At 65.3% G+C, this 56168-nt stretch carries 53 protein-coding genes, 4 tRNA genes and 1 riboswitch (1 of these 58 running past the window's edge); of the genes, 29 read left to right on the top strand and 28 right to left on the bottom strand.

Annotated elements, in window-relative coordinates:
* The 5 genes in view from ACFC25_RS07030 to ACFC25_RS07010 are tightly spaced (at most 43 nt apart) and all read left to right on the top strand, a layout consistent with a single transcriptional unit that may run on beyond the window.
* Window positions 1–403: the final stretch of a DUF222 domain-containing protein gene (locus ACFC25_RS07030; RefSeq protein WP_376044590.1), read on the top strand. It extends 1553 nt beyond the left edge of the window; the window shows 403 of its 1956 coding nt (coding positions 1554–1956); its start codon lies off the left edge, out of view; it ends in the stop codon at window positions 401–403.
* Window positions 404–416: 13 nt separating this feature from the next.
* Window positions 417–1508, top strand: a complete 1092-nt coding sequence (locus ACFC25_RS07025) for a zinc-binding alcohol dehydrogenase (protein ID WP_376044589.1) — start codon at window positions 417–419, stop codon at window positions 1506–1508.
* A 9-nt stretch (window positions 1509–1517) separates the two neighbouring features.
* The gene (locus ACFC25_RS07020) at window positions 1518–1913 is read left to right on the top strand and encodes a 6-pyruvoyl tetrahydropterin synthase family protein (RefSeq protein ID WP_376044588.1); all 396 of its coding nucleotides are present in this window, start codon (window positions 1518–1520) and stop codon (window positions 1911–1913) included.
* Between the two features lie 5 nt (window positions 1914–1918).
* A complete protein-coding gene (locus tag ACFC25_RS07015) occupies window positions 1919–2998 on the top strand; it encodes a glycosyltransferase family 4 protein (RefSeq protein ID WP_376044587.1) in 1080 nt (359 codons plus the stop codon).
* A 43-nt stretch (window positions 2999–3041) separates the two neighbouring features.
* A complete protein-coding gene (locus ACFC25_RS07010) occupies window positions 3042–4301 on the top strand; it encodes a DNA glycosylase AlkZ-like family protein (protein ID WP_376044586.1) in 1260 nt (419 codons plus the stop codon).
* Here the strand turns inward: ACFC25_RS07010 and ACFC25_RS07005 are convergent.
* Complete coding sequence (locus tag ACFC25_RS07005) at window positions 4298–4804, bottom strand: nucleoside deaminase (protein WP_337348050.1); 507 nt, start codon at window positions 4802–4804, stop codon at window positions 4298–4300. The two genes, ACFC25_RS07010 and ACFC25_RS07005, sit on opposite strands and share 4 nt — an antisense overlap.
* A gap of 67 nt (window positions 4805–4871) precedes the next feature.
* On the opposite strand from ACFC25_RS07005, the gene ACFC25_RS07000 reads away from it, so the two are divergent.
* The 4 genes from ACFC25_RS07000 to ACFC25_RS06985 all read left to right on the top strand — a co-directional run bounded on the left by ACFC25_RS07000 (window position 4872) and on the right by ACFC25_RS06985 (window position 7483).
* The gene (locus tag ACFC25_RS07000) at window positions 4872–5627 is read left to right on the top strand and encodes a phosphatase PAP2 family protein (protein WP_337348051.1); all 756 of its coding nucleotides are present in this window, start codon (window positions 4872–4874) and stop codon (window positions 5625–5627) included.
* A 43-nt stretch (window positions 5628–5670) separates the two neighbouring features.
* Window positions 5671–6306 carry a uracil phosphoribosyltransferase gene (gene upp, locus ACFC25_RS06995; RefSeq protein ID WP_078029912.1) on the top strand — a complete coding sequence of 212 codons (636 nt, stop codon included), beginning with the start codon at window positions 5671–5673 and terminating at the stop codon, window positions 6304–6306.
* 94 nt (window positions 6307–6400) lie between these two features.
* On the top strand, window positions 6401–6787 hold the full coding sequence (locus ACFC25_RS06990) for a glyoxalase superfamily protein (RefSeq protein WP_376044585.1): 387 nt from the start codon (window positions 6401–6403) through the stop codon (window positions 6785–6787).
* Between the two features lie 6 nt (window positions 6788–6793).
* Window positions 6794–7483, top strand: coding sequence for an HAD-IA family hydrolase (locus tag ACFC25_RS06985; protein WP_376044584.1), 690 nt, complete (start codon window positions 6794–6796; stop codon window positions 7481–7483).
* Here the strand turns inward: ACFC25_RS06985 and ACFC25_RS06980 are convergent.
* The 4 genes from ACFC25_RS06980 to ACFC25_RS06965 all read right to left on the bottom strand — a co-directional run bounded on the left by ACFC25_RS06980 (window position 7464) and on the right by ACFC25_RS06965 (window position 11295).
* Window positions 7464–7907, bottom strand: coding sequence for a YdeI/OmpD-associated family protein (locus tag ACFC25_RS06980; protein ID WP_376044583.1), 444 nt, complete (start codon window positions 7905–7907; stop codon window positions 7464–7466). The two genes, ACFC25_RS06985 and ACFC25_RS06980, sit on opposite strands and share 20 nt — an antisense overlap.
* A 134-nt stretch (window positions 7908–8041) precedes the next feature.
* Complete coding sequence (locus ACFC25_RS06975; protein WP_376044582.1) at window positions 8042–8758, bottom strand: hypothetical protein; 717 nt, start codon at window positions 8756–8758, stop codon at window positions 8042–8044.
* A 5-nt stretch (window positions 8759–8763) separates the two neighbouring features.
* A riboswitch (cyclic di-AMP (ydaO/yuaA leader) is annotated at window positions 8764–8923 on the bottom strand.
* A gap of 116 nt (window positions 8924–9039) precedes the next feature.
* A complete protein-coding gene (locus ACFC25_RS06970; protein ID WP_376044581.1) occupies window positions 9040–10551 on the bottom strand; it encodes a sensor histidine kinase in 1512 nt (503 codons plus the stop codon).
* A gap of 3 nt (window positions 10552–10554) precedes the next feature.
* Window positions 10555–11295 (bottom strand): response regulator transcription factor, encoded by a 741-nt coding sequence (locus ACFC25_RS06965; protein ID WP_376044580.1) that lies wholly within the window; start codon window positions 11293–11295, stop codon window positions 10555–10557.
* A 703-nt stretch (window positions 11296–11998) separates the two neighbouring features.
* Here ACFC25_RS06965 and ACFC25_RS06960 point away from each other — a divergent pair.
* Together ACFC25_RS06960 and ACFC25_RS06955 are read left to right on the top strand one after the other, a co-directional pair.
* Window positions 11999–12865, top strand: a complete 867-nt coding sequence (locus tag ACFC25_RS06960) for a winged helix-turn-helix domain-containing protein (protein WP_337348058.1) — start codon at window positions 11999–12001, stop codon at window positions 12863–12865.
* A 181-nt stretch (window positions 12866–13046) separates the two neighbouring features.
* Complete coding sequence (locus tag ACFC25_RS06955) at window positions 13047–13574, top strand: histidine phosphatase family protein (RefSeq protein ID WP_337348059.1); 528 nt, start codon at window positions 13047–13049, stop codon at window positions 13572–13574.
* Here ACFC25_RS06955 and ACFC25_RS06950 read toward each other — a convergent pair.
* Window positions 13552–14460, bottom strand: a complete 909-nt coding sequence (locus ACFC25_RS06950; RefSeq protein ID WP_376044579.1) for a LysR family transcriptional regulator — start codon at window positions 14458–14460, stop codon at window positions 13552–13554. The genes ACFC25_RS06955 and ACFC25_RS06950 overlap by 23 nt on opposite strands.
* A 72-nt stretch (window positions 14461–14532) precedes the next feature.
* Between ACFC25_RS06950 and ACFC25_RS06945 the strand changes: the two genes are divergently transcribed.
* Window positions 14533–15549 (top strand): EamA family transporter, encoded by a 1017-nt coding sequence (locus ACFC25_RS06945; RefSeq protein ID WP_376044578.1) that lies wholly within the window; start codon window positions 14533–14535, stop codon window positions 15547–15549.
* Window positions 15550–16138: 589 nt separating this feature from the next.
* Here ACFC25_RS06945 and ACFC25_RS06940 read toward each other — a convergent pair.
* The 5 genes from ACFC25_RS06940 to ACFC25_RS06920 all read right to left on the bottom strand — a co-directional run bounded on the left by ACFC25_RS06940 (window position 16139) and on the right by ACFC25_RS06920 (window position 21383).
* Window positions 16139–16870, bottom strand: a complete 732-nt coding sequence (locus ACFC25_RS06940) for a TetR/AcrR family transcriptional regulator (protein WP_376044577.1) — start codon at window positions 16868–16870, stop codon at window positions 16139–16141.
* Window positions 16867–18903, bottom strand: coding sequence for a YhgE/Pip domain-containing protein (locus ACFC25_RS06935; RefSeq protein ID WP_337348063.1), 2037 nt, complete (start codon window positions 18901–18903; stop codon window positions 16867–16869). The genes ACFC25_RS06940 and ACFC25_RS06935 overlap by 4 nt, the downstream gene beginning before the upstream one ends.
* Window positions 18900–19607, bottom strand: coding sequence for an ABC transporter ATP-binding protein (locus tag ACFC25_RS06930; protein WP_376044576.1), 708 nt, complete (start codon window positions 19605–19607; stop codon window positions 18900–18902). The genes ACFC25_RS06935 and ACFC25_RS06930 overlap by 4 nt, the downstream gene beginning before the upstream one ends.
* Window positions 19608–19710: 103 nt before the next feature.
* Window positions 19711–21165: a dihydrolipoyl dehydrogenase family protein gene (locus ACFC25_RS06925; RefSeq protein ID WP_376044575.1), complete on the bottom strand. Its 1455-nt coding sequence runs from the start codon at window positions 21163–21165 to the stop codon at window positions 19711–19713.
* Between the two features lie 144 nt (window positions 21166–21309).
* Window positions 21310–21383, bottom strand: a tRNA-Arg gene (locus ACFC25_RS06920).
* 278 nt (window positions 21384–21661) lie between these two features.
* Between ACFC25_RS06920 and ACFC25_RS06915 the strand changes: the two genes are divergently transcribed.
* Window positions 21662–23488 (top strand): phosphoenolpyruvate carboxykinase (GTP), encoded by a 1827-nt coding sequence (locus ACFC25_RS06915; RefSeq protein WP_376044574.1) that lies wholly within the window; start codon window positions 21662–21664, stop codon window positions 23486–23488.
* A 135-nt stretch (window positions 23489–23623) separates the two neighbouring features.
* Here ACFC25_RS06915 and ACFC25_RS06910 read toward each other — a convergent pair whose 3' ends face one another.
* The 4 genes from ACFC25_RS06910 to ACFC25_RS06895 form a co-directional block, all read right to left on the bottom strand.
* Entirely contained in the window at window positions 23624–24784 is a 1161-nt protein-coding gene (locus tag ACFC25_RS06910; RefSeq protein WP_376044573.1) for a globin domain-containing protein, read from the bottom strand.
* 124 nt (window positions 24785–24908) lie between these two features.
* Entirely contained in the window at window positions 24909–25358 is a 450-nt protein-coding gene (locus ACFC25_RS06905) for an RrF2 family transcriptional regulator (protein ID WP_376044572.1), read from the bottom strand.
* A gap of 15 nt (window positions 25359–25373) precedes the next feature.
* The gene (locus ACFC25_RS06900; protein ID WP_376044571.1) at window positions 25374–25865 is read right to left on the bottom strand and encodes a hypothetical protein; all 492 of its coding nucleotides are present in this window, start codon (window positions 25863–25865) and stop codon (window positions 25374–25376) included.
* A 7-nt stretch (window positions 25866–25872) separates the two neighbouring features.
* Entirely contained in the window at window positions 25873–27291 is a 1419-nt protein-coding gene (locus ACFC25_RS06895; RefSeq protein ID WP_337348070.1) for a phosphomannomutase/phosphoglucomutase, read from the bottom strand.
* Between the two features lie 165 nt (window positions 27292–27456).
* On the opposite strand from ACFC25_RS06895, the gene ACFC25_RS06890 reads away from it, so the two are divergent.
* Window positions 27457–29667 carry a RecQ family ATP-dependent DNA helicase gene (locus ACFC25_RS06890; RefSeq protein WP_376044570.1) on the top strand — a complete coding sequence of 737 codons (2211 nt, stop codon included), beginning with the start codon at window positions 27457–27459 and terminating at the stop codon, window positions 29665–29667.
* Here ACFC25_RS06890 and ACFC25_RS06885 read toward each other — a convergent pair.
* The 3 genes from ACFC25_RS06885 to ACFC25_RS06875 all read right to left on the bottom strand — a co-directional run bounded on the left by ACFC25_RS06885 (window position 29591) and on the right by ACFC25_RS06875 (window position 33673).
* A complete protein-coding gene (locus ACFC25_RS06885) occupies window positions 29591–31072 on the bottom strand; it encodes an MFS transporter (RefSeq protein ID WP_376044569.1) in 1482 nt (493 codons plus the stop codon). The two genes, ACFC25_RS06890 and ACFC25_RS06885, sit on opposite strands and share 77 nt — an antisense overlap.
* Before the next feature lie 176 nt (window positions 31073–31248).
* Window positions 31249–31336: transfer RNA gene (locus ACFC25_RS06880), tRNA-Ser, on the bottom strand.
* A gap of 93 nt (window positions 31337–31429) precedes the next feature.
* A complete protein-coding gene (locus ACFC25_RS06875) occupies window positions 31430–33673 on the bottom strand; it encodes a prolyl oligopeptidase family protein (RefSeq protein ID WP_376044568.1) in 2244 nt (747 codons plus the stop codon).
* A gap of 75 nt (window positions 33674–33748) precedes the next feature.
* On the opposite strand from ACFC25_RS06875, the gene ACFC25_RS06870 reads away from it, so the two are divergent.
* Window positions 33749–35677, top strand: coding sequence for an FAD/NAD(P)-binding protein (locus ACFC25_RS06870; protein ID WP_376044567.1), 1929 nt, complete (start codon window positions 33749–33751; stop codon window positions 35675–35677).
* A gap of 84 nt (window positions 35678–35761) precedes the next feature.
* Here the strand turns inward: ACFC25_RS06870 and ACFC25_RS06865 are convergent, their stop codons facing one another.
* Together ACFC25_RS06865 and ACFC25_RS06860 are read right to left on the bottom strand one after the other, a co-directional pair.
* Window positions 35762–36103 (bottom strand): VOC family protein, encoded by a 342-nt coding sequence (locus ACFC25_RS06865; protein WP_376044566.1) that lies wholly within the window; start codon window positions 36101–36103, stop codon window positions 35762–35764.
* 3 nt (window positions 36104–36106) lie between these two features.
* A tRNA-Ser gene (locus tag ACFC25_RS06860) sits at window positions 36107–36194 on the bottom strand.
* A gap of 108 nt (window positions 36195–36302) precedes the next feature.
* Here ACFC25_RS06860 and ACFC25_RS06855 point away from each other — a divergent pair.
* The 11 genes from ACFC25_RS06855 to ACFC25_RS06805 all read left to right on the top strand — a co-directional run bounded on the left by ACFC25_RS06855 (window position 36303) and on the right by ACFC25_RS06805 (window position 47364).
* A complete protein-coding gene (locus ACFC25_RS06855) occupies window positions 36303–37286 on the top strand; it encodes an NAD(P)H-quinone oxidoreductase (protein ID WP_376044565.1) in 984 nt (327 codons plus the stop codon).
* Window positions 37287–37437: 151 nt separating this feature from the next.
* Window positions 37438–38049 (top strand): PadR family transcriptional regulator, encoded by a 612-nt coding sequence (locus ACFC25_RS06850; RefSeq protein WP_337348077.1) that lies wholly within the window; start codon window positions 37438–37440, stop codon window positions 38047–38049.
* Entirely contained in the window at window positions 38046–38783 is a 738-nt protein-coding gene (locus ACFC25_RS06845) for an ABC transporter ATP-binding protein (RefSeq protein ID WP_376044564.1), read from the top strand. The genes ACFC25_RS06850 and ACFC25_RS06845 overlap by 4 nt, the downstream gene beginning before the upstream one ends.
* A gap of 1 nt (window position 38784) precedes the next feature.
* The gene (locus tag ACFC25_RS06840; protein WP_376044563.1) at window positions 38785–41670 is read left to right on the top strand and encodes an FtsX-like permease family protein; all 2886 of its coding nucleotides are present in this window, start codon (window positions 38785–38787) and stop codon (window positions 41668–41670) included.
* Window positions 41671–41807: 137 nt separating this feature from the next.
* On the top strand, window positions 41808–42092 hold the full coding sequence (locus ACFC25_RS06835; protein WP_337348080.1) for a DUF1540 domain-containing protein: 285 nt from the start codon (window positions 41808–41810) through the stop codon (window positions 42090–42092).
* A 229-nt stretch (window positions 42093–42321) separates the two neighbouring features.
* The gene (locus ACFC25_RS06830; RefSeq protein WP_376044562.1) at window positions 42322–44622 is read left to right on the top strand and encodes a carbon starvation CstA family protein; all 2301 of its coding nucleotides are present in this window, start codon (window positions 42322–42324) and stop codon (window positions 44620–44622) included.
* Window positions 44622–44825, top strand: a complete 204-nt coding sequence (locus tag ACFC25_RS06825) for a YbdD/YjiX family protein (protein ID WP_337348082.1) — start codon at window positions 44622–44624, stop codon at window positions 44823–44825. Before ACFC25_RS06830 ends, ACFC25_RS06825 begins: the two co-directional genes overlap by 1 nt.
* A 1-nt stretch (window position 44826) precedes the next feature.
* Window positions 44827–45291: a GNAT family N-acetyltransferase gene (locus ACFC25_RS06820; RefSeq protein ID WP_376044561.1), complete on the top strand. Its 465-nt coding sequence runs from the start codon at window positions 44827–44829 to the stop codon at window positions 45289–45291.
* Between the two features lie 38 nt (window positions 45292–45329).
* A complete protein-coding gene (locus ACFC25_RS06815) occupies window positions 45330–45968 on the top strand; it encodes a bacterial proteasome activator family protein (RefSeq protein ID WP_337348084.1) in 639 nt (212 codons plus the stop codon).
* Window positions 45969–45975: 7 nt separating this feature from the next.
* Window positions 45976–46431: a hypothetical protein gene (locus ACFC25_RS06810; protein WP_337348085.1), complete on the top strand. Its 456-nt coding sequence runs from the start codon at window positions 45976–45978 to the stop codon at window positions 46429–46431.
* Between the two features lie 84 nt (window positions 46432–46515).
* The gene (locus tag ACFC25_RS06805) at window positions 46516–47364 is read left to right on the top strand and encodes an aldo/keto reductase (RefSeq protein WP_376044560.1); all 849 of its coding nucleotides are present in this window, start codon (window positions 46516–46518) and stop codon (window positions 47362–47364) included.
* A gap of 86 nt (window positions 47365–47450) precedes the next feature.
* Here the strand turns inward: ACFC25_RS06805 and ACFC25_RS06800 are convergent, their stop codons facing one another.
* The 7 genes from ACFC25_RS06800 to tmk form a co-directional block, all read right to left on the bottom strand.
* Window positions 47451–47636: a hypothetical protein gene (locus ACFC25_RS06800; RefSeq protein ID WP_337348087.1), complete on the bottom strand. Its 186-nt coding sequence runs from the start codon at window positions 47634–47636 to the stop codon at window positions 47451–47453.
* Between the two features lie 39 nt (window positions 47637–47675).
* Window positions 47676–48635: a hypothetical protein gene (locus ACFC25_RS06795; RefSeq protein WP_376044559.1), complete on the bottom strand. Its 960-nt coding sequence runs from the start codon at window positions 48633–48635 to the stop codon at window positions 47676–47678.
* Window positions 48636–48701: 66 nt separating this feature from the next.
* On the bottom strand, window positions 48702–49106 hold the full coding sequence (locus tag ACFC25_RS06790; protein ID WP_337351945.1) for a nuclear transport factor 2 family protein: 405 nt from the start codon (window positions 49104–49106) through the stop codon (window positions 48702–48704).
* A 117-nt stretch (window positions 49107–49223) separates the two neighbouring features.
* Window positions 49224–49296 (bottom strand) — tRNA-Thr (locus ACFC25_RS06785).
* 96 nt (window positions 49297–49392) lie between these two features.
* Window positions 49393–50958 carry an alpha/beta hydrolase gene (locus tag ACFC25_RS06780; protein ID WP_376044558.1) on the bottom strand — a complete coding sequence of 522 codons (1566 nt, stop codon included), beginning with the start codon at window positions 50956–50958 and terminating at the stop codon, window positions 49393–49395.
* Between the two features lie 24 nt (window positions 50959–50982).
* Window positions 50983–52125 carry a DNA polymerase III subunit delta' gene (locus tag ACFC25_RS06775; RefSeq protein ID WP_337351947.1) on the bottom strand — a complete coding sequence of 381 codons (1143 nt, stop codon included), beginning with the start codon at window positions 52123–52125 and terminating at the stop codon, window positions 50983–50985.
* Window positions 52122–52778, bottom strand: a complete 657-nt coding sequence (tmk, locus tag ACFC25_RS06770) for a dTMP kinase (RefSeq protein WP_337351948.1) — start codon at window positions 52776–52778, stop codon at window positions 52122–52124. The genes ACFC25_RS06775 and tmk overlap by 4 nt, the downstream gene beginning before the upstream one ends.
* Before the next feature lie 116 nt (window positions 52779–52894).
* On the opposite strand from tmk, the gene ACFC25_RS06765 reads away from it, so the two are divergent.
* Together ACFC25_RS06765 and ACFC25_RS06760 are read left to right on the top strand one after the other, a co-directional pair.
* Window positions 52895–54085, top strand: a complete 1191-nt coding sequence (locus tag ACFC25_RS06765) for an aminotransferase class I/II-fold pyridoxal phosphate-dependent enzyme (RefSeq protein WP_337351949.1) — start codon at window positions 52895–52897, stop codon at window positions 54083–54085.
* 6 nt (window positions 54086–54091) lie between these two features.
* Window positions 54092–54448: a DUF2516 family protein gene (locus ACFC25_RS06760; protein WP_376044557.1), complete on the top strand. Its 357-nt coding sequence runs from the start codon at window positions 54092–54094 to the stop codon at window positions 54446–54448.
* A gap of 1 nt (window position 54449) precedes the next feature.
* Here ACFC25_RS06760 and ACFC25_RS06755 read toward each other — a convergent pair whose 3' ends face one another.
* Window positions 54450–55286 (bottom strand): class I SAM-dependent methyltransferase, encoded by an 837-nt coding sequence (locus ACFC25_RS06755; RefSeq protein WP_337351950.1) that lies wholly within the window; start codon window positions 55284–55286, stop codon window positions 54450–54452.
* Between the two features lie 89 nt (window positions 55287–55375).
* Here ACFC25_RS06755 and ACFC25_RS06750 point away from each other — a divergent pair, with 89 nt between their 5' ends.
* Window positions 55376–56122, top strand: a complete 747-nt coding sequence (locus ACFC25_RS06750) for a phosphoglyceromutase (protein WP_337348095.1) — start codon at window positions 55376–55378, stop codon at window positions 56120–56122.
* Window positions 56123–56168 lie beyond the last annotated feature (46 nt).

Raw genomic sequence — 56168 nt, 5'->3', positions numbered from 1 at the left:
CCTGGCCTGGGCAGACGGCGGCACCACCGGCATCAGCAACCTCGGACAGCCCTGCCCCAAACATCACCGGCTGAAACACACCACCGCCTGGACACCCACCGAAGCGAGCATCGACAAACCACCCGGCTGGACCTCACCCACCGGCCGCCACTACCAAAGCGAACACCAAGACTGGGAACCACCCCACTGGCCACCCCAAATCCTCGGCCCGGTACTGGACCAAGAACACAGCCCCACCGTGCCCAATTACGAGCCCGACGATCAGAAACGGGCGTCAACTGCCCCCGAAGGTATCCTGCCTGATGATTTTCCTGAAGATCCGCTGCCGGAGTGGGCCCTGTTTCAGGAGCCCAAGGGCCCCTTGGCGGCGGGTGGCTTTCGCCGCGCGCGTCCCGGGGACTAGATTCATAAGCAAGATGACTAATTCAGACAAAGCAGCGCAGGCAACCGCCTATTGGACCACGGGACCGCAGCACGGCGAGCTCCGGTGCGAGGACTTGCCCGCGCCGCGGCCAGGCGAAGCCCTGGTCCGCACCCTTTACTCCGGCATCAGCAAGGGCACCGAAATTGTCGTGCATAAAGGTTCGGTTCCACCGCGCGTGGCCCAGGAGATGCGCGCCCCGCATCAAGAGGGCTCCTTTCCTTCTCCCGTGAAGTTCGGCTACCTCTCCGTCGGCATTGTTGAACAGGGGCCCGAAGACTGGCTGGGCCAGATGGTCTTCTGCCTCAACCCCCACCAGGACCGCTACGTGAGTGCCATTGCCGATCTCACAAGAATCCCCGACGGCGTACCCGCCCGCCGTGCGGTGCTCACCGGAACCGTGGAAACCGCCCTTAATGCCCTCTGGGAGGCCGGCCCACGAATGGGGGACCGGATCGCCGTGGTGGGGTCCGGCCTGGTGGGCGGCATGGTGGCCACGTTGTTGCGAAGCTTCCCGCTTTCCCGCCTTCAGTTGGTGGACCTCGATCCGGAGCGCCGGAAACTTGCAGACTGGCTCGGAGTGGATTTCGCCCACCCCGACGATGCGAAGCCGGACTGCGACATCGTGTTCCACTGCTCCGCCTCCCAGGAGGGCCTGGAGCGCAGCCTGCAGCTGACGGGCGACGAGGGCGACGTCATCGAAATGTCCTGGTACGCCAACCGCGAGGTCACCTTGCCACTCGGCGAGGACTTCCACGCCCGTCGGCTCTCCATCCGTGCCAGCCAAGTGGGCGTTGTGGCTAGGGCCCGCAGGCACCGGCGCACCAACGCAGACCGGCTGAACCTCGCCGTATCTCTCCTCAAGGATCCGGTCTTTGACGTGTTCCTCACCGGCGCCTCTCCGTTCACGGACCTTCCGGCGGTGGTCCAAGACCTGGCCGACGGGACCCTCGAAGCCCTCTGCCACGTGATCGAATACCCCAACGCCGCCAGCCCTGACCCCGCAGCAACCAGCCCCGCAGCAACCAGCCCCGCAGTAACCAGCCCTGCAGCAACCAGCCCTGCCAAAACCAGCCCCAAAGACTAGAGGTAACCAGTGTTCAGCCTGACCGTCCGCCGCCATTTTATGATCGCCCACAGCCTTCCCCGTGAGGCCTTCGGGCCTGCTCAGGCACTTCACGGCGCAACCTTCGTGGCCGAGGTGGCGTTCCGCCGTCGTGCACTGAACCAGGACGCAATTGTCCTGGACATCGGGGCTGCCGGCGGCATGATCGAGGACGTGCTGGCCGGCCTCAACTATCGCAACCTGGACGAGCACCCGGACTTCGAGGGCAAGCTCACCACCACCGAAGCACTCGCCGAATACATTGCCCAGGCCGCCGCCAGGAAGCTTAAGGACAGCGACGACGGCCGTGAACTCACGGGAATCGACGTCACCTTGCGTGAAAACCCGGATGCCTGGGCCACGTACTCGCTGGACCTGACCGACTGACTTCCGTGGACGTCCGGTTCCTTGTCCCCGCCAATATCCACCACAATTCGGGCGGCAATGTCTACAACGCGAAGCTCGCCGATGCCATGAGGGCCCAAGGCGTCGACGTCGAAATCCTGGCCGTGGACGGTTCCTGGCCGGACTCCAGCGCCAAGGAACGGCGCCGGATGGGCAGCCTTGTGGGCGCTTGGGAGCCAAAAACGGAAATCGAGGCGGCCACGATCAGCATTGTGGACGGCCTCGTCGCCTGCGGCGTTCCCGATGAAATCGAATACGCCGCCGCGGCCGGCCAGCGCGTTTTCGTCCTGCTGCATATGCCCTCGATCAGCCATGCGGACGGCGAACAGCGGGCTCTGCGCGCGGCTTCCGGCGTCATCTGCACCAGTTCGTGGGCTGCGGACGCCATCAAAGACAGATACGGGATCGCCTCCAGCCGGGTGGCCCTCCCGGGGACCGACGCCGCCCCAGTAGCAGCTGGTTCCGACCCGCCCCACATCGTTGCGGTGGCGGCGCTTCTCCCCAATAAGGACCAGTTGTTGACCGTGGCCGCACTCGCCGGGCTCCAAGACCTTGCCTGGACGGCCTCCCTGGTGGGAGCGGACGACGCCGACCCCGGCTATGCAGCGCTGGTCAAGACCGCCATTGCCTCCCAAGGAATGGAAGAGCGGGTGCGGGTCACCGGCCAGCTCGCCGGACAGACGCTGGAAAACGAATGGAATCGGGCAGACCTCAGCCTGCTGGTGTCGCGGGCTGAAACGTTCGGGCTCGTGGTCACTGAATCACTGGCGCATGGGATTCCGGTTATCGTGCGGGAGGGGACCGGCGCTGTCGAGGCGCTGGGCCTGGCCTCCAAACGGAACGGGAAACCCGGAAATGAAGCTCGCGCCCTGCCCGGGACGGCCGTCGAACTTCCTGGTCCAGACACCAGCCATCCGGCCATGCTCTCGGCCGTGATCCGGCGTTGGCTGGCGGAACCTGGGCTCCGCAGCAGGTGGCGCGCCGAGGCCCTGGCCGCCCGGGACAGGTTGCCCCAATGGGACGCCACCGGCCGCATCGTGATTGAGTACCTCGAGCGGATTCGCTGACAAAACGCCTATCGCAGCAGGTACCAGCGGTGCACAATGAGGCATGACCACGCACGTGTCCTCCGCCAGCCTCAGCCCGCAAGCCCCGCCAGCGGAACGGCTCACTCCTGAATTGTTGCGCGCCTGGGCCTGGCACAAACAAGGCCTCGATGGCACACTCCTGGGCGCGGAAGCCGCCGACGTGTTAGCCACGGCAGGCTGGGCGCGCTCCGTGGGCGGTGCCAACCCCTACCTCACTCTCTTTGCCCGCGCCGGAACCAGCCGCGAACAGGCTGACGCCGACGTCCTGTCCCTGAAGATCCACGAGCTGCCCGCCGCCCGCGGCTGCACTTATGTCCTGGGCCACGAGGACTTCGCCTGGGGTCTCCAAATCGGCAGGGACGCCGCCGTTGCACCCTTTCGCGTCCTCGCCAGGATGGGCGTTGAGCGCGGCGAAATCACACTCCTGGAGGAGCAGATCCTTCACGCGCTGGCCGAGGCAGGAGGCCCTTTGGATCCCAAACAGCTCAAGGATCTGCTGGGCGATTCGGTCAGGAACCTCGGTGAAGAAGGCAAAAAGAAGGGCGCCGCAACCACCCTGCCCACGGCCCTGGGCCTCCTGCAGGCGGACGGCCGGATCCGGCGCGTGCCGGTCAACGGACGCCTCGATCAGCAACGGTACGCCTACACGCTGTGGGGCTTACCGCCCACCTCCATGAACGACGACGAAGCCCGCGCCCTCCTCCTGGAGCGCTATCTCGGATGGACCGGCGGCGCCACCTTCAAACAGTCGCAATGGTTCACGGGGTTCACGATGGCGCACACGAAGGCAGGGCTCGCAGCCGTCGGAGCTGTGGAGGTTCCTGCGGCGGACGGCGAGGTGCTGTGGATGCTGCCCGACGACGTCGAACGCCTCGCTGCTTTCGACGCACCGGCGGAGGAACAGATCCAATTGCTCGCAGGCACAGACTCCCTCGTGCTGCTCCGGCGGAACTCCGCGGACATGATTGCCGAACAGGATAAGGACAAGCAACTACTCGGCTCCACCCTGGCGCTTCAGGCGGACCTCCCCGACCACCCCATCCTTGACCGCGGCCGGATCATCGGATTGTGGCAATACGATCCCGGAAAGGCGCGGATCGCGTACTGGCTCTTTGACGGCCCCACACCGGCGGCAACCCAGCGCATTGCCGAAGTTGAGGCCTGGATCCGGGATGAACTGGGCGATTTCCGCTCCTTCAGCCTCGACTCGCCTGCCTCCCGCCAGGACCGGATCGACGCCCTGGACGCCGCAGGCCGGGACGCCTCAGGCCTGGACGCCTAGGCGCGGCTCCGGTGCGCGGCGAAGAAATCCCGGAGAAGTACGCCGCATTCCTCTTCCCTGACACCGCCGTACACCTCCACCCAATGGTTGAGGCGGCGCTCGCGGAGAACGTCAAAGACTGAGCCTGCCGCGCCGGCCTTCTCATCCCAAGCGCCAAATACCACCCGCGGAATCCTTGCCAGCACCACGGCGCCGGCGCACATGGCGCACGGCTCCAGCGTGACCACAAGCGTGCAGTCCTCCAGCCGCCAGCCGTCCCCAGTGCCCCCGCCCAGCTTCGAGCGCGCACGCAACCGTTCGGCAGCTTCCCGGATGGCCACCACCTCCGCGTGGGCAGTGGGGTCTCCCAGTTCCTCCCGCTGGTTCCGGCCGGCCCCGAGCACCGCGCCGTCGGGCCCTATCACCACGGCACCGATGGGCACATCCTCAGTAGCAAGCGCGCGCCGGGCTTCGTCCAAGGCAAGACCCATCCACTCGTGGTGGGTTTTTTCTGCGGCGACCATGGCTCAATGATAGTTTCGAGGGATATCCAGCCTTGCAAAGCATCGACGCCGGGGAGGCACCGTGGACATGGACACCCTGAGGGAACGCCTGGGCCAATGGTTCAAGCCGTATGCCGCGCTGTGGATCACGTTGCTGGTGGGCGGCGCGTTGGTCGTCATCATGGCACTGCTGGGAGCCGAGGTGTACGACGACGTCGTGGACGACCAAGGCCTGGCATCCCTGGACCTGCCCGCGCTGGAACTGGCACAGAACCTGCGTAGCCCGGAACTCGACGCAGGGGTAACGGCCTTTACCAACATCGGCGGCGGAATCGGCATGCCCATCCTGGCCAGCATCCTCACAGCCTGGCTTACCTTCCTGAGCAGGACCTGGCGGCCCATTATCCTGGTGGGCGGAGCCGCGGCCGTTTCCACGTTCGCAACCACTATCGGCAAACGGCTGGTGGGACGCACCCGCCCGGACCACGCCGAAGCCGTCCCGCCGTATGAGACCTCGCCGTCATTCCCCAGCGGCCATACCCTCAACACCACCGTGGTGATCGGCGTCCTGGTGTACATCATGTGCCTGCAATTCGAGATCCTTTGGGCACGGATCACAGCCATCACTGCCGGGGCGGTTTTTATCATCGCGATGGGCCTGAGCCGGGTGTTCCTGGGCCATCACTGGCTGACGGACGTGATGGCCGGGTGGTTCCTGGGCCTGGCCTGGGTGGGCATGGTGATCCTGGCCCACCGGCTGTTCCATCTGACCCGCAAACACGAGCACGTGGGCCCGGCGCCAACGTTCGAGCACCCCGTCCTCCGGGACGATCATACGAGCTGATTCCCGGCCCGGGGGCGCCATGCCCGGATGGTAGTTTTGACGCATGCGCACTCTCGTTGTGGACCACCCGCTGGTCGCCCATAAGCTCACTGTCCTGAGGGACAAAAACACCCCGTCCCCCGTCTTTCGGCAGTTGACGGAAGAGCTGGTGACGCTCCTGGCTTACGAGGCCACCCGCGATGTCCGCACCCAGCCGGTGACCATCGAGACACCCGTGAGCACCACGGTGGGCACAGCCTTCACCAAGCCCACGCCCTTGGTGGTTCCCATCCTCCGCGCCGGCCTGGGGATGCTTGAAGGCATGACCAAGCTGGTCCCCACCGCTGAGGTGGGTTTCCTCGGCATGGCACGGGACGAGGAAACCCTGGACATCATCACGTACGCCGAGCGCCTCCCCGAGAACCTCACCGACCGGCAGATCTTCGTCCTGGACCCCATGCTTGCCACCGGCGGCACCCTCCGCGAAGCCATTAAGTTCCTGTTCAAGCGCGGCGCCTCCGACGTCACCTGCATCTGCCTGCTGGCCGCTCCTGAAGGGCTGGCCAAGCTGGAGGAGGAACTGTCCGACGCCAACGTGACCATCGTCCTGGCGTCCATCGACGAAAAGCTCAACGAGAAGTCCTACATCGTCCCCGGACTGGGCGACGCCGGCGACCGCCTTTACGGGATCGCGGGATAGCCAGGGCGGGGCGAGGGGACCCCGCAGCGGCCGGACGGCTCTGGCCAGGGGTTACGGGGTTCCGGATTCAGCATCGGCCCGTTAGCCTGTGCGGATGGACTGGAAACTTGAACTCGTTTTTGTACCCGTCTCCGACGTCGACCGCGCCAAGGACTTCTATGTCAACAAGGTGGGGTTCAACGCGGATTTCGACGAGCGGCCCAGCGATTCCATCCGCTTCGTCCAGCTGACGCCGCCCGGCTCGGCCTGCTCGATCAGCATCGGCGAAGGGCTCACCGATGCCCCTCCGGGCAGCGCACCAAACCTGCAGATCGTCGTCGATGACATCCAAGCCGCCCATGACCACCTCAAGGGCAACGGCGTGGACGTGAGTGATATCGACATCCAGGACTGGGGACATTTCGTGTACTTTGCGGACCCGGACGGGAACAAGTGGGCCGTGCAGTACATACCGGGGCGCGGCGCCTCAGGCAATACGTAGGGCAAAATGGGGTTCATGACCCTGCCCATTCCTGCTGCCACACGAACATTGACCTGCCGCGCCGTCCTCTTTGACATGGACGGCACGCTGGTGGACTCCACAGCGGTCGTGGAGCAGGTGTGGGGCGAGTTCGCCGCCCGCTACGGCCTGGACATCGCCGAGATCCTGCGCACCTCCCACGGCGTCCAGGCAGGCGATACCGTGCGCCGGTTCGCGCCTGCCGGTGCCGACATCGTTGCGCTCACTGCAGAACTTGGTGCCATGGAACGGGTGCGGACTTCCGGCATCGTTGCGCTGCCCGGTGCCTCCGAACTGCTCCGGAGCCTGCCCGCGGATGCCGTGGCCCTGGTGACGTCGGCGGACCGGATCCTGGCTGACATCCGCATGGATGCCGCTGGACTGGCCATGCCTGCCGCTGCCGTGACGGCTGACCTCGTGACGCGCGGCAAGCCGCATCCGGAAGGCTACCTGACCGCTGCCGGTTTGCTGGGCGTGGCGCCGGAGGATGCCGTGGTCTTTGAGGATGCCCCGGCTGGAATCGCGGCCGGAGTGGCTGCGGGCATCCGGACCGTGGCGGTGGGCCCAAACACGGGCGAATTACCGGCGGGAGTGCTCCATATCCCGGATTACACCGCGGTCACGGCCTCGGTGGAAACGGACGCCGCAGGACGGCGGATTATTTCTTTCCGGCTTTGAGGTCGGCTACGACCTTCGCGATCCGCCTCGCCCTGGTTTCCTCCGTTTTGGCATCCCCGAGCGGCTCCACATAACGGCGCTGCGCGCTGTAGTTCAGGGTGGCATAGAACGCCTGGGCATCCGGTTCGGCGGCCATGGCTGCGGCCAGGTCATCCGGGACTTCAATGATCCGGGGCTGCGTGTCGAGTTCCAGATCCACTTCAACAGTGTCGCCAGCCTCTACGCCGGTGAATTCCCGGTTGGCGGTGCTCACCCCAACCAGGCTATGACCGCCCATCACCGCGATGCTGCTCCGGTAGCTCTTGCCGTTGATGGTTACCACTACCGGCGGGCGCTTGCCTGCGCCCAGGGCAGTCACAACCTCCTCCGGAACCTCAATACCAGCCTTGTTGCCGCTGCCCAGGATAGTCGTGGTGAATTTCATGGCCCCAGTATGGCCCGGAGCCGCAGGTCAGGGAAGTCCGGCCCCCGCGAACATACAACGCCAAAAAGCAGCAGGCCCTGAACCGGGGGATTCAGGGCCTGCTGCTTCGGATGGCGGAAGCCGCAATTACCGGCTTAGTACCAGTTGTTCGACAAGTGGAAATTCAGCGCGCCGCACGGCGACTGGTAGCGCTCCTGGATGTAGTTCAGGCCCCAATTGATCTGCGTGCGGTAGTTGGTGAGGTAGTCCGCCCCGGCGCTCGCCATCTTCTCGGCGGGCAGCGACTGGACAATGCCGTACGCGCCGCTGCTCGCGTTGGTGGCCGTGGTGGTCCAATCAGATTCCTTGGTCCACAACGTCTGCAGGCACTGCATCTGGTCGGCTGACCAGCCATAGCTGGCAAGCTGGCTCGCCGCATAGGCCTGGGCCCCGGCGGGATCGTTGACGGCGACGACGGGGGCCGGTGCGGGCTCAGGGGCGGGGGCCGGTGCGGGTGCCGGTGCTGGTGCGGGTGCCGGTGCTGGTGCCGCTTCGGCGGCCTGCGGGGCAACGCTGATCTCGGCCGGAGCTGGTTCAGGGGCCGGGTTGGCCCGCATCTCGGCCTTTTCCAGCCTCAAGTTGGATTCAAGCTCTGCCGCCGAGGACTGGGTCCCGCTGACCGCCACCGGAGTCATGGATTCGGAAGCCTGGCCTGCTGCGCCGACCCCGATGAGGAGGGCGCAGGCCGCACCGAAAACGGCTGCACGCTTGCCCAGGGACGAAGCTTTTGTGTGTTGCGCCGCGGTCTTGCCACGGCCGTTGTCTTTATGTGCACCGCGCTCTGGGCGCGCTTGTACCTTGAATTCAGACATGATGGATCGCCTCTCACACCTGCGGAGTTAGCTGTCGGGTTCGGATGAGGGCATCCGGCCACACGGAAAGATCACGTGCTGGCTTCACCCCAAGGGCAGTTAAGTGCCCGGGACTCTGGGTCCCCCGCCTCTGCCTGGTCAAGCGGAATCCGGGAAGCGGCAGAGCTTGGCGTCATCCGGATATGCGGCTCAAAGGGAACCGCACCCCATCGACGCTACAGGAGCGCGACGCTTAAGTCACATTTTGGTAACAGAGATCACGACGCCGGTGCGTTGCCTTGCTATGAGCCGTTGATCGCCGGCAGGCGCAACGTGAACTGGGTCCGACCCGGCCGGGAGTTCACTTCCACGTTGCCGCCGTGGGCCTCCACAATGGACTGCACAATGGACAGCCCAAGCCCGCTGGACCCTTCCGAGGCCGCCGCGCCGGAGGACCGTGAAGATCCAGTCCGTGCCGCGTCTGCGCGGGCAAACCGGGCAAAAACGTGGTCCACGAATTCCGGCGGGATGCCAGCGCCGTCGTCCGTTACTGTCACCACGGCACTGCCGTCGGCGGACCTCATCACGGCCGTGGTGACCGTTGTGCCCGGAGCGGTGTGTTTGCGTGCGTTGGACAGTAGGTTTACCAACACCTGGCGCAGCTGCGACGCATCGGCATTGACCGCAAGCGGCTCGTCCGGAAGCTCAAGATGCCAGTTGTGGCCGGGTGCGATGATTTTTTCGTCGCTGACGGTTTCGATCACCAGCTGCGTCAGATCCACCTCGCTGAGTTTCAACGGCTGGCCCTCGTCCAGCCTGGCGAGCAGGAGCAGGTCTTCCACCAGCGTGGTCATGCGCTCGGACTGGTTCTGAACCCGGGCCAGCGATTTCCGGCCATCCGGAGTGAAGTTCTCGGTCATCCGCATTAGCTCCGTGTAACCGCGGATGGCGGTGAGCGGAGTGCGCAGTTCGTGGGACGCGTCGGCAACGAATTGCCGTACCTTGGTCTCGCTTTGCTGCCGGGCCTGCAGCGCGTTGGCCACGTTGTCGAGCATGAGGTTCAGCGCATGCCCCACGCTGCCCACCTCGGTTCCGGGGTTGGAGTTCGACGGCGGGACGCGCACCGCAAGTGCCACCTCGCCAGCGTCTAGCGGGAGCCGCGAAACGCGTGTGGCCACCTCGGAAAGCTGCTCCAGCGGCTGCATGGTGCGCCGGATGAGGATAGTCCCGGCCAGGCCAATCAAGACCAGCCCTCCGAGGGAAACAAAAACGAAGGTCCACACCAGGGAGGTGAGGGTGCTTTCCTTGCCGGCGAGCGGGAGCCCGGTCACCAGGACATCACCGTAGTTCGTTGCCACTGCAATCAGCCGGTACTCGCCATTGGAGAGCGTCCGGTCCACAGGGCGGGAATCCTTCTGGAGGGCCAGCAGGATCTCCTTGTCCTCAGCGGACAGGGGAGAACGCGTGGTATCGGAGGCCAGGAATCCGGCGCTGTTGACCTGCCCATTCAGGATCCGGGCGTTGAGCGTACCCACGCTTTGCCCACGGGAATCCAGCGGGTCCGGCCTGCCGTTGAAGCCGCCCAGCGGCGGCCGGCCGGGGTCGTTGGACCGGGAGGCCGCCTGGCTGAGCTGTTCGTCGAGCTGGCGGGTAAGGAACGAGTCCATGGAAGCGTAGCTGAAGAGGCCAACTGCGCCGCAGATGGCCACCAGCAGGGCCATGGCAACCAGTACAAGGCGTGTACGCAGATGCCAGGTGGAGGGCTTCAGCCAGCTCCGGCCATGCGTGGGCGCCACTGCAGGCAGTGAGGGCACGGCCTAGTCCGCCGGTTTGATGACGTATCCGGCGCCGCGCACCGTGTGGATCATGGGCGGATGCACGGCATCGACCTTCTTGCGCAGGTACGAGATGTAGAGCTCCACAATGTTGGCCTGCCCGCCAAAGTCGTAGTTCCAAACGCGGTCCAGGATTTGCGCCTTGCTGATGACGCGCCTGGGGTTCTCCATGAGGTACCGGAGCAGCTCGAACTGCGTGGCAGTCAGCTGCAGTTCATCGCCGGCCCTGGTCACCTCGCGGGTATCGATGTTGAGGACAAGGTCACCCACTACCAGCTCAGCGGTGTCCATCGCTGCCACGCCGGAGCGCTGCACTAGCCGGTGCAGCCGGAGGAGGACCTCCTCCATGCTGAACGGCTTGGTCACGTAGTCGTCACCGCCGGCAGCCAGGCCCACAATCCGGTCCTGGACGGCATCCTTCGCAGTCAGGAAGAGCGCCGGTACTTCAGGCGCGAAGGCGCGGATCCTGGTCAGCAGCTCGACGCCGTCGAACCCGGGAAGCATCACGTCGAGAACAAGGACGTCCGGGCGGAACTCCTTGGCGAGCTTTACAGCCTCGGGACCGTCAGCGGCGACGGCCACCGACCATCCGGACATGCGCAGGCCCATGCTCATCAGTTCGGAGAGGCTGGGCTCGTCGTCGACCACCAAGGCACGGATGGGGGAGCCGTCCGGGTGGGTAAGTTGGGGAAGGTTGTTGGTCATGGAGTGCGAAGTGGCCATGGGACAACTCTCCGATGCGTCGTTGAGCCCCCGCTTTAGGCTTCCTGTGCGCTGGCTGTGAATCCCAGCCTAGCGAGCTGAAAGCTGCCCAGCGGCAGATTCCCCTGACGATCAACCGGGACTTTCCCTGGCTATGCTGGCGTCCAGCAGGCCCCCTTCGACGCTCCCAGCGGTTTCCGGGGCGGACGGGGGTGGAATTTTTTTGTCCGGATGGCGGCGGAGCTGGACACCACGGCAAATCAAGGGGTGTATTTCAGCAACTCCATCGCTGGTGAATTGTGGTGGCCCTTTTAGGGGTTCGGGCGAATAATATTCGGGAAAGATGGTTTTCCAACCAATCGTTCTGGAAAACATCTGTTATTTTATCGCTCTGTCAGAATCGTGATCTGAGCCACATTCTCTGAATTCGTCTCACTATGCGGAACGATCCGTCCATTGTTACTTGCAAGTTCGCATTGTTACGTTGCACACTTCAATTGTGAACAAGAACTCAACAGCACCTGCAGCCGCAGAATATTGGCCCAGCACACCCGCTGCTGCCGACATGCGCTGTTGTCGAATGCACGCCTGACCTTCACACCCCGCGAAGTTCCTAGGCATTCGCCCCCCAGCCCAGCGTCGGGCGCCCCTCCCCAGATCTCATTGCGGGGAAACCAAGCATTCGAGCCGCGATGACGGCCATTCACATTGAGGTAACTAATCCATGTCAGTTGCATCCGGATACGTCCACATCTCTGTCCGAAACGCCACCAAGGCAGCCCAGCCCTCTGGCCTGCGCCAGGGTTTCGGTGCCCGCCCGGCGTTCGCTCCCGCCGCGCCCGGTACCAGCTTCCCCGCTCCCGGCTACGCCCCTCAGGGCTACAACCCCAACTCTTATGGCCAACTCCGCGCCGTCCAGCCCGCCGACGCGGCCCCGGTCACCGCACCCACGCCAGTTGTGGCGGGACCCAACACTGTCCGCCCGGTAGCAAACGACAACGTTGCCCGCGGCTTCGTGCTCTACATGGGCATCGACGAGGAAACGGCAGCTGCTGCCGGAACCTCCATCGCCAAGCTTGCCCAGGAAATCCGCGCCTACGCCCAGTCGCTGGTGTCGGGGGCCGAAAGCTACGCGGCAGTGGCTGTCGCGCCGGCCAGCACGCCCGGTTCCGCGCTCGACGTCGTCCGTTCCACCTTTGGCGACCCCACGGTGAACGCTCGCCAGCGCACTGAAACCGCACGCCAGCAGCAAGCCCAGGACCCGCGTCCCTCCGGCGTGCTGATCGACCTCGCCCGCCGCGAGGTCCACCTGGACGGCGAATCCCTGAACCTCACGTTCAAGGAGTTTGAGCTCCTTAACTACCTCGTGGAGAACGGCACCCGCACCGTGGGCCGCGACGAATTGCTCGAAGGCCTGTGGCGCAACGCCGAGGAAGTCCCCAACGAGCGGACCATCGACGTCCATATCCGCCGCCTCCGCTCCAAGCTCGGACGCCTCGCCAACACCGTGCGAACCGTCCGCGGCCAGGGCTACCGCTTCTACGAGCACCCGGAAGTTGTTGTCTGGGCCGCTCCGGAATACTCGATCTAGCTAAACTTCAGCACCGCGAAAAGGCGGCACGATCCCTCTGCGCCTGCGCTCGTCCCTCGCGCAACAACGGCGCTGTCGGGATGTCCCGCCATTCCGCGTTCAGGGCTCGTGAGTATTGACCTCCGCGGCTGCTGGTTAGCGGCCGCCCCAACTGAAGTGAGCTGGCGCTAGGCTTGGGGACATGAGTGACCACCACATCAAGCGCCTCGTGATTATGCGGCATGCCAAGGCGGACTGGCCGGGTGGGGTTGCCGACCACGAACGGCCGCTGGAGGAACGCGGGCACCGCGAGGCGCCCTTGGCGGGCCGGTGGCTGCTCAAGCATGGCATTGTCCCCGACTTCATCCTCTGTTCCAGTGCGCTCAGGACGCGGCAGACCTGCACTTGGGTGTGCTCGGAACTCGGAGATAAGGCGCCGACGCCGAAGCTTGAGGACGGCCTGTACGCCGCGTCTGCGCTGCGCATGTTGACCGTGGTCAACCATGTCCCCGATACCGTCACTACGCTGATGCTCATCTCGCACATGCCCGGCGTACAGGACCTCGCCATGCACCTGGCTTCCCGCGACTCCGACCACGACGCCTACATGGACGCCGCCACCCGGTATCCCACCAGCGCGCTCACAGTCCTGGAAACCGATAAATCCTGGGCGGAACTGGATGGCCAGGACGCCCGGATCACCAAGTTCAAGGTTCCGCGCGCCCACTGATCTGACGAAGCAGTCCCGAGACGTGCTGGATGGCCGGGCTCGCCGTCATGGTCCGGCGGTAAACCATTCCCACCTGCCTGACCTGGACGGGATTGACCAATGGCACGGGCACGACGTCAGGTGGCAGTGCCGGCCTGCCGAGGCGGGGAACCAGTGCTACGACGGCTCCCTGCTCCACAAGGGAAATATGGGTTGCGAAGTCAGGATCGTAGACCTTGATGTCCGGCACCCGGCCCAGATCGGCGAAAATCCTCAGCAGGGCCTCGTTGCAGATGGCTCCGTGCGGTGTGCTGATCCACTGCTCATCAACAAGGTCGGCCGGCTCCACGTGGCCGCGTCCTGCCAGCGGATGGCTGCCGTGCACCAGCAGGTCGGCAACGTCCTCGCATAACCACTCAAGCGTCATATGCTCCGGTATCACCAGCGGTACGGAGTTCCAATTGTGCACCACACCCAGGTCGGCCTCCCCATTGGCCACCCGTGCCACGGCTTCGCGAGGGTCCTCGGCCAGCACGCTCACGTCCAAGTCCGCGCCGGAAGAGGCAAGCCTTCCCAGGAGCGGTCCGACCAAGCCGCGGCAGGCCGTGGAGAAGGCCACCACCTTCAAGTGCCCGCTGGGTCTGGCCGGGTCCGAAAGCAAGGTTGATTCCAGTTCCTCAAGCTCAGACAGGATGCGCCGGCCATAGGCTGCCAGCGTGAGCCCGCGTTCGGTGAGCAGCACCCCGCGGCCGCGGCGCTCGAGGACAGCGAAACCAGTCTGCTTTTCCAGCTTCTTGATCTGTTGGGAGACGGCGGACGGGCTGAAGCCCATAATCTCCGACGCTGCTATGACAGACCCATGCTGCTCAATCGCCGCCAGGGCACGAAGTGAGCCGATTTCAATCATGAAGCAAACGTACATGATCCCGTGTCGAATTCAATGCTGGTGCTTCATCGGGGGTTCTGTAAGAGTGGGACCGTGAACCTCCGCCACTCCCTCCTTGCCGCCCTGGTCGCCGTGCTTTGGGGCCTGAACTTCGTTGCCATCGACTTCGGCTTGCATGCCAACGGCCGTGAGGTACCCCCGCTGTTGTTCGTGGCGATGCGGTTCGTCCTGGTGGTCTTCCCCTGGATCTTCTTCATCAGGAAACCCGACGTCAGCTGGAAGGCGATCATCGGCGTCGGACTCTTTATGAGCGCAGGCCAGTTCGGCCTCCTCTACTTGGCAATGGCCCTTGGCATGCCAGCGGGTCTGGCTTCCCTGGTCCTGCAGGCGCAGGTGCTGCTGACGGTCCTCCTGGCGGCCGGTTTCCTGGGGGAGCGGCCCAGCCGCCGTCAGTTGGCCGGCGTCGTCCTTGGCGTCGCCGGCCTGGCTGTTGTGGCCGTGGGCCGCAGCGCCGTAGCACCGCTGCTGCCGCTCATCATAGTCTTGGGAGCCGCATTGTCCTGGGCCGCCGGAAACGTCGTCGCCCGCCAGGCCAAGGCGGCCTCTGGGCTGGGTCTGGTGGTCTGGTCCGGCGCTGTGGTGCCGCTGCCCCTTGCCGGGCTTTCGTTGCTGGTGGACGGTCCGGAGGCTGTGCTGGGCACCCTGGCCGACCTGCAGCCTGCCACGATCATCAGCGCACTGTATACGGCCATTTTCGCCTCGCTGGTGGGCTACGGAATCTGGAACCGGCTTCTGGCGAGCTACCCGTCGTCGGCCGTTGTTCCCTTCACCTTGCTGGTGCCAGTGGTGGGGATGAGCGCTGCGTGGCTTGCGCTGGGCGAAGTGCCCACCCCTGCCGAGCTGGCAGGCGGGCTGCTTCTGCTGGGAGGGGTGGCGACGGCGGTCCTCACTGGAGGCGCCACGATGCGTCAGCGTCGGGGAGCGCTCCTGGCCCCGCCCGGTTTGGGCGCAGGCTTGGGTGCCGGCTTGCGGGCAGCGGAGGCGGACGACGACGGCCGCTTGGCTGCCGCGGCCGGTCGGGTGGGCGTGCGGGAACCGGACGCGCCCTGAGCGGATTTGCCCTGGGCTGATTTGGTCTGGGTGGAAGTTCGTTGGACGGAAGTTCGCTGGGTGGTGGCGCGTTGCGCGGGCCTGCGTTGCGTTCCACCTTTGGCAGCTTGCCGGCGGGCAGCGGATGCGGGCCTGCGGTTCGCCGGCGAAGGTTTGCCCCGCACCCCCAACTGCCTGCCTGCAGGCCAGGCCGCTGCAAGAAACAGGACAAACAGCGTGGATACGGCGGAGGCAGCGGCCCAATAGAAGTAGTTGTCCGGATCCCCGGTGGGCAGCGGTGTCCCCAGGAACGAAGACTGGTTGGCAAACGCCAGCTCCCACGTGCTGAGGAAAGCCAAGGAGAAAGCAACCGTGAGGCTGGTTCCCGCCCCGGTGGCAATCAGGGCCAGGCGGCGTCCCCGCGCCAGGACCTCTGCGACGGCAGAAGCGTAAGCCAGGGCAACAAGCCCCAGGAACGTGACCATCACGGCCTCTTCAAGGGTGATGGCGGTCAGCACCAGCATGCCCAGAGCGGCGACGGCCGCTATCAAGGCAAACTTCCCGCTGTTACCCATGTGGCGCATGGGATCAATCATCCCCGAGGCAGCCGCTACTTCACCACGTAGCCGCGCATGATTGCCATGATTGCTGCAACACTTTGGTCACGGGTGCGTTCAGGGTTGTACGTCTGGCGGTCCAGCCCCACCACGAAGCAGGCACCAAAAATAGCGGTTTCGAGACTGCCCCGGGAGATGGACCGGTCCACCGGGTAGGCCGCCGCCACGGACTCGATGGCACCGCCGATCACGGCCAGCAACTCGGCCCTGAGGACAGCGAAGGTGTCCCGCCACTCGCTGGGCGCGCGCCAGTTTTCGCTGACCCACAGCCGGGCAAAAGAGGGGTAGTCGGCCATGAAGTCCATGGCCTGCCCGATCATTTCCTCCATCGTCAGGAGCGGATCAGCGGCCGGCAGATCTCCGGCTCCGGCATGAACGGCCCCAGCACTCCCGACGCTCATCAGGCGGGCCTTCAGGATATCGACGCCGTGGCGCAGCAGCTGCGCAATCAGGTCCGACTTGCTTCCGAAGTTGTAATACACCGTGCCCTTGGAGACACCCGCTGCCGCTGCGATCTCATCCACGGTCACCCCGGCAGCGCCGCGCTCGCCGATCAGCTCCATGGAGGCATCAAAGAGCTTCTGCCGGGTGGCGTTGGTCCGCGCCGGGCGGAGCTTCTTTTCGGCGGGACCGTCGGCACGCAGCCGCAGGACCGGACCTGGCACCGGATCCAGTGCCGGACCCTGCGCGGGATCCGGCCCAGGACCCTGCAAGGACGGGCTCATACCGCGATCTCGGGCTTGAGGGTCTTGAGCGTCCAGTACTTCCGTTTCCGGACAGCGAGCGTTGACATCGCGGCGCCCAGGATGGTGTAGCCCAGCAGGCCCAGGACGGTGGGCATGATCATGGAGAGGTCCGCGCCATAGATGAGGTGCCGCATTCCCGAAACCACATAGCCCATGGGCAGGATCTCGTGCACCACGTGGAGGGGCTGCGGAGTGGTCTGCCAGGGGAATGTGCCGCCCGAGGAGACGAGCTGCAGGACGAGCAGTATGAGCACCACGAGCTTCCCCGGTGATCCCAGCAGGGCAACTACGCCTTGGATGATGGCGCTGAAGGCCATCGCGGCAGCCAGCATAAACAGCCACATCAGAACAGGGTGCGCCGGGTTCAGCCCCAAGCCCAGGTCCACCACCAAGGTCAGCAGGGTTGCCTGCACTACCGATACTGCCAGGAAGGGCAGCCACCCTCCGATCGCGATCTTCCACGCCGGGGCGTTTGATGCCAGCGCCCGCTGGGTGATGGGGCGCATGGCCTGGATCAGCATAAAGATGCCGATCCACAGGGCCAGGGTCAGGAAGAAGGGAGCCAACCCAGCCCCGTACGAGTCAGCCTTCGCTTGGGAGACGTTGCTCACGGCCACAGGATCCGCGATGACTTCCGAAAGGCTGTTCTTTTGCTGGTCGTCGGGATTGGGCACTTGGCCTGCGCCTTTCGCGATCTCCTCCGCCAGGGTACGGGAGCCGTCCGCCGCGGTACCGGCACCTGCTTCCAGTTGGCCCGCGCCGGCGTCGAGCGTTTGCGCACCTTCGGAGAGCCTGCCGGCTCCGTCCAGGGCCGCCTGCTGGCCTGTGGCCAGCGTGGCCGCCCCGGTGTGGAGCTGGTCGGCGCCGGTGGAGGCCTGGGCCACAGCGTTCTTAAGCGCAGGGGTGCCTGCGGCCAGTTGCGCAGCGCCCACGCTGACGGCCTCGGAGCCATCTGCCAGTTGCTGGATCTGCGCGGCGTCGGTTTGGATCCTGGTCTTGGCGGTGGCCACTGGGCTGGAGGCCGCCACGGAGTCAAAATCGGCCAAAATACTGTCAGCCTGGGCCTGGGTCAACACACCCGAAGCGATCAGGCGTGTGTTGGATTCGATGACCCGAGTCCGGAGTCCCTGGTCTGCGGCGTCGAGCTGGGCAACCATGTCCTGGACCCGGGTGTTGAGCTGGGCGTTTCCGGCAGCTACTTGGGCGGCGCCGTTCGCCAGGGTCTGCGAGTCCGTGGGAAGGGTGGTTGTCCTGTCCTTCAGCAGCGACAACCCGCTACTTAGCTGGCCGGCTCCGTCGGTGAGCTGGTTGGCGCCGTCGCGCAGCTTCAGCTGCCCCGCGTACAGTTCACCGGCCCCGTTACTCAAGTCCGTGCTTCCTTCATGGAGGGTGGCGGTCCCGTCGTGCAGTGTGGCGACGCCGCCTGCCAGCTGCCCGGCGCCGTCGGCTGCCTTGACCATCTGCGAATGGATCGTGCCAAAGCCGGTCAGCAGTTGGTTTGCTGTCTCCTCGCCCACTTCCTTGGCAACGGTGGTGTGGACCGAGGTTGTCAGCTTGTCCACGATCGTGCTCAACAGGTAGTTGTTGGCATCGTTGGTGGTGACGTTCAACATTGCCTGGCTGGCTGAATCAAAGCTGCCCGGAGACACCAGGTTGGCGGAGAAGTCCTTGGGAATCTTGAGCGCGAAGGCATACTTGCCGTCGCTGACACCTTGGTCGGCCTCCTCCGCAGTGGGGACCGACTGCCAGTTGAAGACGTTTCCTTCCACCAGGCTGTCAGCCACCTTGGTTCCGGCCTGCAACACGGAGCCGTCGCTGGAGGCGGCACCGGTGTCCTCGACAACCAGCGCGGCATCGATCCGGTTCAGGTTGCCGTACGGGTCCCAGTTGGCATAGAGGTACACGGCGCCATAGAGCAGCGGCACCATGACCAGGGCCAGGATGGTCAGCTTGGGCAGGAGCCCGCCGGTCATCCGCTTGAGTTCGGAGCGGGCCAGCCGCAGCACAGTCACTTGGCGTCCTCGGTTTCGAGTAGGAGGTCTTCTTCTATTTCCGCAGCAGCTACCACTTCGGACTGCGCGTCCGCGGGCGGCTGAACGGCGTTCCCCACAGCTGCCGTTGGCCCCGTCCACCCATCCGGAATGGCAGCTACGGTAGCGACGACGGCGAGGGGCCGGCCGACGTCGGACGCCAACTGCTCAAGGCGAGGCAGCCACTCGGAGGAGTTGGCAGTATGCCGGTCCGGGGAATCGACCACCAGGAGGTCGGTGTGCGGGTTGGCGAGGGCCAGGGCGGTAAGCAGTTCAACGCGCCGTTCCGGCGCCAGCTGTTCGGTCCACAAGTCTGCGATGTCCTCGAAACTGTTGACTTTGAGCCAGGGCTTGCTCACCAGGGCACCCCGGTAGCGGCGCGGGATCAGGGCCAGGTCCTCGGTGACAAGGTCGCGGACGCTCAGGTGTTGCTCGGGTTCGTTGACGCCGGGGGAGTCAACCAGCGCGCTGGCCAGGCGGCGGCGCTTGATCCCGGATTCGCCGTCCCAACTGATGCGCCCCTCCGTGGGTTTCATCCGGCCACTCAACGTCAGTGCCAGGGCTGTCCGGTGGTCCTGGCGGTCGGCTGAGACCAGGAGCAGCTCACCCCTTCCGGTCTGCAGGGAGGTGGGCGGGAGCAGATCGTCCCGCCGTCCTTTCGCATGGAGGTGCTGTACGGAGAGCAAAGAGGGCCTTTCGCAGGGAAATGGTCTCCCGCCAGTCTAACTAAACTGACCGGTCAGTTCAAATAAAGCTCCTGTCCGGACGTGGAAGCCGTTGGCGGTGGGCTTAGAGGCCGTACTTTTCCAGCAGCCGCAGCCAGACTTCGCTAACCGTGGGGTAGGAGGGGACCGCGTGCCACAACCGGTCCAGCGGCACTTCGCCCACTACTGCGATGGTTGCGGCGTGGAGCAACTCAGCCACATCGGGTCCCGCAAACGTGGCCCCCAGGAGAACCTCGCGGTCCTCGTCGACCACCAGCTGCGCCCAGCCCTCGTAATGCTCCGAATGCAGGGAAGACCCGGATACGTTGATAGGCAATTCCACCGAGGTGGCGTTGAATCCGTCTTTCGTGGCCTGGTCAAGGGTTCGGCCCACTGAGGCCAGCTCAGGATCCGTAAACACCACATTGGGGACGGCATGTTGGTTGGCTGTCTGCGCATAGCGGCTCCACGGTGCCGGCTCGCCATTCAGCTCACCCTTGGCACGTGCGGCTATCGCATCCCCTGTTGCGCGGGCTTCGTACTTGCCCTGGTGGGTGAGGAGGTTCTTCCCAGCGGCGTCACCTACGGCGTAAAGCCAAGGGTCGCCGTCGGGCAGGCCGTTAACCTGCCCGGTGGAATCCGTGGTCAGCTTCAGGGGGCTGCCGTCCGGTGCGCCAAGGCCGACGCTTTCCAGCCCGAGGCCTTCCAAGGCCGGGTGGCGGCCCGTGGACACCAGGACCTTGTCGACGGAGACGGAAGCGCCGTCGCCGAGGCTGACCGTGAAGGTGCCGTCTTCGTTTTCGCTGACGCTCTTGGTGGTGGTGTGGAGCCGGACTTCAACACCGTCCGCGCGCAGGCCCGCCAGTACCAGTTGGGCCGCTTCCTCAGGGAAAGTGCCCAGCAGCCGGCTCCGGGCCACGAGGGTGACCTTGGAGCCGAGCCTGGCGAACGCCTGCGCCAGCTCAACCCCTGCGACGCCGCCGCCGACGACTGCCAGGCGTTCCGGGATTTCCTTGGCCGAGGTGGCTTCACGGGTGCCCCAGAGGCGAAGGTCAGCCAGTCCCTCGATCGGAGGCCTGTTGGGCGTGGAACCAGTGGCGAGGACGACGGCGTGCCGCGCCGTCAGGAGGTGGGTGCTGCCATCAAGTCCGGCTACTTCCACTGCGCGCGGGGCGGTGATCCACCCGTGGCCGCGGATGAGCTCAATCCCCGAGTCCTCCACCCACTTCACTTGGCTGTCATCCTGCCAATTCGCGGTGAAGTAGTCGCGCCGTTTGAGGACTGCGGCGGCATCGAGCGTGCGGGTGACTGCTTCTCCTGCTCCTGGCACCGTCTGCGCCCCGTGGAGGGCCGTGCCGGGCCGGAGCAGCGCCTTGGACGGCATGCAGGCCCAGTATGAACACTCGCCGCCCACCAGTTCCGCCTCCACCAGGACGGCGGTCAGCCCGCCCTGGACGGCCCGGTCCGCCACGTTTTCGCCAGCGGCGCCGGCGCCGATCACGATGACATCGAATTCGCGTTCCAAGGGCTCTGGCGTCATTGCTTTAGCCTACGCCGGGGAGGGGCTCCCTGCCGGGCCAGTTGGGGGCGTGCCCAGCGGGCGAAGGGTTCGGTGGAACCTCGGCGGCGGCGGGCACTTAAAGCAAAAGGTCCGCACCGGCGAACCGGTGCGGACCTTCATCTGTGCGCCCAAAGGGATTCGAACCCCTGACCTTCTGTTCCGTAGACAGACGCTCTATCCAGCTGAGCTATGGGCGCATCTTGTTTCTTGAAGAACATCTCTGCTCTCCCCGAACCTCGAATAACTTTACGCGAGGGTGGGCCGTAGTACCAAATCGAAACGTGTGTAATCTGGGTGACTAGACCGGTCTAGGTGACCTTCGTCACTTAATTGCCCTTTTGTGGTGCCATCTTTGTTGAATTTACGCGGTTTCCACTCGAAACGCTCACTATCGAGCAGTCCGGGCCCAAAAACTCGAGCCCTCCCGGCCCATAGCATTTAGCTCACACCGATGAACCCGAGGAAGGGAACCGCAATGGGCGATCTGGCACAACAGCCGCTGCTTGAGAAAGCACCCACCACGCATGCTGCACTGCTGGCATGGGTCGAAGAGGTTGCTGAGCTAACGCAGCCAGACCGGATCCACTGGGTTGACGGGTCCGAACAGGAAAACACCAGACTCACGGATGAACTCGTAGCCGCGGGCACCCTGACCCGGCTCAACCAGGAGATCTTCCCGAACTCCTTCGCCGCATTCTCCGACCCCGCGGACGTAGCCCGCGTGGAAGAGCAGACGTTCATCTGCTCCGAGAAGGAACACGACGCCGGCTTCACCAACAACTGGATGGCCCCGGCCGAGATGAAGCAGAAGCTGCGCGGACTGTTCGCCGGCTCCATGCGTGGCCGCACCATGTACGTCATTCCGTTCGTCATGGGCCACCTTGATGCCGAGGATCCCAAGTTTGGCGTCGAAATTACCGACAGCGCCTACGTTGTTGCCTCGATGCGCATCATGGCCCGCATCGGCACCGACGTCCTGGACCGCATGACCGAGACCAACGCGTTCTTCGTACCGGCCCTGCACTCCCTGGGTGCCCCGCTCGAAGCCGGGCAGGCTGATGTGCCGTGGCCGTGCAACCCGGACAAGTGGATTGTCCACTTCCCCGAAGAGCGTTCCATCTGGTCCTTCGGCTCCGGCTACGGCGGCAACGCCCTGCTGGGCAAGAAATGCTACGCCCTCCGCATCGCGTCCGTGATGGCCCGCGACGAAGGCTGGCTGGCCGAGCACATGCTCATCCTGAAGCTGACTTCACCCGAGCAGAAGACCTACTACATTTCGGCAGCCTTCCCTTCCGCCTGCGGCAAGACCAACCTCGCGCTGCTTGATCCCACGATTGAGGGCTGGAAGGTCGAGACCCTGGGTGACGACATCACCTGGATGCGCTTCGGCAAGGAAGGTGAGCTCCGCGCCGTCAACCCCGAAGCCGGCCTCTTCGGTGTGGCACCGGGCACCGGCTGGGGCACCAACCCCAATGCGATGCGTGCCATTGCAAAGGGCAACAGCATCTTCACCAACGTCGCCCTCACTGACGACGGCGGCGTGTGGTGGGAAGGCATGACCGAGGAAGTGCCTGCCCACCTCACCGACTGGCAGGGTAACTCCTGGACTCCTGATTCGGACAAGCCTGCGGCCCACCCGAACTCGCGCTTCTGTACGCCGATCGACCAGATCGACATGCTGGCCGAGGAATACCACAGCCCGAACGGCGTGGAGCTTTCCGCGATCCTCTTCGGCGGCCGCCGCAAGACCACCATTCCGCTGGTCACCGAGGCGCGCAGCTGGTCCAACGGCATCTTCATGGGTTCCACGCTGTCCTCCGAGACCACAGCCGCAGCAGCCGGAGCTGTCGGCGTGGTCCGCCGCGACCCCATGGCCATGCTGCCGTTCATCGGCTACGACGCCGGCGACTACCTGAACCACTGGGTCAACCTGTCCGCCAAGGCCAACCCGGAGCGGCTGCCCAAGATCTTCCTGGTCAACTGGTTCCGCCGCAACGCCCAGGGTGGCTTCGCGTGGCCCGGCTTCGGCGACAACGCCCGTGTCCTGAAGTGGGCCATCGAACGGCTCGAGGGCAAGGCGGACGCCGTCGAAACGCCCATCGGTTTTGTTCCGACAGGCGACTCCATCGACCTCAAGGGCCTGGACATGACCCCTGCGCAGGTTGAGGAAGCGGTCCGCGTGGATCCGGCTGAGTGGGAAACCGAGCTTGCGTCCATCGAGGAATGGTTCGCCAACTTCGGCGGCTCACTCCCGGACGCTCTCCAGGCCGAGCTCGCCGCCCTGAAGTCACGCCTGGGCTGACAGTTCAAAAAAGTACGACGGCGACCCCGCACCTTTGCTGAAAAGGTGCGGGGTCGCCGTCGTTCTGTCGTCCTTTGCTCCGCACCCGCCCTTTTGAGCGCTCAGAAGGGGCGCTGGTGGGGACAGTCGATGAATTTAGGAAGCCAGCCAGATGTCTGGGCCGAAAACCTCGTAGTGGATCCTCGTAGCCGGGATGCCCGCATTGATGGCCTCGTTGCGGATGTGCTTCATAAACGGCAGCGGCCCGCAGAGGTACAGGGACGCATTGGCCGGCAGGTCCACTTCACGCAGCGACATAAAGCCCTCCCTGGTTCCCGGCTCGGGCTGCTCAAGCCACAGTTGGAGGTCGGCACCCGCGAGGCGTTCGACGTCGTCCGTCATTTGGCCGCGCAGTGCCCAGCTCTCCATGGTGCTTTCTGCGTGGAGGACAAGCACCTGCCGCTCCGAAGCCGACTCTGCGAGGGAGCGGAGGATGGACGCCGTGGGTGTGCAGCCGATTCCCGCCGAGGCCAGGACCACCGGACCGTCGCCATCCTTCAATGTGATCTCGCCATACGGGTTGGAGATCTCCAGGATGTCGCCCACCTCAACGGCGTTATGCAGCACGGGGGAGACCTCGCCGCCGTCGTCCAGCTTTGTAGTGAAGGTCCGGCTGGTGCCCGCATTGCCGGAGAGGGAGTACTGCCGGGCCTGGCGGAGGCCGTCCGGAACCTGGACCTTGACGCTGATGTACTGGCCGGGCAAGGCTGGGGTCACCGGGGTGTCGTCGGCGGGTTCCAGGGTAAAAGTGAGGGAACCAGCGCCGGCAGCGGACTTGGTGGACACCTTCCAAGGAGTCCACATTTTGCCGTTGGCCTGGGCTGCGTAGAGGCCCTTTTCGAGCTTGATCAGTGCGTCGGCCATGAGCCAGTAGACCTCGGTCCAGGCCTCCGCGATCTCCGGTGTAATGACTTCGGCGAGGTCTTCCGCGATGGCCGCGAACAGGTGCTCGTAGACCACCTCGTATTGAGGTTCGGTGATGCCCAGCGACGCGTGCCGGTGGGCGATGCGGGAAAGCACGGTTTCGGGCAGGGTGCCTGGGTTGTTGACCAGGTGGGTGGCGAAAGCGGCGATGCTGCCCGCCAAGGCCTGCTGCTGGTTTCCGGAGCGCTGGTTGGAACGGCTGAACAGGCCGTCCAGGAGTTCGGGGTGGGCGGCGAACAGCCGGGAGTAGAACTTGGGAGTGATGGCGCCGATCCGCGAACCGACCAGCGGCAGGGTGGCCTCAATGACAGGGAAAGATTTGTCCGAGAGCATGCGTACTCCTGAGATAGAGTGACCGGAGTTTTCGTCCGGCCGGGATAAATACTCATCTTTAGAATGCGAGTATTTATACTCCAGTTCTACACCCTGTAGAAATAGGAGCCAAATCAGGCGCGGCTCACAGGCCCGGGCGAAGCCCGATCAGCTCGAAGACTGGGGCCATCTGGGAGGAGCTTGGAAGTTCTGCCACCACTACAGAATCGAGCTCACGGTAGAAAGCCTCGCGGGCGCGAGCGAGGGCCGCACGCAATTTACACTCGTTGATCAGCGGGCAGGCGCCGCTAGGGGCCACGCAATCGGCGGCATCCGAGCGCGTGTCGAGTTGTCGCAGGATATGGCCGACCGTTGCCCGGCTGCCGGCCGCGCTTAGCCTGGATCCTCCGGTGCGGCCGCGCTCCACATCGATCAGGCCGAGGCCGCGCAGCTTCGCCATCGCCTTGCTGACGTGGTTATAGGGGGTGCCCACGGCGTCGGCGATGTTCTGCGTGGTGAGGAGGCTGCCGTTCGGGGCGGCGGCGAGCACCATGAGGGCCCGGAGGCTGACGTCTGCAAACGCATTGATCTTCATCGCTGGCGCGCCGGTCTAGTCCACCCAGATGGAGGGTTCGTTGGTGTCAGCGGCGAGCTGGCCGAATTCCCACGAGGCCGTTGACGCGTTGGCGGAATAGGGGAGGACCGCGGCGAACACCGAACCATCCCGGTGTTCCGCCGCGACGTGGATGGCATCCGAGCCCTCCTCCACCAGGAGAATGTCGCAGACGATGGCGGTGGCCCGGAATTCGGTACGGTTCTGGCGGAGAGCGTCCGTGAGGTCGCTGATCATGGCGTCCGCGTCGAAGTCGTCGTCGGAGCCGTCCTCGGCATCGGCTGGCGTCACGGCCACCAGCCGCACCTCGCCGTCGTTCTCCACTACCAGGGCGAACGGCAGGAAGCCGCCGTTGCGCTGGAGCTGTTCCTGGGCTGCACCCACCCCGGTCCCGAGCAGGTTCTCCAGGTCCGTGGCCGTGGCCTCGGGGACCGAGTCCCGCCATGAACCTGCTGTGTCGCCCGTGGCAGCCTGGGAGTTGTCAGCCACTGTGAACTTAGCCCCTGACTAGTGACAGAACGCGGTCGCGCACGCGTTCCATCGTCGGCCGGTCAGTGGCTTCGGCGTTCAGGCGAAGGAACGGCTCGGTGTTGGACGGACGCAGGTTGAACCAGTAGCTGCCGTCGTTGGCCGTGAAGGTGCTGCCATCCATGGTGTCGATGGTGACGTCTTCGCCGCTGAAGTCAGCGCGGACGCGTTCGACGGCTCCGGCCTTGTCCTCGATTTCGGAGTTGATCTCGCCGGAGGAAACGTAGGGCTCGTACTCGCGGCCGAGCTCCGAGAGGGGGCCGTCCTGCTCGCCGAGGGCGGCCAGGACGTGCATGGCGGCGAGCATCCCGGTGTCAGCGTTCCAGAAGTCGCGGAAATAGAAGTGGGCAGAGTGTTCGCCGCCGAAGACGGCGCCTTCCTCGGCCATGACTGCCTTGATGAACGAGTGGCCCACGCGCGTCCGGACGGCGCGTCCGCCGTCGTGCTCCACCAGTTCCGGCACCGCACGCGATGTCAGCAGGTTGTGGATGATGGTGGGCGTGGCCTCGCCCTGTGCCTGGGCGCGGGCGATTTCGCGGCGTGCCACCATGCCGGTAATGGCCGACGGCGAGACAGGCTCACCCTTTTCGTCGATGACGAAGCAGCGGTCGGCGTCGCCATCGAATGCCAGGCCGATGTCGGCGCCATGCTCGATCACGGCAGCTTGCAGGTCGCGGAGGTTTTCCGGTTCCAGCGGGTTCGCCGGGTGGTTGGGGAAGGAGCCGTCCAGCTCGAAGTACAGGGGGACGATCTCAAACGGAAGCTTCGGCAGGAGTGCGTCGCCCAGGACAGCCGGGGTAGTGAGACCGGCCATGCCATTGCCGGCGTCCACGACGACTTTCAGGGGGCGCGAACCGGAAAGGTCAACGAGCTGGCGCAGGTACTCGGCATAGTCCTTGAGGACATCGTGGACGCCGATCAGGCCGCGGGTGGGGGCCGCCGGAATGGAGCCGGCGTTGAGGTACTGCTCGGCAAGTGCCTGGATCTCTTTGAGCCCTGACTCGGACGAGATGGGCTGAGCGCCGGCCTTGGACATCTTTATGCCGTTGTATTCGGCGGGATTGTGGCTTGCGGTGAAGGTGGCGCCAGCCGCGTTGAGGGACCCGCACGCGAAGTAGAGTTCGTCGGTGGAAATCAGGTCCAGGAGCTGGACGTTGGCTCCGCGCGTGGCGGCACCATCTGCGAACGCCTTGCTGAATTCGGGGGATGAGGGGCGCATGTCGCCGCCAACCAGGACCGTCTGGCCCTCCAGCTGCAGGACATCGACGAACGCGGCTCCCACAGCTTCGACGATTTCGGCCGTGATGGAATCGCCCACGATGCCCCGGACGTCGTAAGCCTTAAAGGATGCCGAGAGGTCAAAAGTCTTTGTCTGTTCGCTAGTCACGGGTCTTATCTTACGTTGACGCAGGGGATGCCTGTGGAGGGATAGTCGAGGCTCTCGTTTGTGTGACGGCCGGCCCGGCCGCCGTCGCCGGTCGGCGGCTCCGGACTGTCCACATAGGCATCCTCCGGCTTTCTGGCTGTCAGTGGTGGCTGGGATACTGAATCAATGGTCGATAACCAGCACGCCACAGTTCTTGCCGATTCAGCCCCTTCCGATTCAGTCGCTTCCGGTTCAGTCGCTTCCGGTTCAGCCACGCATGCCCAGGCCCTGGAGGTTCTCCGGGAACTGGTGGGGCACCCGGCAGCAGACTTCCACGACGGACAGTACGAAGCCATCGAGGCATTGGTCGACGGCGGGCGGCGGGCCTTGGTGGTCCAGCGCACCGGTTGGGGAAAATCGGCGGTCTACTTCGTGGCGTCCCTGTTGCTGAGGCGGCGTGGCGCCGGACCCACCCTGATCGTTTCGCCGCTCCTGGCCCTGATGCGGGACCAGGTGGCCGCGGCGGCCCGGGCGGGGGTCCGGGCTGTAGCCATCAACTCGGCAAACCAGCTGGAGTGGGACACTGTGCGTGAACAGCTCGCAGCAGACGACGTGGACGTGTTGCTGGTCTCCCCTGAGCGGCTTACCAACCCTTCTTTCCGGGAAAACCAGCTTCCGGAGCTCATCCGGCGGACGGGCCTGCTTGTTATTGACGAAGCACACTGCATCTCGGACTGGGGCCATGACTTCCGGCCGGATTACCGCCGCATCGCGGACCTCATCACCGAGTTGCCGGACACTGTCCCCGTGCTTGCCACCACGGCGACGGCCAACTCGCGGGTGGTCCACGACATCGAGGAACAGCTCGGCGCCGGCGTGCTGACCATCCGCGGGGCACTGGGCCGGGACTCCCTGCGCCTGGGCGTACTGTCGCTTCCAGACTCCCGGCAGCGACTGGGCTGGCTCCTGACGCACCTGGCTGACCTTCCCGGCAGCGGCATTATTTACACCCTGACCGTGTCAGCCGCAGAGGACACCGCCCGGCTCCTGGCTGAGGCCGGGCACAAAGTGCTGGCCTACACCGGGAGGACTGATCCTGCTGACCGCGAACGGGCCGAGCAGCTGCTGAAGGACAATGAGGTCAAAGCGCTCGTGGCCACCTCGGCGCTTGGTATGGGTTTTGACAAACCGGACCTGGGTTTTGTGGTGCACCTCGGAGCGCCGTCCTCGCCGGTTGCCTACTACCAGCAGGTGGGCCGTGCCGGACGCGGTGCGGCCAACGCTGACGTGCTCCTGCTGCCCGGTTCGGAGGACCGTGACATCTGGCAGTACTTCGCCACCGCCTCCATGCCTTCGGAAGACAAGGCCAATGGCGTGCTCACTGCCTTGGCCGAAGCCGGTGCCGCGGTCTCAACCGTAGCCCTTGAGGCCAGGGTAGACCTCCGTCGCACTCCGTTGGAGCTGCTGCTCAAGGTCCTGGCCGTGGACGGCGCCGTGGAACGGGTAGGTGGCGGATGGCGGTCCACCGGCCAGCCGTGGGTCTATGACGCCGAGCGCTACCGCCGTATCGCCGAAGCCCGGGTGGATGAGCAGGATTCCATGGTGATCTACCAGGACACTGCCGGATGCCGAATGGAATACATCACCTCGGTCCTCGATGACGAAACCGCCCATGCCTGTGGCCGCTGTGACAACTGCGCAGGCCAATGGTTCCGGGCGGACATCGCCGCCGAGGCCACCGCGGCGGCCGGCCAGACCCTGAGCCGGGCAGGCGGGGTCCTGGAAGCCCGCCTTCAGTGGCCCAGCGGCATGGACCGCCTGGGAGTTCCGGTCAAGGGCAAGATCAAACCGGCCGAGGGGCTGGCGGATGGCCGGATCCTGGCCCGGCTCACGGACCTCGGTTGGGGCGGGGCGCTGCGTGAACTGTTTGCTGCCGGCGCGGCGGACCGGGCGATCGACCCCGGCATGCTGCAGGCCTGCGTTCAGGTGCTACGCGAATGGGCCACCGGGGACGGACGCACGCCGGCATGGAGCGGTGTGGGCCGTCCGGCGGCCATTGTGAACATTCCTTCTCGGAGCAGGCCCGAGCTGGTCCAGTCCCTCGCCCGGGGGATTTCGGAGATTGGCCGCATCCCTTACCTCGGCCAGTTGGAGCTGGGCCATGGCGGTCCTACCGGTGGCCGGGGCGGCAACAGTGCCTACCGGCTGGCCGGAGTCTGGGACCGGCTGGTAGTGGGGCCGGAACTGGAGGCATCCTTGGCGCCACTGCAGGGCCAGGGCATCATGCTGATCGATGACCTCGTAGACAGCCGCTGGACAGTCACCGTCGCCGGCCGGGCCCTCCGGCAGGCGGGTGCGGGGGCTGTGCTTCCACTGGTGCTTGGCCAGGCCGGCTGACTTCCGAGCCGGCATGCCGGTGCAGGGACAGGCTGTCAGCGGTGCTGAACAGCATCAGGACGGCCATGGCCAGGAATGCGCCACGGAACGGTCCCGCCGGGTCCTGTGGGAACACTTCCATGCCGTCGAAAACGCGGATCAGCAGCGCTCCCACCGCGATCCCGGCACCGGTGGCCAGTTGGACCAGTGTGGCTGACACGGCGTTCGCCGAGGTGAGTTGCGCCGGGGCGATATCCGCGTACTGCACCGAGGCATAGGCGGAAAAGCCGATCGAGCGGAAGGCCCCGCTGCACACCAGCAGGGCAAACGTGATGGCCTGCGGGGTGTCGGGGGTCAGCACGGCGCACAATGCGAAGGTCAGTGCCGATGCGAGGGACGCGAAGACCAGCATCGGCTTGAAGCCGAACCGTCTGATTAGGGGTGTGGTTGCCGGTTTGATGCCGATGTTGCCGATGAAGACGGCCGCCACCATGATGCCGGCATGCAAAGGTGTCCACCCGAATCCGGCCTGGAACATCAGGGGCAGGAGGAATGGCACCGAACTGATGGTCAGGCGGTAGACAAATCCGCCTGTTGCCATCGCCCGGAAGGTGCGCGTAGCAAAGACGCTGAGATCAAACAGTGGATTCCGGGCACGCAACATCCACGCTGCAGCCCCGGCTAGGGCGGCAATGCCTGCCGCTGCGCTCACGCCACCCCATGGCCCGTCGGGGTGGGCCGTGGAAAGTTCCAGGCCAACAACCAGTGCGCCCACGCCCACCGTGGTCAGGGACAGGCCCAGCCAGTCCAGCCTGCGTTGACGGTCCCCTGCCCCGGCGGGAACCAGTCGCAAAGCAGCAATGAAGGCCGCGAGGCCCAGCGGCAGGTTAATCAGGAAGATCCAGTGCCACGAGAGATACGTGGTCAGTGCGCCACCAACCAACGGCGCCAGCACAGGAGCCAGCAGCCCCGGCCACACCAGGAAAGCCGTGGCGCGCAACAGCTCGGATTTCGGCGTCCCGCGGAGCACCACCAAGGTTCCGACCGGAACCATCATCGCCCCTCCGGCCCCCTGCGCGATGCGGGCCAGAGTCAGCATGGTGAGGTCCTGGCTCAAAGCACAAGCCAGCGATGCGGCAGTGAACACGGCAATGGCCAGGCAGAAGACGCGGCGTGCCCCGACCCGTTCGGCCAGCCAGCCGCTGAAGGGGATGCCCATGGCCACCGTCATCAGATACGCAGTCATGGTGATGTTCACATCGGCCGCGGGCACGCGGAAGTCCCCGGCGATACTGGGAATGGCGGTAGTGAGGACAGTGCCGTCCAAAAACTCCATAAAGAACGTGGCAGCCACCAGCAACGCCAAGCGCGGGTTCCATGCCTGCCCGCTGCCTGGATCCGCGCTCATCTGGTTGTTTTGTGCCATCTGATAATCCTGCCACCGGTGGGGGGCGGCGGGCCCGCGGTGTCCGCACCGCGGATACGCCCTGGCCCAAGTAGGTAGCAGCTGATGTCGTTATGGGCGCCCAAAACGACATCAGCTGCTACTCAGTTGGGTCATGGGAACGCAAAAGGCCCCGGTCCAGGGACCGGGGCCAAACGCGGAGACGGGGGGATTTGAACCCCCGGTGGAGTTGTGCCCCACACTTCATTAGCAGTGAAGCCCATTCGGCCGCTCTGGCACGTCTCCAATTGCTATTCCTAGCCCACCAAGGATACGCAGAAGCGGGCATGCAGCGCAAAACGGCTTGTCACCGCACCGGTCGGGCCGCCAGCAGTGCGGTTACGAAGCGTCGCCGGCCAAGGTCCGCCACAGGAAATGCTGGCTGCGGGCCTGCAGCGCTGCTGCCTGCCTGTTGTCAGAGGCTCCGGCGTGACCGCCTTCCAGAGCTTCGTGAAACCAGACATTGGGGATGCCCATGGCCTCCATCCGGGCGGCCATCTTGCGGGCCTGCACGGGGCCCACCCTGTCATCGGAGGTGGCAGTCCAGATAAACGTTTCTGGGTACTCCACCCCGTCCTTGAGCAGGTGGTAGGGCGAAAACGTCCTGATGAACTCCCACTGTTCCGGGACATCGGGGTCGCCGTACTCCGCAATCCACGAGTGTCCGGCGGACAGCTTCGTAAAGCGGCGCATGTCCAGCAGCGGTACACCGCAGGAGATGGCTCCGAAAAGTTCCGGATAGCTGGTCAGCATGTTGCCCACCAACAGGCCGCCGTTGGAGCCGCCCACGCATCCGAGACGTTCCTTGGACGTCACCCCGCGGGAGATAAGGTGCCGGGCTACGGCCGCAAAATCCTCAAAGGCGCGGTGTCGGTTCTCCTGAAGTGCAGCCCGGTGCCAGCCGGGGCCGTATTCTCCGCCACCACGGATGTTCGCCACCACATAGACGCCGCCCCGGGAATACGCCTCGGCCCCCGCTCCGCCGGAGGTTGCGTCGCCGGCTCCGCGCGTACGCCGCTCCAGCCAGGCCCTGCCCACGGTTCCGCTGTAAGCGGGGGTTCGGGACACTTCGAACCCTCCATACCCGGAGAGCTGCGTGGGGTTCTGGCCGTCCAGCACCAGGTCCCGGGACGCAACCTGGAAGTAGGGGACCCGCGTGCCGTCAGCGGACACCGCGAAGTGCTGCTGGACCTCGTATTGGGAATCGTCAAAGAACGACGGCGACGCCTTGACTACCGCATGGCTGCTCACCACGCCTGCCGTCCCGGCAGCGGTACTCCGCTCCAGCGTCCCCCGCATCAGCGTGGTTGGGGTGGTGAAGCCGGTGGCGACCAGCCAGAAATCGTCCCCCGCGCCGCCGTCGGACGGGCCCTCGTCCTCGTCGTCCACCGCATACGCGTTGACGTCGTGCAGCGGTGGGCAGGCGTCCAGCTGGGAAGACCCCCAGGCGCCGGACCCGCCGCCGGCCGACGGCACTGATGGGTCGAGCACACGGATCTCGGACGAGACATCGCGCAGCAGGTTCAGCAACAGGAAGTTCCTGGTCCAGCTCCAGGACTGCAGGGACGTGCGGGCGTCAGGCGTAAACAGCACCGACAGGTCACGGGACCCGGCCAGGTAGTCGTCAAACCGTGCGGCCAGCAGGGCCCCGGACGCGAAAGTGGTTCCGTCCACGGTCCAGTCCTGGCGGGGACGGAACAGCAGCCACTCGCGGTGCGCGCTGATGTTCACATCCGTGGGTACGTCGATCTCCACCCAGGCCCCGTCCACCAGGACGGAGGTGCGCTGGTTGAAGAAATCGATGTAGTCCACGGCAAACGTGCGCTCAAAGCCAGGAGTGGAATCGTGCGCCACCACCGCCAGCATGTGGTTCTCGGGAACCTCGAACAGGAGGGGCGCGGTGGCGAGCGGTTCACCCCGGCGCAGGGTCACGGCCGTGCGGGCATAGGAGGATGCCGTCCGCGGCAGCCCCTCCGCGGTGGAGGCCACCAGCAGCGTGTCCTGGTCCAGCCACGAGACGTTGCCCTTCGCCGTCGGCAGGTCAAAGCCGCCGTCAGCCGGCGCCACAAAGCCGCGTGCCTCGACGTCGTACTCCCGGTACCGGTTAGCGTCGCCGCCGTCGGGTGAGAGGGCCAGCAGTGCGAGGCGGTGCGGCTCGCCGTCCGCAGGCCGAAGGAAGGTGGCTCCGTGGAACACCCACTCCACTCCTTCAGTGGCGGCGAGGGCATCGACGTCCAGAAGCACATCCCACTCAGGGGCGTCAGTGCGGTAGCTTTCCCAGGTGGTGCGGCGCCACAGCCCCTTCGGGTTCGTCTGGTCCTTCCAGAAGTTGTAGTACCAGTCTCCGCGCTTGCCCACCATGGCGATCCTGTCGGTGGAATCCAAGACCTCCAGGATGCTGCCTTCGAGGGCAGCGTAGTCGGCGTCTTCCAGCAAGTCCTCGGTGCGGGCGTTCTGCTCCCGGACCCAGGCCAGTTGCTCCTCACCGTAGATCTCCTCGAGCCAGATGTTCTCGTCGATGGGCTCGGGGGAGAGGGCTGGAGGCGTGGAACCGGGCGCTGAGTCAGCTGCAGTGGTGGTCATGCGCCCCATCCAAACAACATCTGCACGCCCCTAGCAAGTCAAGGGCCCGCCGCACAAGCCGATACTCTGGATGCCGTGGGTACAACGCAGCAGATCCGGACCGCCATTATCGGCGCCGGCCCTCGGGGTACCAGCGTCCTGGAACGCCTCTTGGCGCACGCGGCTTCACGGCCCGGGCAGGCCACGCTGCATATCGATGTGATCGATCCCTACCCGGCCGGCTCCGGCCACGTGTGGCAGCCCGGCCAGTCCCGGCTGTACCTGATGAACACCCAGTCGTTTTACCCCACCCTCATTCCCGAGGACCCGGCCATGGCGGCTCCTGTTGCGGGCACCACCTTCAACGGTTGGCGGGCCCGGCAGCGGCACAATCCGGAGCCGTCGCTCACGATGGAGGAACGCTCCGAGCTCGCCGTACTGGGATCGGGCGACTTTCCCAGCCGCGCACTGTACGGCCGCTACCTGCGCTGCACCCTTAGGGATCTGCTGGATCGGCTGCCCGACGGCGTGACCGTCCAGTTCCACGAAACGTCAGCGGAATCGGTGGTTCCGTCCGGAGACGGAGCGTTCGACGTCGGCCTGGCCGGGGGCGGTTCCCTGCGGACAGATTCGGTGGTGCTGGCCCTGGGCCACATCCCCTCACGGCTGAATGCTGAACAGCGGGAGCTGCAGTCATCGGCCGCACGGATGGGCCTGCGCTACTTGCCGCCGGCAGTCCCCACCGATGTGGACTGGGACTCGATCCCGGCAGGTGAACCCGTCCTGGTCCGGGGCATGGGCCTGAACTTCTTTGACGCCATGGGCCAACTCACCGAGGGGCGAGGCGGAAAGTTTATCGACGCCGGCCCCCGGCTGGACTACCTCCCTTCCGGCCAGGAACCCCTGATCATCGCCGCCTCACGCCGTGGCACCCCTTACCGCACTAAGGCGGCGCTGGCGGGGTATTACGCAGCGTCCATCCGGCTGCGGTACCTGACCGGTGCCGCGCTGCAACGGTTTGCCGCCGCCGGGATCCGCCCCGGCTTCGACCACGACCTCTGGCCCCTGCTCCGCAGGGACACGCTCTGGGCCTACTACTCAACCTTGGTGCGCTCGCAGCCAGGGGCCGTGGCGGAGCCGGCCGCATTCCTTGAAGCCCTGGACCTCGCGCTGCACCCGCACACCCACAGCGCGGCCAACTGGGAGGACGCCATGGCCAGCGTCCTCGCCATCCATGTCCCGCCGCGCCACCGCCTGGACCTCCCGGGACTCGCCGCACCGCTCGCGGGCAGGTCGTTCGCCTCGCGCTCGGAGCTGGACGCCGCCGTCGTCGATTACCTGATGGATGACGCCCGCCGCTCCGCCCTGGGTGAGGACGACCCCCTCAAGATGGCAATCGGCGCCCTCCACCACGGGCGGGCCGTCCTGAAAACCGCGGTGGCCGACGGCGGCATCACCGACGAATCGTGGGTCGCTGGGCTCCGTGGCTGGTTCGAGTCCTTTGTGGAAGGGCTGGCCAGCGGCCCGCCGGCGCTGCGTGCCGAACAGCTGGCGGCACTGGCCCGTGCCGGCGTGGTCAGCTTTGTTGGTCCCGACCCCAAATTCGGGCTGGACCGCCGTGCCGGGATGTTTACGGCTGCCTCACCCTGGGTGCAGGGTCCGCCGGCAGCGGCAAAGACCATGGTGGAGGCGCTCGCCCCGGCCAACCGGGTTTCCGCCAGTGACTCTCCGCTGCTCAAACAGCTCCTGTCGGACGGGCTGGTACGGCCGCGCCTCATGATGACGGCGGAGGGCGCACCCGTGCAGGCCACAGGCTTGGACGTCAGCCCGCATCCCTACCGGCCTGTGGCAGCCAACGGGTCAGTGTCCGCCGGGCTCTTTGTGTTGGGGCTGCAGCTCTCGGCAACCCAATGGGGTACCGCCATTGCTGCGGAGGCAGTCCAACCAGGCGGCCCAACCTATCCCAGCGGGCAGCGCACCCTCCGCGACGCCGACGAGATCGCGCAGGCTATCCTGGGGCGCTGAAACCCCCACCCCGGAAGCTCCCTCACTTCCTGGGTTTTTCCGGAGGAAGGGCCCGTTCAGCTTGGAGCCGTGAGGCTAATGGTTTCAGGCCTCCGGGGAATGCACAGCATTAGCGACGAGCACGTTGTCCGCGACGATCTTGAACATGGCGCCGGTGGGGTCGGCCAGCGTGGCGAACCGGCCGAAGGGCGAATCATACGGACCGTCGATGACGGCCGCTCCGAGGGATACAGCTTTTTCGATCGTTGCGTCGGCGTCCTCCACCGCGAAGTAAATCTGCCAGTTGGACGGGACATCTGCCGGGAGATGACCGGAGGCATCCATGAGGCCGGCCTTGGCTGCGTCCCCGGCGCCGGGGGTGGTGTACCGGAGCCCGGAAACGACGGAACCCCGGTTCGCCAGAAAACTGGTGAACCGGGGTTCCATTCGCGGAAGGTAAGAGATTCGAACTCTTGGTACGGGGTTACCGCACACTAGTTTTCAAGACTAGCTCCTTCGGCCGCTCGGACAACCTTCCCTAACGAGTAGTGTTTCATAGGCAGTTGGCTGCAACAAAACAGAGTCTGGCGTGCGTCCAGTGCACACTGGTTTTGGGGCACGAATCAGCAAGAAACGGGAGTTCTCCATGAAAGCCGTCTACATTTCAGAACCTGGTGGTCCGGAGGTGCTGGAAGTCCGCGACGTGGACGCTCCGACTCCGGGGCAGGGCGAGGTATTGATCGACGTCGTCGCTGCCGGCCTTAACCGCGCAGATGTGCAGCAGCGAAGGGGGTTCTACCCTCCGCCCCTGGGTGCTTCCGAGATCCCGGGCCTGGAAGTCTCCGGCAGGATCGCCGGCTTCGGCCCCGGCGTCAGTAAACCATTCTCGGTCGGTGACAAAGTAGTGGCGCTGCTGGCAGGCGGGGGCTACGCGCAGCAGGTGGCCGTTCCGGCAGAACAGGTCCTGCGGATTCCCGACGGCGTCGACGTGGTCACGGCGGCATCCCTGCCTGAGGTCGCTGCCACGGTCTACTCGAACTTGGTCATGACGGCGCAGTTGCAGGCCGGCGAGACAGTGCTCATCCACGGGGCGACTGGAGGTATCGGCACCATGGCCATCCAACTTGCCAAAGCCTTGGGGGCACGGGTTGCCACCACGGCCGGCAATGACGAAAAAGTAGGCACAGCAAAGGCGTTCCTGGGAGCGGACATAGCCATCAACTATGCCGAGGAGGACTTTCCGGAGAGCCTGAGGCGCCAGAACGGCGGCAAGGGCGCGGACGTGATCCTGGATGTGGTGGGGGCGAAGTATCTTCCCCAGAATGTTGACGCACTGGCGGACTACGGACGACTGATCGTGATCGGCCTGCAGGGCGGGGCGAAAGGCGAACTGGACCTCGGTCAACTGCTGAGGAAGCGCGCGGCGGTGGTGGCCACTGCGCTGCGGCCGCGCCCCGTGGCGGAAAAGGGTGCCATCATGAACGCCGTCAGGGAGTCCGTGTGGCCGCTGATCACGAACGGCCAGATCAGGCCGCTTGTTGCCAAGACTTTCCCCTTGGACCAGGTTCGGGCGGCGCACAAGTACTTCGACGGCGGCGAACACGTGGGCAAGGTCCTTCTGGTCATGTAGTCGGCGTCCGTGCTACGGGCGGCTCCGAAACGGCCGGTGAATACTCAGTATTGCGTTGGCGCCGAAAGTGGACTAGGGTCACTCCATACGCGGTATGCACGGGTCTTGGGGGTCCGTGCATACCGACGCTGACGCCACCGCTAGGAGCATCATGTCAATCCGCCACAGCCTCCTCGCCCTGCTGCAGGACCAGCCGCGTTACGGCTACCAGCTCAGGGTTGAGTTCGAGAACCGGACCGGAACCACCTGGCCCCTCAATATCGGGCAGGTTTACACCACGCTGGACCGGCTGGAACGTGATGGCCTGGTCAGCAATGACGGCGGCGACGGCGAAGGCCACGTGGTCTACAGCATCACCCCTGCCGGGAAAGCGGAAGTGCAGGGCTGGTTCGCAGCGCCAGTGGAGCGCACCAACCCGCCGCGGAACGAACTGGCCATCAAGCTGGCGCTGGCAGTGACGCTCCCGGGCGTAGACGTCCAGGCAATCATCCAGGCCCAGCGCGTGGCGTCAATCCGGGCGCTGCAGGACTACACCAAGGCTCGGCGGGATACTGCCGCAAGCCAGCGGTCGGCAGACACCGCCTGGCTGCTGGTGCTGGATTCACTGATCTTCCAGACGGAAGCGGAGGTCCGCTGGCTGGATCTCTGCGAAGCGCGGATGGTGCAGCAGGCACAGTCCGCCGGCCAGGGAGCAGTACGTAAATCGTCCAACGGGGTCACTTCGGAAGAGGCTGCCCCGCTCATCGCGGATAGCCGCCGGTGAGCGTCAAGGGGCCGCAACAGGTCCTGGAACTTGCAAATGTCAGCAGGACCTTTGGTGAAGGCGCGACGGCGGTCGCTGCCTTGCGGGAGGTTGACCTCACCGTCAGCGCCGGCGAGTTCGTCGCCGTCATGGGACCGTCAGGTTCGGGGAAATCATCACTGCTGGCGCTGGCCGGCGGACTGGACCGGCCGACGTCGGGCGGTGTTTTTGTGGAGTCCACGCCGCTGGGTGGATTGGGGCTGAATGAACTGGCGCGGCTGCGCCGCCGGGCGGTGGGCTACGTCTTCCAGGACTTCAACCTCGTCCCCACGCTGACCGCAGCCGAAAACGTGGCACTGCCACTGGAGCTGGACGGGACGGCCGTGAAGAAGGCGCAGCGGCAGGCACTGGACGCCTTGCGGCAAGTGGGCATCCCGGAGCTCGCCGAGCGTTTCATGGACGAAATGTCGGGTGGGCAGCAGCAGCGCGTGGCCATTGCCCGTGCCTTCGTGGGCGACCGCCGGCTGATTTTGGCCGACGAGCCAACAGGGGCGCTGGATTCCACCACTGGCCAAGGCGTGATGGAGGTGCTCCGCTCCCGCGCGGACGCCGGGGCGGCCGTGATGCTGGTAACCCATGAGGCCCGGCACGCCGCCTGGGCTGATCGTGTGGTTTTCCTCCGGGACGGCAGGATCGTGGACCAGGCCGCTGCCATGCACGACCCCGCCATGCTTTTGGCGCAGGCCGGATACTGACGTGGCGCTTGACCTAAAGCCGGCCCCGGGAGGGCGCCGGCAGGCTTTCCATGTGGCGATGCGCATGGCCAGGCGCGATCTCCGCCGCCATCAGGGACGTTCCCTCCTGATTATCCTGCTGATCATGCTGCCTGTGGCAGCCATGACCGGTGCAGTGACGCTCCTCCAGAGCACGCAGGAGACTGCAGCGGAGCGCGTGCAGTATCAACTGGGCGGCACCCAGGCCCGCTTCCGGCCCATGGCGATGACAAACGGCCAGATGGTCCAGGACCCCGTGGACGAAACCCGGATAGCCTCCGGCAACTGGGACCAGGACCCGGATTTCACACCGAAGGATCCGCAGGAGCTGGTGCCCGACGGCTATTCCGTGCTGCCCGAGACTACCCTTGACCTGACCGCTGAGTCGGGCGCCGCAGAGGTGCCGTTGGTGGGACGGGCGGTGGACGCGCTGGCGCCGGCCTTCCACGGCAAGTACACCCTGCTCCAGGGCCGGGCGCCCGGAACCGACGCCGAAATGCTGGTCTCACCTGGCCTGCTGGACCGGTTCGGGCTGGAACTGGGGGAGGAACTCGCCACCTCGGCCGGAACGTTCGTTGTAGTGGGGACCCTACGGGATGCCGGGTACTCGGACAGCAATTCCATCGTGTACCTCAAGCCGGGTCAAGGCGGCCTGGATGACCCGGCCCCAGCGGATTCCGCCCCGGGCGAGGCATCGCCGGTGGTGGTCAAGTCCACCCTGTACTACGTGGTGGGACCGGAACCTGTTACCTGGAACCAGGTCCGTGAGGCTAATGCCGCGGGCGTGGCGGTGCTGTCCCGGTCCGTTGCGCTGAATCCGCCGCCGGAGGACCAATTGGGAGCGGATGGCGCATCAGCGCAGTTCAACAACTCCACGCCGTTCGCCGCGTACGTGACGGGTGCGTTCCTGGGTGCATTGGCGCTGCTCGAGGTGGGGCTGCTCGCGGGGGCGGCGTTTGCGGTCGGTGCCAAAGGCCAGGTTCGCGAACTGGCCCTGCTGGCGGCTTCAGGAGCAGAAACTCCCACCATCCGCTCGGTGGTGATGGCCGCTTCGTTGTGGCTGGGCGGCATTGCCGTTACGGCCGGTGTGGCCACGGGACTGGTGGCGTCCGCCGTCGTCGTTTTTGTGGCGCGCGCGAATGGATCGGTCCGTTTCCCGGGCTTCCATCCGGACACGCTCCTGACTGTCGCGGCGATGGTCATGGGCTTCGCCGCTTGCCTGCTGGCAGCTGTGGCTCCCGCGCGGCAGGTGGCACGCCAAGCCGTTCTCGGCGCTCTCAAATCGGGACGGGCACCTCTCCCTGCCGGCAAGCGGCCTGCGGTCCTGGGCGTTGTCCTGCTCGGAGTGGCGGCCGCCGCACTGGCCGCGGGCAGCTGGCTTGCCCTTTCCAGTGAAGATCCGGACGTGTTTATCTCCAGGACACCGGTCATTGCCTGGTTCCTGCTGGGAGGTGCCGTCCTGGGTGTTGTCTCCCTGGTCCTCCTGACCGGGAGCGTGGTCGCTTTCCTCGCCCGGCGATCGGGGCAGCTGCCGCTTGCTGCCCGCATGGCGGCCCGGGATTCGTCGCGAAACCGCAGCAGGACGGTGCCCGCGGTCGCCGCCGTCCTCGCAGCCGCCACGCTGGCCAGCGCCGCGATGGTCCTGGCGTCCAGCCAACAGGCGAATGAACAGGAAAACCACTACTGGTCGGCGCTGAAGAACCAGGCCGTAGTGCCCCTGCTCGCCGGACAGCCCATGCTGGCTGATGGAACTATGCCGGAACCGAAAAAGATGGACCCTGCCGCAGTTGCAACGGCACTGAGCGGAGCCCTGGATACGGTCGAATGGACCCGGGTTCTTCGCACACCCAATATCCGGAACTGCGAGATGCGTCCCGAACTGGTGGGGTCCACGCCTGCCCAGACCCCTACGTCCAGCTGCCTGCAGTACTCGCTTGCGGTGCCGGAAGGCAACGAGTGTCCGATGACGGCCGGTCAGCGCGTCCTCGATCCCGACGACTGGCGCTGCCAGGGCGCCATGCGTCCCTATGCAAGCCAGGGAAGCGTCGGCTCGATCGTGGTGGGGACAGTGGATGACGTGGAGAAACTCCTGGGAAAGGCGCCAACGGCCGAAGCGCGGGATGTACTTGCCGCCGGCGGGATGGTGGTGACTAATCCCGTGTTCGTCCGCAATGGCCAGGTGGCACTGGTGGCGCAGGATGTGCGAAAACCCTCGCAGGGCGTTGCCAATGCCCAGGCCTTCCAGGGATACCAAGAGGAGGTGGCAGCGGCCGTGCTGGAGCCGGACGTCAAAGTTCCCTACTACGGAATCGTGTCCCCTGAAACTGCAGCCGCGGCGGGCATGCACGCCGAAGATGGCGCCATGCTGGTCCAACTCAGTGCCTTTCCCGACGCCGTCCGGACGGATAAGGCGTCCTCCGCCCTTGCCGTTGTCTATGGGAACCAGTACACAACCCTGATCGTGGAGCGCGGAGCAGAACGGGATTCCTCGCTCATACTCTGGTCCATTGTGGGACTGGGTGCGCTGATCACCCTCAGCGCGGCAGGCATCACCACCGGCCTTTCCATGGCGGATTCGCGGAAAGACCACGTGACGCTTGCGGGTGTGGGAGCGGCGCCCGGGTTGAGGAAGGCGCTCGCAGGTTCGCAGGCGCTGATGACCGCAGGGCTTGGAACCGTACTCGGAAGCGTTGCCGGGATAGTGCCCGCGGTACTGCTCGTGACTGCCACCGGGCTGGCGCGTACCGCCGTCGTTCCCTGGCTCCAGCTTGCGGCCCTGCTGGTGGCCGTGCCGCTGACCGGTGCAGCGCTGGCCTGGCTGTTTACCCGCACGAAGCTGCCGATGTCCCGGAGAGAGGTTGGGACCTGAGGTGCCTTACAACTGCGGGCCCCGGCATTAAGCGGAATTACGTCACATAGTTGGGTCTTTTTGATTGGGGCGAACGGGCCTACCGTGGGGGGCAGGACGCTGTCCAACCCGGGCAGCCGGATACGGAGGAACCTCTTATGACAACTCATGTTGCCGATTGCAGTGTTACCCGTTGCTCTTTCAATGACCACGAAGGCTGCACAGCCCATGCCATCACGGTTGCTGGGAGTACTGACCACGCCAGCTGCGCCACCTTCATCGATACCGGCACGCACGGCGGACTGCCCAAGGTCCTGGCAGATGTTGGAGCGTGCCAGCGGTCCGAGTGTGTCCACAATGACCATCTGATGTGCAATGCCCCTGAAGTCCATGTGGGCCCCGGCGTTGACAACGCGGATTGCCTCACGTACTCGCACGCGTAAGACCCGAACGCTGAAGGCCTCCGTCCGGGGAACCCCGGACGGAGGCCTTCCGTGCGCTCAGCACGGAACGGCGCCAGCTACCACCCTGCGGGTCCACCGCTTCTCGCTTCGTGCCCGCCGTTCATCGCAAGGACACGCGACCCGGCCGCAGTGCCGGCCTTCCGTGGGCGCGCCGTTGGTAGGGTGCCAAGGAGCAAATCACTGACGAAGGAAATCTCAAGGAGGAGACATGGCCGGAACGCCAGATGAACTGAGTGACCCGCGGTCGGGGGGCGGCCGACTGGCCACTGACCCGAAGCTACCGGCAACTGCCGTTGACGAAACCATCCGGGAGGCCGAGGAAAAGAAATGGACCCCCGCCAAGATTGCGCTCTGGGCAGCCATCGCCCTGCTTGGCGGCGTTGCCTGGTTCATGGTGGCCATCATTCGGGGCGAGACGGTCAACGCGATCTGGTTCGTGTTCGCTTCGGTCTGCACGTACCTCATCGGATACCGCTTCTATTCGAAGGTCATCGAACGCTACATCACTAGGCCTGACGACCGGCGTGCGACTCCCGCCGAATACAAGGCCGACGGCAGGGATTACGTCCGGACCGACCGCAACGTCCTGTTCGGCCACCATTTTGCTGCTATCGCCGGTGCCGGACCGCTGGTTGGCCCGGTCATCGCGGCCCAGATGGGTTACCTCCCGGGCACCATCTGGATCGTCGTCGGCGTCGTCCTCGCCGGAGCCGTTCAGGATTACCTGGTGATGTTCTTCTCCATGCGCCGCGGCGGACGCTCCCTGGGCCAGATGGCGCGCGAGGAACTGGGCGTCATCGGCGGTACCGCTGCGCTCATCGCCACCCTGCTCATCATGGTGATCATTGTCGCCATCCTGGCGCTCGTCGTCGTCAATGCCCTGGGCGAAAGCCCGTGGGGCGTCTTCTCCGTAGGCATGACTATTCCCATCGCGCTGTTTATGGGCGTCTACCTACGGTTCCTCAGGCCCGGCAAGGTCATGGAAGTCTCACTCATCGGCTTTGTGCTGCTGATGGCCGCCATCATCGGCGGCGGCCTTGTTGCCGAGACGGAATGGGGCGCAGCCTTCTTCACCCTGGACAAGGTGACCATCGCTTGGGGCCTCATTATCTACGGCTTTATTGCCGCCATCCTTCCGGTATGGCTCCTGCTGGCACCGCGTGACTACCTCTCCACCTTCATGAAGATCGGCGTGATCGTGATGCTCGCGCTGGCCATCATCGTGGTCCGGCCCGAAATCACGGTTCCGGCCTTCAGCGAGTTTGCCAGCCGGGAGAACGGGCCGGTCTTCCCCGGTGCTTTGTTCCCGTTCCTTTTCGTCACCATCGCCTGCGGCGCGTTGTCAGGCTTCCACGCGCTGATCTCTTCCGGCACCACGCCCAAGCTCGTGGAGAAGGAGCGGCAGACACGCTTTATTGGCTACGGCGGGATGCTGATGGAGTCTTTCGTGGCAATCATGGCCCTCGTCGCGGCAATCTCCATCGACCGCGGCCTCTACTTCGCCATGAACGCCCCCGCAGCCCTGACCGGCGGAACAGTGGAAACGGCCGCCACCTGGGTTAACAGCCTGGGCCTGGCGGGTGTAAACATCAGCCCGGATCTTTTGGCGGAGACGGCCCGGAACGTCGGCGAAGAAAGCATTGTCTCGCGGACGGGTGGAGCTCCCACCCTCGCAGTGGGGTTGGCCCACATCATGCAGCAGTTCATCGGCGGCACGGCCATGATGGCCTTCTGGTATCACTTCGCCATCATGTTCGAGGCGCTGTTCATCCTCACCGCTGTTGACGCCGGCACGCGCGTTGCCCGCTTTATGCTGCAGGATTCGATCGGAAACTTTGCTCCGAAGTTTAAGGAGCACTCCTGGCGCCCCGGCGCATGGCTGTGCACCGCCATCATGGTAGGCGCCTGGGGTGCCGTACTCCTGATGGGTGTGACGGATCCCCTCGGCGGCATCAACACGCTGTTCCCGCTGTTCGGCATCGCCAACCAGTTGTTGGCTGCCATTGCCTTGTCGGTGTGCCTGGCCATCGTCGCCAAACGTGGAACCTTCAAGTACCTGTGGATTGTGGCCCTGCCGTTGGCCTTCGCTGCGGTGGTCACGATTACCGCCAGTTTCCAGAAGATCTTCTCCCCGGTCCCCGCCGTTGGCTACTTCGCGAACAACGCAGCCTTCTCCAAGGCCCTCGCTGACGGCAAGACCGAATTTGGTACCGCCAAGACCGTGGTGGCCATGGAAGCGGTGGTCCGTAACACTGCGATCCAGGGCTGGTTGTCCGTCATTTTTGTGGTCCTCAGCATTATCGTGATTGCCACAGCTCTCCTGGCTACTGCCAAGGCCTTCCGAAACCACCAAGCCGGAATTGCGAACAGGGACCACGAGGACCAAGCCCGCCCGTCCAGGGTTTTCGCGCCAGCAGGGATCATCCCCACGCCAGCGGAAAGGGAACTCATGGCTGAATGGAACAAACTGCCGGCGGACCTCCGGTTCGAAAAGGCACGGCACCACTGATGAACCCCGGCCTGACCGCCATTGTCACGGGATTCCGCGGAATTTCCCGTTACCTTGGCGGCGTACTGGGCGCTGACGCGTACTCCAAGTACGTGGAGTACCACCGTGCGGCGGGACACCGGGAGCCACCACTGACTGAACGTGAGTTCTGGCGGGACCGCACGGACCGCCAGGACACCAACCCGCAAGGCAGGTGCTGCTGAAGTGACGGGACTGCCTGCCGGGGTGGCAATCCGCAGGCTCGGTCCGGAGGATGCGGAGCTTTTCAATACGCTCTCAGAGGCTGACAACCTGTTTGACGAGGATCCCTCTGTGGCGCCGTCGGGGGCATTAACGCCCGACGGCGCCCGGGACTTCCTTGCCGATCCGTCAGTGCTGTTCTGGGTCGCCGAGCACGGCTCCCTGACTGTGGGCTTCCTGCACTGCTTTGTCCAGCGCAGGCGCACCGCCGGCCCCTGGGCCGAGCTCTTGCTGATGGAGATGGGTGTCCACCTCGATTGGCGACGCCAGGGAATCGGGTCCGCCCTGTTGTCGGCGATGGAGTTCTGGATGGCTGGCAGCGAGGTGTTGGAGGTCTGGGTTCCGGCGAACACCTATGCGGTGGGTTTCTACCTCAAATCAGGCTTCATCACGGACGAGGGCTCCATTCTGGTCAAGCAGCTTCATTGACTGGCTTTGGGGCCGCCGGCTCGTGAGAGTATGAACGCATGAGCGATCCGAAAGACACTCAGCCATCAGAAGCCCTCCCTGTGGAGGGCACAACTCTCGAGTCCGCAGGGCTTCCAGTGCAGGGTAGTGCCGAGGCAGGCGCCGGTGCGAAGTCGAAGACGAGCCTTCAGGACCTCGTGGACGAACCCGCGAAAGTCATGCGGATCGGCACGATGATCCGCCAGCTGCTGGAGGAAGTCAAAGCTGCGCCGCTGGACGATGCCGCCCGGGGACGCCTGGCCGAGATCCACGAACGCTCCATCAAGGAGCTGGAAGACGGGCTGGCGCCCGAGCTGATCGAGGAACTGGAACGGATCAGCCTGCCCTTTCCGGACAATGGCACGCCCTCCGACGCCGAGCTCCGCATCGCCCAGGCCCAGCTGGTGGGCTGGCTGGAAGGCCTTTTCCACGGAATCCAGGCGGCCATCGCGGCCCAGCATGCCGCGAGGGAGCACGCCGCAGCCCAGCTCCAGCTCAGGCAGCTTCCGCCGGGAACGGTGATTGCTCCGGGCGTCGTCATTGGCGAAAATGGTGAGCCGCAGCGTGCTTCTGCCGCAGCTCAGGGCCACGGACCTGGAAAGCCGGGACAGCCGGGACAGCCGCAGGAACCGGACCACGGTCCCGGCCAGTACCTGTAGGTTCTTGTTGGGATTCTTTACCGGCGCCCGCCAGGGGCGCAAAGACGACGCCGAACTTGGCAAGGGCCTGTGGCGTCGGGCCCACGACAGGTTCCATCGTGGCCTTGACCGGTACCACCAGGTGTTGGAGGGCGTCGAGGACGACCAGTTGTACGCCGAACTGGTTGAGATCGCCAACGAACTGGCAGGACTCCTTGACCGGGTCCGCCTGATCTGCGTGGAGGCCCAGCGCCGTTCGCCGAGCGACGGCCTGGACATTCCGGGGTCGCTCGCGGGCGTCCACCGCTCCCTTTCCAAAGCCGGAAATTCGCTGGCCACTACTGCAGAGGCGGCTGCGATGCTGCGCCTGGCCGTGGGCCCGGTTCCTGTGGGAGCCGCGTCCGTCCGGAGGCGCGCTGAATCAGTGTTCGAACAGGTGGCCGACGCCGAACGCCGCCTTGCCGAGGACGCCGCTGGTCCATAGCCCGAGAGTATTCCCGTTTACGCGTGTGGCTTAGCGGCCGCTATTTGGCTGCGGACGGGGCCGGACATTTGGCACGATGGCTGAATGACTTCTTCTACCCCCACACTTACTTTTAACGACGGACACACTATTCCCCAGCTCGGATACGGTGTGTGGCAGGTTGAGGACGGTGTCGCCGAGAAGGTTGTACGCCAGGCGTTCGAGGCTGGCTTCCGCCATATTGACACCGCCAAGATCTACGGCAACGAGGCAGGCGTTGGCCGCGCGATCGCGTCCTCCGGCCTTTCCGCCGAGGAAATCTTCATCACCACCAAGCTGTGGAACTCGGACCAGGGCTACGAGGCCACGCTGGCGGCCTTCGAGGAATCAATGGACAGGCTGGGCCTCGAGACGCTGGATCTGTACCTGATCCACTGGATGCAGCCCAAACAGGACAAGTACGTGGACACCTGGAAGGCATTGATTGAACTCCAGAAGCGCGGCCGTGTCCGCTCCATCGGTGTCTCGAACTTCACTATTGAGGGCCTGCAGCGCCTCATCGACGAAACCGGCGTGGCTCCGGCCATCCACCAGATAGAACTGCACCCGTACTTCAGCCAGCGGGAACTGCGTGAGTTCGGTGCGTCCGCGGGGATCCTCACCCAGGCGTGGTCTCCGCTCGGCCAGGGTGGCGAGCTCCTGGAAGATGAAATAGTGGCGGCCATTGCTGCCAAGCACCAGGCCAGCCCGGCGCAGGTGGTCATTGCCTGGCACTTGGCCGTAGGCAACGTGGTCATCCCGAAGTCGGTCACGGAATCCCGCATCCGGGAAAACTTTGCGGCGTTGGAGGTCACCCTCGACAGCGGCGACATTGAAGCCATTAACGGACTGGACCGGAGCGCACGCGGCGAGGGCCGCATCGGCCCGGACCCAGCAGTCTCCGACTTCGCCTAAAGCTCCAAAACAGGCGTGGCGCTCCCTGATGGAGTGCCGGCAGCCCTGCCCTCCCGGCTTGTCCGGGCTGGGCAGGGCTTTCTGTTTTATGCGGCGATCCGGGCCTGCTCGATTGCGACGGAGTCGATCACGGCCCAGGAGTCCTCAGCGGTGCAGGAGCGGTCCGCGAAGCGTTCGGCTTCTTCACGGGTGTCAAAGCTCTCTGACCGGATCCGGCCGCAATCGGCGTCGAAGTACGTGACGTGAAATTCCTGAACGAGTTGGTTTTCCATAAATCCAGTGTGCAACCGGGGTCTGACAATAACGGCGCATCAGCTCCGCGTGTTGCCCAGCCGGAGGACACGTTCACGCGCCAGCATTGCAGAGCGCTGCGCTTTGTCCGCCGCGCGGGCGGCCTGTTTGGCCTCCGCGGCAACAGTCTCCCGTAGCTTCCGCGTGCGTTCCAGCGCCTCCTCAGTGGCCTTGAGCCGGGAACGGAGTTCCTGTGCCTCGTGGGCGAGGCGTACAAAGTCGGCTTCCGCCGCCGCCAGCTCGTCGCGCCGTTCCTGTGCCTGCCGTGCTGCTTCGTCGGCGGCTCCAGCCGCCGTTCGCTCCGCGTCCTGGGCCTTTTCAAGGGCCGACGGCGACGCTGGCCGCGGTGCCTGCCGCACGGCCTGGAGGCGCGGCTTATCCGACTTAGCGGCAGACGGGACATCCGCCGTCGTATCCGGCTTCTTCCTTTTGGCGGGGATGCGTCCGGCCGCCTGTGGAGCTGCCACCGCCCCCGGGACGGCCACGGCGCCGTCGAGGTCAACGGTGTCCACGCCGTCGGCGGACAGGACCTGCAGGAGCCGCCCGCTCTGGACGGCGGCGGCCGCCCCTTCATCGGCTGTTACCGCCCGGAGCGTTTCTTCGACGGCGGTTGCCACGGTTCCGCTGATCCGTCGCCCATGCTGTTCCGCGACGGAGCAGGCGGCATCCACCGCTGAGGCCAGCAGCGTGCGGCGCTCCCGTCCCAGCTCCCTCATCTCAGCCGCGTCAAGGGAGGACTGGGCGGCGCGCATGCGTCCGCCCAACTCGTTGAGCTGAGCCAGGATGTCCGGCTGGTGCGCAGCGAGCATATTAACCGCCCAGGCAGCCACGGAAGGCTTGGGTAAGGCGCGCACGGCGGCGGGAAGTCCTTCTGCGGCTCCGGCTGCCTTCTTCGCTGCAGCCGTGCGGGCGGCTATGAACTCCTCGAGCGGCAGCGCGTAGAGTGCATTGGCAATTTCGGCCAGCTCGTGGTCATTCATGACGCCATCATAGGTTGGCTTCAGTGGGTGGGTCTTAACGCGCCAGTGGCATTTGGCCGGAGTTAGCTACGCGTCTTCGCCCACGGTGTCGCCATGCCGGTGGGCGACTTTCCATTCGCCGCCTTCGCGTCGGTAGACCTGGGTGGCCCGCAGGGTATACGTGCGCGGCGCACCGTTGACAGAGGCGGAGGTGTGTTCCAATCCGGCGGTATAGGCCATATTGCCCACAACGTCGTATGCCAGGAGCTCGAACTCATAGGAAGCGCAGTCGGAGAAGCCCGCTGCCAGCGCTGTGAATAGCCCGTCCAGTTCCTGCTGCCCGTGGGCATTGCGCCATGCACCCAGGACGCTGACGGGTTCGTTACGGGACCAGAGCGCCCGGCGTGGTCCTGAGTCGCCGTTGTGCAGGGCCAGTTCCGCCTGATACAGCGCGGACTTCACCCACGCCAGGAAGTCGTCGCGCTCGCTCATGCCTCAGTATGCCCCCGGCCCGGCCGCTTGCGCATCCTCAAAAATGCAGGGTCCGGCTTAACCAGCGAAAAACCCCGCGTCATCGTCGAAATCAACGACAACACGGGGTTTATCCCGAGCTTCCTATCAGAATCGAACTGATGACCTTTTCATTACGAGTGAAACGCTCTACCGACTGAGCTAAGGAAGCACCGCATGAGGTGACCGGAAGAAACCGGCTGCTTCATGCAAGAGTCAACTGTAATAGAGTCCCTGCGCCCGGGTCAAAATGGACGCCACGGCCTGCTCAGCAGACAGTGTTGTCGGCGGGAACCTTGCCTTCCACGAGGTAGCTGTCCACGGCGTCCCCAATGCAGTCGTTGGACCTGCCGTAGGCCGTGTGTCCCTCACCCTGCCAGGTCAGCAGGGACGCATTCCCCAGTTGCTTCCGCAGGGACGCTGCCCATTCCACTGGCGTGGCGGGGTCGCCCGTGGTCCCAATCACCACGATGGGGGCCTCACCGCTGTATTCCACGGGGGCAGGGGTCCGCACGCTCGAGAACGGCCAGTCCACGCAGTTCGTGCCTCCGTAGGCGAAGAAGTATCCCAAAGTGGGGGAGTCCTTCATCAGGCGCTGCTGCTCGGCACGCATGCCTGCCGTGTCCGAGACCATCGGGTAGTCCAGACAGTTGATGGCGTTGAACGCGAAGGTTGAGTTGGACGAGTACGTACCGTTCGAAGTGCGGTCCGCGCCGAGGTCGGCGAGCCGGAGCATCAGGCTCACGTCGCCCGTCATGGCGGCATCAAGGGCCTGGGTCAGGGCAGGCCAGCTTGCGTCGTTGTAGAGCGGCGTGATGAGTCCGCTGACTAACATGTTGGCATTCACCAGGCGTCCGTCCTTGGCCGTACGCGGCGTCTGCTGGACTGCGCCGATGAGGTCACGGATCTGCTGGACGCCGTCGTCCACGGTACCGTTCAGGGGGCAGCCGTCCTCCTGGAGGCAGTCGGCAACATAGGCCCGGATGGCCTTTTCAAAGGCACGGGCCTGCCCGCTGGTGAGTTCCTCATTGCTGATGGACGGATCCAGGGCGCCGTCCAGGACCATACGGCCCACGTTGTCAGGGAATAGCGAAGCATAAGTGGAGCCCAGGAACGTGCCATAGGAGTAACCCAGGTAGTTCAGCTTGTTGTCGTTGACAACGGCGCGCAGGATGTCCAGGTCCTTGGCCGAGCTGACGGTGTCGATGAGCCCCAGGGCCGGACCTGTCTGCTCGGCGCACTGAGCAGCGATGGCCTTGTTATCCGCCAAGGCGGCGGCCAGCCCGGCGTCGGTGTCTAGGGCGTAGATTTTGGCGCGGGCGGCGTCGCGTTCGGCATCGGTCATGCAGGTAACAGGGGACGACCGCTTCACGCCCCGGGGATCGAATCCCACCAGGTCATAGCTGTCGCGCACGGGCTTGGAAAAATGCGTGCCTGCAGCATCCTTGACGAAGTCGTAGCCGGATGCGCCCGGCCCTCCCGGGTTGACCAGCAGGGTCGCGGTCTTTTTGCCCGTACTCGCAGCCTTCAGGGCAGCAATCTGGATCGTCTCGCCGTCGGGCTTTTCGTAATCCATGGGCACGGTGATCTTGGCACATTGGAAGCCGCTTTCACAGGGCTCCCACACGACCTCCTGCGAGTAGAAGGAATCGAGTCCTTCCGGCGCCGCAGCGACGATCGACGGATCTGCCTTGGCTGTCGCGCTGCCCTGCTCCTGTTTCCCACCGTCAAAAAGGGTGCACGAAGCCAGCACCATGGCCAGGACCAGGGCGCCGGCGGCCCGCACTCCAATCCCCAGGGACCGGGGGCGTACGGGCAGGGGGCGAGCAGTCATCGAGAGTGTCTCCTTGTAAGGGGGCTAGATCAGGCTGGCTGCCATGGACTCAATAGTCAACAGCGGAGCAACGTTGGTAGTGGTGATGCGTTCCCGGGCTTTGTTGATTGCATCCATGCGGGCGAGGGTGACCTCCGGGGTGGACCGGGAGGCGAATTCCTCCAGTTCACCCCTCAGCTCAACGTTCACCAGCTCCACAGCATTCCCGAGCTGGATGATGAGTACGTCCCGGTAGAAGGAAAGCAGGTCCGTCAGGGTCCGGTCGAGGGAATCGGTGATGGAACGTTTGGCCCGCCGCTTCTGGTCGTCCTCGAGCTGTTTGACCTGGCTGCGCATTGCTGGCGGCAGCGTTCCCGATTCGGGCGCACCCAGCGTGGCAAGGAGTGCAGCCTTCTCGGCGGCGTCGCGCTCTTCGTTGGAGCTGTTCGCTTCTGTCGTTGCGATTTTCACCAGCTTTTCGGCCATCATCACGGCGGCGGTGACGCCGCGCAGCCCCAGCGGGAACTTCACTGTTTCCAGCCGGCGCTCCCGGGCCGCGGGGTCCCGGGCAAGGCGGCGGGCTATCCCCACATGGCTTTGGGCCGCCCGGGCGGCTTGTTCGGCGAGCGCCGAATCAACGCCGTCGCGCTTGACCAGCAGGGCGGCCACGTCCGCCGCAGGTGGCAGCCGGAGTGCCACGGCGCGGCAGCGGGAGCGGATGGTCACCAGCACGTCCGCCGGCGAGGGCGCGCACAGCATCCAGATGGTCCGCGGCGTGGGTTCCTCGATGGCTTTGAGCAGCACATTCGTGGTCCGTTCGGCCATCCGGTCCGCGTCTTCCACCACGATGATCCGCCATCGGCCGGACGAGGGCCTGTTCCCCGCCTTGGACACCAGTTCCCGGGCCTCATCAATGGTGATAGTGACCTTTTCGGTGCGGACGAACGTTACATCGGAATGCGTCTCGCCCAGGATGGTCAGGCAGGCGGGGCAGGTTCCACAGCCACGGCGGGTCACGTCGTCCTGGTCGCAGTTCAGCGCCGCTGCGAACGCCTTGGCAGCGTTGGAACGTCCCGAACCGGGCGGCCCTGTGAACAGCCAGGCATGGGTCAGCCCCTCGCCGAGGGAAGCCTGCCGGAGCTGTTCGACGACGGCGGGCTGGCCTTGGAGATCGTCCCAGACGCTCATGCCGCACCGCGGCCGGAGGAGGCGAGGAGCGCATCCACGCGGGCCAGGATCCGTGCCCCCAGTTCTGTCACGTCGAGGTGTGCGGGCAGCACCAAGTAGTCCTCAGGGCGGGACGCCGCGAGCTGGAGGAACGCTTCCCGGATATGGGCATGGAATTCATCGGCCTCGGATTCCAGGCGGTCCTCGGCTGCGTCCCCTGCGGTGCGGCGGCGGCGGCCGTCTGCCGGGTCCACGTCCAGCAGGACTGTCAGATCGGGGCGAAGGCCTTCGGTGGCCCATTCGTTGAGTAACCGGACCGCCTCGGTGCCAAGGTCACGGCCGGCACCCTGGTAGGCAACTGAGGAATCGATGTAGCGGTCCGTGAGGACGATGTCTCCCCGCTCCAGTGCGGGACGTATGACCTGGCCTGCATGTGCAGCGCGGGACGCCGCAAAAATAAGCGCCTCGGTGTGGGCATCGATGTGGCCGTGGCCGTGATCCAGTACCAGGGAACGTAGCTTCTCGCCGATGGGCGTGCCTCCAGGCTCCCGGGTCCGCAGCACTTTCAGGCCGCGGGATTCCAGGGCTTCGGCCAGCCGGGCCGCCTGCGTGGACTTGCCGGCGCCGTCGCCGCCTTCAAACGCGATAAAAAGCCCGGGGCTCTGGATAGTCACCTAACAAGCCTACCGACCCCACTGACATTCACCGACTGGGCCCTGGCCTGCTGCCGTCCCCGGGCGCACAGGTAACGGCTTTCTGGGGAGGCAGCGGTCCGAAGTACGCTAGCCCCATGAGTCTCACCCAACACCAGGCCGCGTCCCTTTCAGCCGACACCGTGGTTGTCGCCGCCGGCCGGCCGGCACGTGAGCGGGACGAACCGGTGAACCCGCCTATCGTGCTCTCTTCAACCTATTTCGGCACTGGACCGCTGGCCGACGGCGACCGCGGCTACGGCAGGTACGCCAACCCCACGTGGGACCCCTTTGAAGAGGCCCTCGGCCAGCTGGAAGGGTCCGCTCTGCCGGGCCTGTTGTACGCGTCGGGACTTGCGGCGGTCAGTTCAGCGCTGTCCCTGGTGCCCGCCGGCGGCGTCCTGGTCATGCCGTCCCACAGCTACTCGGGTTCGCTGGTGATGGCCGCAGAGCTTGCCCAGAAGGGCTTCATTGAGCTCCGCACAGTGGATATCGCCGACACGGAAGCGGTCAAGGAGCAGATCACCCCGAAGGGTCCGGACGCCCGAACGGCCAGCATGTTGTGGCTGGAAAGCCCCACCAATCCCATGCTGGGCATCGCCGATATTCCTGCCCTCACGGATGCCGCGCACCGGGCCGGGGCGATCGTTGTCACGGACAACACGTTCTCAACTCCGTTGGTGCAGCAGCCTCTGGCCCTGGGGTCAGACGTTGTCCTCCATTCCGTCACCAAGTACCTCGCAGGGCACTCCGACGTCGTCCTGGGTGCTTTGGTCACGCCAAACCCGGACATCCGCGCGGCGCTGCTGCACCACAGGACCATCCACGGGGCAATTGCCGGGCCGTTCGAAGCCTGGCTGGCGCTGCGCGGCCTGCGGACGCTGGCCCTGCGGATCGAACGCTCGCAGGAATCGGCGGCGGTCCTCGCCGAGCGGCTGGGCGCCCACTCGCGGGTCGAAAGCATCCACTTCCCCGGGCTTGCCGATGATCCCGGCCACGAACGGGCGAAGGCCCAGATGAAGGGCTTCGGATCGATCGTGTGCATCCAGATCGCGCCGGTCGGGGATCTCAGTGGCGCCGACGCCGCGGACACGCTTGTCCGTGCCCTGCAACTGTGGCTGCCTGCGACGTCCCTGGGTGGCGTGGAGTCCCTGATCGAACGGCGCCGCCGCCACACTGCCGAACCGCTGAGCGTTCCGGAGAACCTGGTGCGCCTCAGCGTCGGAATCGAAAACGTTGAGGACCTTTGGGCCGATTTGAAGCAGGCGCTCGACTCGCTGGAAGGCTAGGCTGGGATGGTGGACGGTCAAGTGATGATTTTTTATGTGGAGCGGGCAGTTTTCTTTGTCCTTGCCGTGGTGGCCCTCGGGCTTGAACTCTGGGCGCTGGTTGATTGCGCACGGCACAGGTCGAACGCTTTTGAAGCCACCGGCAAGCGGACCAAGACCTTCTGGCTCGCCCTCACCGGCGGTGCCACCCTCGTGGGCGTCTTCTCGCTCCTCGGCAGCGGCGGGGGCCTGTTCGGCACCCTGGGCCTCTTTGGCCTGGCCGCCGTGGTGGCCGCCTCGGTCTACCTCGCCGACGTCCGTCCTGCAGTGAAGGACGCCGGTCGCGGAGGCAGCCGCAACACCGGGCCCTACGGGCCGTGGTGACCTAGACACCCGGCGCTACAGCTTCCCAGCCCACTGTAAGTTCACCCAGGCGCCACCGCGAGGGTCCGTCCTGAACGGGCCAGCCGCCGTCGAGCAGTGTTTTGCACATCGCGTGCCAGCGCTGACGGTTTCCGAACGGCGCCAGCGGCGCCGATTCCAGCCATGCCCGGTCCATCGCCGCCATGAGGCCGTGGATACGTTCACCGGGGACATTCCTGTGGATCAGCGCTTTCGGCAGCCGTTCCGCCACCTCCGAGGGCAGCACAAAACTTCCGAACCGCACCGACATGCTCAAGGACAGCGGCCGCTCGCTGTCGAGGGCAATCCACGTCACGCGCCGGCCGATCTCGTCGCAGGTGCCGTCAATGAACAGTCCTCCGGGGGCGAGCCTGCCCTGAACCAGCCGCCAGATCCTTTCCACATCCGCTTCCTCATATTGGCGCAGCACGTTGAATGCGCGGACCAGCACCGGTCGGCCGGGCACGGGCAGTTCGAAACCGCCCACCAGGAAGCTCAGCCCGGGCTCTTCCAACTCCTTCGCGGCGCGGACACGCTCCGGTTCGATCTCGATGCCGCACACGCGGACGTCCGGCCGGATGGTGCGAAGGCGTTCAAAAAGTTCGACGGCGGTGGCGGGCGTTGCGCCATAGCCCAGGTCGACCACCAGGGGATCCTCTGCCATGCGCAGGCGCCTGGCCTGGGGGCCGGTGAGCCAGCGGTCCACGCGACGCATGCGGTTGGGGTTGGTAGTGCCGCGGGTAATGTTCCCCACCGGTTTGGCGGTCCTGTTCGTGCCGGCCATCTTGGGGGCGGCCACCCGTTCAGCTTTTTGAACCACCGCCCAACCCTATCCAACGTGACGGATCCGCGTGACCCTGCCCTGTAACGCTGGGCGGGCGGCAGCGGCGCTCAGCTAGGATGAAAATCATGACTTACAAGCTGATTCTGCTGCGCCACGGCCACAGCGAATGGAACGCCAAGAACCTGTTCACCGGCTGGGTGGATGTTGACCTGAACGACCAAGGCCGCGAGGAGGCAGCACGCGGCGGCGAGCTTCTGGTCGAGCACGATGTGCTCCCCGACATCCTTTACACATCGCTCCTGAAGCGGGCCATCAACACGGCCAACATCGCCCTGGACAAGGCCGACCGTGGCTGGATTCCCGTCAAGCGCGACTGGCGCCTGAACGAGCGCCACTATGGTGCGCTGCAGGGCAAGGACAAGGCACAGACCCTGGCCGAATACGGCGAGGAGCAGTTCATGGAATGGCGCCGGTCCTACGACACCCCGCCGCCGCCCCTGGACGACGACAGCGAGTTCTCCCAGGCGCACGATCCCCGCTACGCCGACCTCGGCGCGGCTCTCCCGCGCACCGAGTGCCTGAAGGACGTCCTGGTCCGCCTCCTGCCGTACTGGGAATCGGACATCAAGGAAGACCTCAAGACCGGCAAGACTGTCCTGGTCACGGCCCACGGCAACTCGCTGCGCGCCTTGGTCAAGCACCTTGACGGCATCAGCGACGAAGCGATCGCCAGCCTGAACATCCCCACCGGCATCCCGCTGGTCTACGACCTGGACGAGGACTTCCAGCCGGTCAAGCGCGGCGGCACGTACCTGGACCCGGATGCCGCTGCGGAAGCCATCCTGGCCGTAGCCAACCAGGGTAAGAAGTAGGAGTACCAAGCAAATAACGACGGCGGGCCGGTCACCTCAAGGTGAC

The sequence above is a fragment of the Pseudarthrobacter sp. NPDC055928 genome (assembly GCF_042270935.1).
Lineage (GTDB): Bacteria > Actinomycetota > Actinomycetes > Actinomycetales > Micrococcaceae > Arthrobacter.
This window is presented reverse-complemented; position numbering and strand designations above follow the sequence as displayed.

What these genes read in the sequence shown, in the direction of transcription:
- ACFC25_RS07025 (WP_376044589.1), top strand. Translation starts at nt 417, where the DNA reads ATGACTAATTCAGACAAAGCAGCGCAGGCAACCGCCTATTGGACCACG.
- ACFC25_RS07010 (WP_376044586.1), top strand. Translation starts at nt 3,042, where the DNA reads ATGACCACGCACGTGTCCTCCGCCAGCCTCAGCCCGCAAGCCCCGCCA.
- ACFC25_RS07005 (WP_337348050.1), bottom strand. Translation starts at nt 4,804, where the DNA reads ATGGTCGCCGCAGAAAAAACCCACCACGAGTGGATGGGTCTTGCCTTG.
- ACFC25_RS07000 (WP_337348051.1), top strand. Translation starts at nt 4,872, where the DNA reads ATGGACACCCTGAGGGAACGCCTGGGCCAATGGTTCAAGCCGTATGCC.
- upp (WP_078029912.1), top strand. Translation starts at nt 5,671, where the DNA reads ATGCGCACTCTCGTTGTGGACCACCCGCTGGTCGCCCATAAGCTCACT.
- ACFC25_RS06990 (WP_376044585.1), top strand. Translation starts at nt 6,401, where the DNA reads ATGGACTGGAAACTTGAACTCGTTTTTGTACCCGTCTCCGACGTCGAC.
- ACFC25_RS06985 (WP_376044584.1), top strand. Translation starts at nt 6,794, where the DNA reads ATGGGGTTCATGACCCTGCCCATTCCTGCTGCCACACGAACATTGACC.
- ACFC25_RS06980 (WP_376044583.1), bottom strand. Translation starts at nt 7,907, where the DNA reads ATGAAATTCACCACGACTATCCTGGGCAGCGGCAACAAGGCTGGTATT.
- ACFC25_RS06975 (WP_376044582.1), bottom strand. Translation starts at nt 8,758, where the DNA reads ATGTCTGAATTCAAGGTACAAGCGCGCCCAGAGCGCGGTGCACATAAA.
- ACFC25_RS06965 (WP_376044580.1), bottom strand. Translation starts at nt 11,295, where the DNA reads ATGGCCACTTCGCACTCCATGACCAACAACCTTCCCCAACTTACCCAC.
- ACFC25_RS06960 (WP_337348058.1), top strand. Translation starts at nt 11,999, where the DNA reads ATGTCAGTTGCATCCGGATACGTCCACATCTCTGTCCGAAACGCCACC.
- ACFC25_RS06955 (WP_337348059.1), top strand. Translation starts at nt 13,047, where the DNA reads ATGAGTGACCACCACATCAAGCGCCTCGTGATTATGCGGCATGCCAAG.
- ACFC25_RS06950 (WP_376044579.1), bottom strand. Translation starts at nt 14,460, where the DNA reads ATGATTGAAATCGGCTCACTTCGTGCCCTGGCGGCGATTGAGCAGCAT.
- ACFC25_RS06940 (WP_376044577.1), bottom strand. Translation starts at nt 16,870, where the DNA reads ATGAGCCCGTCCTTGCAGGGTCCTGGGCCGGATCCCGCGCAGGGTCCG.
- ACFC25_RS06925 (WP_376044575.1), bottom strand. Translation starts at nt 21,165, where the DNA reads ATGACGCCAGAGCCCTTGGAACGCGAATTCGATGTCATCGTGATCGGC.
- ACFC25_RS06915 (WP_376044574.1), top strand. Translation starts at nt 21,662, where the DNA reads ATGGGCGATCTGGCACAACAGCCGCTGCTTGAGAAAGCACCCACCACG.
- ACFC25_RS06910 (WP_376044573.1), bottom strand. Translation starts at nt 24,784, where the DNA reads ATGCTCTCGGACAAATCTTTCCCTGTCATTGAGGCCACCCTGCCGCTG.
- ACFC25_RS06905 (WP_376044572.1), bottom strand. Translation starts at nt 25,358, where the DNA reads ATGAAGATCAATGCGTTTGCAGACGTCAGCCTCCGGGCCCTCATGGTG.
- ACFC25_RS06890 (WP_376044570.1), top strand. Translation starts at nt 27,457, where the DNA reads ATGGTCGATAACCAGCACGCCACAGTTCTTGCCGATTCAGCCCCTTCC.
- ACFC25_RS06885 (WP_376044569.1), bottom strand. Translation starts at nt 31,072, where the DNA reads ATGGCACAAAACAACCAGATGAGCGCGGATCCAGGCAGCGGGCAGGCA.
- ACFC25_RS06875 (WP_376044568.1), bottom strand. Translation starts at nt 33,673, where the DNA reads ATGACCACCACTGCAGCTGACTCAGCGCCCGGTTCCACGCCTCCAGCC.
- ACFC25_RS06865 (WP_376044566.1), bottom strand. Translation starts at nt 36,103, where the DNA reads ATGGAACCCCGGTTCACCAGTTTTCTGGCGAACCGGGGTTCCGTCGTT.
- ACFC25_RS06855 (WP_376044565.1), top strand. Translation starts at nt 36,303, where the DNA reads ATGAAAGCCGTCTACATTTCAGAACCTGGTGGTCCGGAGGTGCTGGAA.
- ACFC25_RS06850 (WP_337348077.1), top strand. Translation starts at nt 37,438, where the DNA reads ATGTCAATCCGCCACAGCCTCCTCGCCCTGCTGCAGGACCAGCCGCGT.
- ACFC25_RS06835 (WP_337348080.1), top strand. Translation starts at nt 41,808, where the DNA reads ATGACAACTCATGTTGCCGATTGCAGTGTTACCCGTTGCTCTTTCAAT.
- ACFC25_RS06830 (WP_376044562.1), top strand. Translation starts at nt 42,322, where the DNA reads ATGGCCGGAACGCCAGATGAACTGAGTGACCCGCGGTCGGGGGGCGGC.
- ACFC25_RS06825 (WP_337348082.1), top strand. Translation starts at nt 44,622, where the DNA reads ATGAACCCCGGCCTGACCGCCATTGTCACGGGATTCCGCGGAATTTCC.
- ACFC25_RS06815 (WP_337348084.1), top strand. Translation starts at nt 45,330, where the DNA reads ATGAGCGATCCGAAAGACACTCAGCCATCAGAAGCCCTCCCTGTGGAG.
- ACFC25_RS06805 (WP_376044560.1), top strand. Translation starts at nt 46,516, where the DNA reads ATGACTTCTTCTACCCCCACACTTACTTTTAACGACGGACACACTATT.
- ACFC25_RS06800 (WP_337348087.1), bottom strand. Translation starts at nt 47,636, where the DNA reads ATGGAAAACCAACTCGTTCAGGAATTTCACGTCACGTACTTCGACGCC.
- ACFC25_RS06795 (WP_376044559.1), bottom strand. Translation starts at nt 48,635, where the DNA reads ATGAATGACCACGAGCTGGCCGAAATTGCCAATGCACTCTACGCGCTG.
- ACFC25_RS06790 (WP_337351945.1), bottom strand. Translation starts at nt 49,106, where the DNA reads ATGAGCGAGCGCGACGACTTCCTGGCGTGGGTGAAGTCCGCGCTGTAT.
- ACFC25_RS06780 (WP_376044558.1), bottom strand. Translation starts at nt 50,958, where the DNA reads ATGACTGCTCGCCCCCTGCCCGTACGCCCCCGGTCCCTGGGGATTGGA.
- ACFC25_RS06775 (WP_337351947.1), bottom strand. Translation starts at nt 52,125, where the DNA reads ATGAGCGTCTGGGACGATCTCCAAGGCCAGCCCGCCGTCGTCGAACAG.
- ACFC25_RS06765 (WP_337351949.1), top strand. Translation starts at nt 52,895, where the DNA reads ATGAGTCTCACCCAACACCAGGCCGCGTCCCTTTCAGCCGACACCGTG.
- ACFC25_RS06760 (WP_376044557.1), top strand. Translation starts at nt 54,092, where the DNA reads ATGGTGGACGGTCAAGTGATGATTTTTTATGTGGAGCGGGCAGTTTTC.
- ACFC25_RS06750 (WP_337348095.1), top strand. Translation starts at nt 55,376, where the DNA reads ATGACTTACAAGCTGATTCTGCTGCGCCACGGCCACAGCGAATGGAAC.